The sequence below is a fragment of the Pseudomonas sp. L7 genome (assembly GCF_046605565.1).
Lineage (GTDB): Bacteria > Pseudomonadota > Gammaproteobacteria > Pseudomonadales > Pseudomonadaceae > Aquipseudomonas > Aquipseudomonas wayambapalatensis.
The window spans coordinates 4,397,312-4,453,050 of the sequence record NZ_CP176784.1 but is presented as its reverse complement, the minus strand read 5'-3'; the positions used below and the strand labels follow the sequence as shown (position 1 = coordinate 4,453,050).

General features: G+C 62.8%; 54 protein-coding genes and 1 other RNA gene (2 of these 55 running past the window's edge). 41 read left to right on the top strand and 14 right to left on the bottom strand.

The features are described 5' to 3' along the window. Window positions 1–916 carry the 3' portion of a tryptophan--tRNA ligase gene (locus ACK3BK_RS20580; RefSeq protein WP_186711351.1) on the top strand. Its footprint begins 434 nt before the window's first position, so 916 of the gene's 1,350 nt are visible here — the last part of the coding sequence; its start codon lies off the left edge, out of view; it ends in the stop codon at window positions 914–916. Between the two features lie 179 nt (window positions 917–1,095). Then, window positions 1,096–2,190, top strand: a complete 1,095-nt coding sequence (zapE, locus tag ACK3BK_RS20575; RefSeq protein ID WP_186668071.1) for a cell division protein ZapE — start codon at window positions 1,096–1,098, stop codon at window positions 2,188–2,190. A 63-nt stretch (window positions 2,191–2,253) separates the two neighbouring features. On the opposite strand, the gene ACK3BK_RS20570 is transcribed toward zapE, so the two are convergent. Together ACK3BK_RS20570 and ACK3BK_RS20565 are read right to left on the bottom strand one after the other, a co-directional pair. Further along, window positions 2,254–3,150: a GlxA family transcriptional regulator gene (locus ACK3BK_RS20570; RefSeq protein WP_172964850.1), complete on the bottom strand. Its 897-nt coding sequence runs from the start codon at window positions 3,148–3,150 to the stop codon at window positions 2,254–2,256. Window positions 3,151–3,432: 282 nt separating this feature from the next. Further along, window positions 3,433–4,473 carry an NADP(H)-dependent aldo-keto reductase gene (locus ACK3BK_RS20565; protein WP_411383190.1) on the bottom strand — a complete coding sequence of 347 codons (1,041 nt, stop codon included), beginning with the start codon at window positions 4,471–4,473 and terminating at the stop codon, window positions 3,433–3,435. A 257-nt stretch (window positions 4,474–4,730) separates the two neighbouring features. Between ACK3BK_RS20565 and rplM the strand changes: the two genes are divergently transcribed. From rplM to ACK3BK_RS20530, 7 genes are all read left to right on the top strand, one after another. Continuing rightward, complete coding sequence (gene rplM, locus ACK3BK_RS20560) at window positions 4,731–5,159, top strand: 50S ribosomal protein L13 (RefSeq protein ID WP_054893988.1); 429 nt, start codon at window positions 4,731–4,733, stop codon at window positions 5,157–5,159. A 14-nt stretch (window positions 5,160–5,173) separates the two neighbouring features. Then, window positions 5,174–5,566: a 30S ribosomal protein S9 gene (rpsI, locus tag ACK3BK_RS20555; RefSeq protein WP_054893989.1), complete on the top strand. Its 393-nt coding sequence runs from the start codon at window positions 5,174–5,176 to the stop codon at window positions 5,564–5,566. Between the two features lie 262 nt (window positions 5,567–5,828). Beyond that, entirely contained in the window at window positions 5,829–6,422 is a 594-nt protein-coding gene (gene petA / locus ACK3BK_RS20550; protein ID WP_054893990.1) for a ubiquinol-cytochrome c reductase iron-sulfur subunit, read from the top strand. Then, window positions 6,422–7,633 carry a cytochrome b gene (locus tag ACK3BK_RS20545; protein WP_054893991.1) on the top strand — a complete coding sequence of 404 codons (1,212 nt, stop codon included), beginning with the start codon at window positions 6,422–6,424 and terminating at the stop codon, window positions 7,631–7,633. Before petA ends, ACK3BK_RS20545 begins: the two co-directional genes overlap by 1 nt. Next, window positions 7,633–8,412: a cytochrome c1 gene (locus tag ACK3BK_RS20540; RefSeq protein WP_054893992.1), complete on the top strand. Its 780-nt coding sequence runs from the start codon at window positions 7,633–7,635 to the stop codon at window positions 8,410–8,412. The genes ACK3BK_RS20545 and ACK3BK_RS20540 overlap by 1 nt, the downstream gene beginning before the upstream one ends. Window positions 8,413–8,533: 121 nt before the next feature. Then, entirely contained in the window at window positions 8,534–9,157 is a 624-nt protein-coding gene (locus ACK3BK_RS20535; protein ID WP_063546019.1) for a glutathione S-transferase N-terminal domain-containing protein, read from the top strand. A gap of 10 nt (window positions 9,158–9,167) precedes the next feature. Next, on the top strand, window positions 9,168–9,602 hold the full coding sequence (locus ACK3BK_RS20530) for a ClpXP protease specificity-enhancing factor (protein WP_186668066.1): 435 nt from the start codon (window positions 9,168–9,170) through the stop codon (window positions 9,600–9,602). 44 nt (window positions 9,603–9,646) lie between these two features. Here the strand turns inward: ACK3BK_RS20530 and ACK3BK_RS20525 are convergent, their stop codons facing one another. The 5 genes from ACK3BK_RS20525 to ACK3BK_RS20505 form a co-directional block, all read right to left on the bottom strand. After that, window positions 9,647–9,865 carry a YgdI/YgdR family lipoprotein gene (locus ACK3BK_RS20525; protein ID WP_186668064.1) on the bottom strand — a complete coding sequence of 73 codons (219 nt, stop codon included), beginning with the start codon at window positions 9,863–9,865 and terminating at the stop codon, window positions 9,647–9,649. Between the two features lie 83 nt (window positions 9,866–9,948). Next, on the bottom strand, window positions 9,949–10,527 hold the full coding sequence (locus ACK3BK_RS20520; protein WP_063546017.1) for a BON domain-containing protein: 579 nt from the start codon (window positions 10,525–10,527) through the stop codon (window positions 9,949–9,951). Continuing rightward, window positions 10,524–11,117, bottom strand: a complete 594-nt coding sequence (locus ACK3BK_RS20515) for a phosphoheptose isomerase (RefSeq protein ID WP_054893997.1) — start codon at window positions 11,115–11,117, stop codon at window positions 10,524–10,526. The genes ACK3BK_RS20520 and ACK3BK_RS20515 overlap by 4 nt, the downstream gene beginning before the upstream one ends. A gap of 88 nt (window positions 11,118–11,205) precedes the next feature. Further along, the gene (locus ACK3BK_RS20510; protein ID WP_186668062.1) at window positions 11,206–11,577 is read right to left on the bottom strand and encodes a YraN family protein; all 372 of its coding nucleotides are present in this window, start codon (window positions 11,575–11,577) and stop codon (window positions 11,206–11,208) included. Then, entirely contained in the window at window positions 11,577–13,394 is a 1,818-nt protein-coding gene (locus tag ACK3BK_RS20505) for a penicillin-binding protein activator (RefSeq protein ID WP_411383189.1), read from the bottom strand. The genes ACK3BK_RS20510 and ACK3BK_RS20505 overlap by 1 nt, the downstream gene beginning before the upstream one ends. Window positions 13,395–13,662: 268 nt before the next feature. Between ACK3BK_RS20505 and rsmI the strand changes: the two genes are divergently transcribed. The 18 genes from rsmI to lpxC all read left to right on the top strand — a co-directional run bounded on the left by rsmI (window position 13,663) and on the right by lpxC (window position 32,997). Continuing rightward, window positions 13,663–14,457 carry a 16S rRNA (cytidine(1402)-2'-O)-methyltransferase gene (gene rsmI / locus ACK3BK_RS20500; protein ID WP_189662345.1) on the top strand — a complete coding sequence of 265 codons (795 nt, stop codon included), beginning with the start codon at window positions 13,663–13,665 and terminating at the stop codon, window positions 14,455–14,457. Window positions 14,458–14,524: 67 nt separating this feature from the next. Next, an RNA gene (gene rnpB / locus ACK3BK_RS20495) (RNase P RNA component class A) lies at window positions 14,525–14,883 on the top strand. Window positions 14,884–15,193: 310 nt separating this feature from the next. Further along, complete coding sequence (mraZ, locus tag ACK3BK_RS20490; protein ID WP_004575120.1) at window positions 15,194–15,649, top strand: division/cell wall cluster transcriptional repressor MraZ; 456 nt, start codon at window positions 15,194–15,196, stop codon at window positions 15,647–15,649. Then, on the top strand, window positions 15,646–16,593 hold the full coding sequence (gene rsmH, locus ACK3BK_RS20485) for a 16S rRNA (cytosine(1402)-N(4))-methyltransferase RsmH (protein WP_411383188.1): 948 nt from the start codon (window positions 15,646–15,648) through the stop codon (window positions 16,591–16,593). Before mraZ ends, rsmH begins: the two co-directional genes overlap by 4 nt. Next, window positions 16,590–16,883, top strand: coding sequence for a cell division protein FtsL (gene ftsL, locus ACK3BK_RS20480; protein ID WP_054894001.1), 294 nt, complete (start codon window positions 16,590–16,592; stop codon window positions 16,881–16,883). The genes rsmH and ftsL overlap by 4 nt, the downstream gene beginning before the upstream one ends. Next, window positions 16,883–18,613, top strand: a complete 1,731-nt coding sequence (locus tag ACK3BK_RS20475) for a peptidoglycan D,D-transpeptidase FtsI family protein (RefSeq protein WP_186719096.1) — start codon at window positions 16,883–16,885, stop codon at window positions 18,611–18,613. The genes ftsL and ACK3BK_RS20475 overlap by 1 nt, the downstream gene beginning before the upstream one ends. Beyond that, window positions 18,613–20,100, top strand: a complete 1,488-nt coding sequence (locus ACK3BK_RS20470) for a UDP-N-acetylmuramoyl-L-alanyl-D-glutamate--2,6-diaminopimelate ligase (RefSeq protein WP_411383187.1) — start codon at window positions 18,613–18,615, stop codon at window positions 20,098–20,100. The genes ACK3BK_RS20475 and ACK3BK_RS20470 overlap by 1 nt, the downstream gene beginning before the upstream one ends. Further along, a complete protein-coding gene (locus ACK3BK_RS20465) occupies window positions 20,093–21,460 on the top strand; it encodes a UDP-N-acetylmuramoyl-tripeptide--D-alanyl-D-alanine ligase (protein ID WP_411383186.1) in 1,368 nt (455 codons plus the stop codon). Before ACK3BK_RS20470 ends, ACK3BK_RS20465 begins: the two co-directional genes overlap by 8 nt. Further along, complete coding sequence (gene mraY, locus ACK3BK_RS20460; RefSeq protein ID WP_054894005.1) at window positions 21,460–22,542, top strand: phospho-N-acetylmuramoyl-pentapeptide-transferase; 1,083 nt, start codon at window positions 21,460–21,462, stop codon at window positions 22,540–22,542. Before ACK3BK_RS20465 ends, mraY begins: the two co-directional genes overlap by 1 nt. A 6-nt stretch (window positions 22,543–22,548) precedes the next feature. Then, window positions 22,549–23,895 carry a UDP-N-acetylmuramoyl-L-alanine--D-glutamate ligase gene (murD, locus tag ACK3BK_RS20455; protein ID WP_411383185.1) on the top strand — a complete coding sequence of 449 codons (1,347 nt, stop codon included), beginning with the start codon at window positions 22,549–22,551 and terminating at the stop codon, window positions 23,893–23,895. After that, window positions 23,892–25,106, top strand: coding sequence for a putative lipid II flippase FtsW (gene ftsW, locus ACK3BK_RS20450; protein ID WP_189657504.1), 1,215 nt, complete (start codon window positions 23,892–23,894; stop codon window positions 25,104–25,106). The genes murD and ftsW overlap by 4 nt, the downstream gene beginning before the upstream one ends. After that, window positions 25,096–26,175, top strand: a complete 1,080-nt coding sequence (murG, locus tag ACK3BK_RS20445; RefSeq protein ID WP_186718770.1) for an undecaprenyldiphospho-muramoylpentapeptide beta-N-acetylglucosaminyltransferase — start codon at window positions 25,096–25,098, stop codon at window positions 26,173–26,175. Before ftsW ends, murG begins: the two co-directional genes overlap by 11 nt. Then, window positions 26,168–27,622, top strand: a complete 1,455-nt coding sequence (gene murC / locus ACK3BK_RS20440) for a UDP-N-acetylmuramate--L-alanine ligase (protein ID WP_054894009.1) — start codon at window positions 26,168–26,170, stop codon at window positions 27,620–27,622. Before murG ends, murC begins: the two co-directional genes overlap by 8 nt. After that, complete coding sequence (locus tag ACK3BK_RS20435) at window positions 27,619–28,575, top strand: D-alanine--D-alanine ligase (RefSeq protein ID WP_186668037.1); 957 nt, start codon at window positions 27,619–27,621, stop codon at window positions 28,573–28,575. Before murC ends, ACK3BK_RS20435 begins: the two co-directional genes overlap by 4 nt. A 5-nt stretch (window positions 28,576–28,580) precedes the next feature. Then, complete coding sequence (locus tag ACK3BK_RS20430; protein ID WP_186668035.1) at window positions 28,581–29,450, top strand: cell division protein FtsQ/DivIB; 870 nt, start codon at window positions 28,581–28,583, stop codon at window positions 29,448–29,450. Between the two features lie 14 nt (window positions 29,451–29,464). Then, complete coding sequence (gene ftsA / locus ACK3BK_RS20425; protein WP_054894012.1) at window positions 29,465–30,721, top strand: cell division protein FtsA; 1,257 nt, start codon at window positions 29,465–29,467, stop codon at window positions 30,719–30,721. Between the two features lie 55 nt (window positions 30,722–30,776). Further along, window positions 30,777–31,973 (top strand): cell division protein FtsZ, encoded by a 1,197-nt coding sequence (gene ftsZ, locus ACK3BK_RS20420; protein ID WP_054894013.1) that lies wholly within the window; start codon window positions 30,777–30,779, stop codon window positions 31,971–31,973. Window positions 31,974–32,085: 112 nt separating this feature from the next. Continuing rightward, the gene (lpxC, locus tag ACK3BK_RS20415; RefSeq protein WP_054894014.1) at window positions 32,086–32,997 is read left to right on the top strand and encodes a UDP-3-O-acyl-N-acetylglucosamine deacetylase; all 912 of its coding nucleotides are present in this window, start codon (window positions 32,086–32,088) and stop codon (window positions 32,995–32,997) included. Between the two features lie 106 nt (window positions 32,998–33,103). Here lpxC and ACK3BK_RS20410 read toward each other — a convergent pair whose 3' ends face one another. Continuing rightward, a complete protein-coding gene (locus ACK3BK_RS20410; RefSeq protein ID WP_186668033.1) occupies window positions 33,104–33,559 on the bottom strand; it encodes a DUF721 domain-containing protein in 456 nt (151 codons plus the stop codon). A gap of 349 nt (window positions 33,560–33,908) precedes the next feature. On the opposite strand from ACK3BK_RS20410, the gene secA reads away from it, so the two are divergent. The 4 genes from secA to ACK3BK_RS20390 all read left to right on the top strand — a co-directional run bounded on the left by secA (window position 33,909) and on the right by ACK3BK_RS20390 (window position 39,704). Next, entirely contained in the window at window positions 33,909–36,644 is a 2,736-nt protein-coding gene (secA, locus tag ACK3BK_RS20405; protein ID WP_186710312.1) for a preprotein translocase subunit SecA, read from the top strand. Between the two features lie 163 nt (window positions 36,645–36,807). Continuing rightward, entirely contained in the window at window positions 36,808–38,025 is a 1,218-nt protein-coding gene (gene argJ, locus ACK3BK_RS20400; RefSeq protein ID WP_186668030.1) for a bifunctional glutamate N-acetyltransferase/amino-acid acetyltransferase ArgJ, read from the top strand. Window positions 38,026–38,130: 105 nt separating this feature from the next. Continuing rightward, entirely contained in the window at window positions 38,131–38,763 is a 633-nt protein-coding gene (locus ACK3BK_RS20395; protein WP_186668028.1) for a glutathione S-transferase family protein, read from the top strand. After that, on the top strand, window positions 38,760–39,704 hold the full coding sequence (locus ACK3BK_RS20390; protein WP_411383184.1) for a Nudix family hydrolase: 945 nt from the start codon (window positions 38,760–38,762) through the stop codon (window positions 39,702–39,704). Before ACK3BK_RS20395 ends, ACK3BK_RS20390 begins: the two co-directional genes overlap by 4 nt. A gap of 32 nt (window positions 39,705–39,736) precedes the next feature. On the opposite strand, the gene ACK3BK_RS20385 is transcribed toward ACK3BK_RS20390, so the two are convergent. Genes ACK3BK_RS20385 through ACK3BK_RS20375 form a run of 3 tightly spaced genes read right to left on the bottom strand, consistent with a single transcriptional unit; the run spans window position 39,737 to window position 43,289 of the window. Beyond that, entirely contained in the window at window positions 39,737–40,303 is a 567-nt protein-coding gene (locus ACK3BK_RS20385) for a cob(I)yrinic acid a,c-diamide adenosyltransferase (RefSeq protein WP_186668024.1), read from the bottom strand. Window position 40,304: 1 nt separating this feature from the next. Further along, a complete protein-coding gene (locus ACK3BK_RS20380) occupies window positions 40,305–42,335 on the bottom strand; it encodes an ATP-binding protein (protein ID WP_411383183.1) in 2,031 nt (676 codons plus the stop codon). Between the two features lie 36 nt (window positions 42,336–42,371). Beyond that, window positions 42,372–43,289, bottom strand: coding sequence for a putative 2-dehydropantoate 2-reductase (locus ACK3BK_RS20375; protein WP_411383182.1), 918 nt, complete (start codon window positions 43,287–43,289; stop codon window positions 42,372–42,374). Window positions 43,290–43,390: 101 nt separating this feature from the next. Here ACK3BK_RS20375 and ACK3BK_RS20370 point away from each other — a divergent pair, with 101 nt between their 5' ends. The 3 genes from ACK3BK_RS20370 to ACK3BK_RS20360 all read left to right on the top strand — a co-directional run bounded on the left by ACK3BK_RS20370 (window position 43,391) and on the right by ACK3BK_RS20360 (window position 46,202). After that, on the top strand, window positions 43,391–43,876 hold the full coding sequence (locus tag ACK3BK_RS20370) for a YajQ family cyclic di-GMP-binding protein (protein WP_054894023.1): 486 nt from the start codon (window positions 43,391–43,393) through the stop codon (window positions 43,874–43,876). 113 nt (window positions 43,877–43,989) lie between these two features. Further along, a complete protein-coding gene (locus ACK3BK_RS20365; protein ID WP_054894024.1) occupies window positions 43,990–44,832 on the top strand; it encodes a mechanosensitive ion channel family protein in 843 nt (280 codons plus the stop codon). A 125-nt stretch (window positions 44,833–44,957) separates the two neighbouring features. Continuing rightward, complete coding sequence (locus tag ACK3BK_RS20360) at window positions 44,958–46,202, top strand: MFS transporter (RefSeq protein ID WP_411383181.1); 1,245 nt, start codon at window positions 44,958–44,960, stop codon at window positions 46,200–46,202. A 150-nt stretch (window positions 46,203–46,352) separates the two neighbouring features. Here ACK3BK_RS20360 and ACK3BK_RS20355 read toward each other — a convergent pair whose 3' ends face one another. Next, a complete protein-coding gene (locus ACK3BK_RS20355; RefSeq protein WP_186667337.1) occupies window positions 46,353–47,900 on the bottom strand; it encodes an AmpG family muropeptide MFS transporter in 1,548 nt (515 codons plus the stop codon). Between the two features lie 43 nt (window positions 47,901–47,943). Beyond that, on the bottom strand, window positions 47,944–48,297 hold the full coding sequence (locus ACK3BK_RS20350; protein ID WP_411383180.1) for an MGMT family protein: 354 nt from the start codon (window positions 48,295–48,297) through the stop codon (window positions 47,944–47,946). A gap of 153 nt (window positions 48,298–48,450) precedes the next feature. Between ACK3BK_RS20350 and ACK3BK_RS20345 the strand changes: the two genes are divergently transcribed. The 5 genes from ACK3BK_RS20345 to groL all read left to right on the top strand — a co-directional run bounded on the left by ACK3BK_RS20345 (window position 48,451) and on the right by groL (window position 53,055). Then, the gene (locus tag ACK3BK_RS20345) at window positions 48,451–49,458 is read left to right on the top strand and encodes a DUF481 domain-containing protein (RefSeq protein ID WP_186667335.1); all 1,008 of its coding nucleotides are present in this window, start codon (window positions 48,451–48,453) and stop codon (window positions 49,456–49,458) included. Window positions 49,459–49,554: 96 nt separating this feature from the next. Beyond that, a complete protein-coding gene (locus ACK3BK_RS20340; RefSeq protein ID WP_411383179.1) occupies window positions 49,555–50,286 on the top strand; it encodes a HugZ family protein in 732 nt (243 codons plus the stop codon). Window positions 50,287–50,351: 65 nt separating this feature from the next. Continuing rightward, a complete protein-coding gene (locus tag ACK3BK_RS20335; RefSeq protein WP_411383178.1) occupies window positions 50,352–50,813 on the top strand; it encodes an FxsA family protein in 462 nt (153 codons plus the stop codon). A gap of 260 nt (window positions 50,814–51,073) precedes the next feature. Beyond that, window positions 51,074–51,367, top strand: coding sequence for a co-chaperone GroES (locus tag ACK3BK_RS20330; protein ID WP_029614823.1), 294 nt, complete (start codon window positions 51,074–51,076; stop codon window positions 51,365–51,367). A 44-nt stretch (window positions 51,368–51,411) separates the two neighbouring features. Further along, on the top strand, window positions 51,412–53,055 hold the full coding sequence (gene groL, locus ACK3BK_RS20325) for a chaperonin GroEL (protein WP_186667332.1): 1,644 nt from the start codon (window positions 51,412–51,414) through the stop codon (window positions 53,053–53,055). A gap of 82 nt (window positions 53,056–53,137) precedes the next feature. Here groL and ACK3BK_RS20320 read toward each other — a convergent pair whose 3' ends face one another. Then, on the bottom strand, window positions 53,138–53,863 hold the full coding sequence (locus tag ACK3BK_RS20320; protein ID WP_186710948.1) for a phosphatase PAP2 family protein: 726 nt from the start codon (window positions 53,861–53,863) through the stop codon (window positions 53,138–53,140). A gap of 188 nt (window positions 53,864–54,051) precedes the next feature. Here ACK3BK_RS20320 and colR point away from each other — a divergent pair, with 188 nt between their 5' ends. Together colR and ACK3BK_RS20310 are read left to right on the top strand one after the other, a co-directional pair. Then, a complete protein-coding gene (gene colR, locus ACK3BK_RS20315; RefSeq protein WP_054893830.1) occupies window positions 54,052–54,735 on the top strand; it encodes a two-component system response regulator ColR in 684 nt (227 codons plus the stop codon). Next, window positions 54,725–55,739, top strand: partial view of a sensor histidine kinase gene (locus tag ACK3BK_RS20310; protein WP_186710949.1) — the 5' portion only. 305 nt of this gene lie beyond the right edge of the window; 1,015 of the gene's 1,320 nt are visible here — the first part of the coding sequence; it begins with the start codon at window positions 54,725–54,727; the stop codon falls past the right edge of the window. The genes colR and ACK3BK_RS20310 overlap by 11 nt, the downstream gene beginning before the upstream one ends.

Sequence of the window (55,739 nt, the reverse complement as noted above, 5' to 3'; positions counted from 1 at the left end):
GATGTTCAACGCACACAAGGTTCCGGTCGGTCGTGACCAGATCCAGCACGTTGAAATGGCCCGTGACATCGGCCAGCGCTTCAACCACCTGTTCGGCCAGGGCAAGGAGTTCTTCGTTCTGCCCGAGGCGGTGATCGAGGAAAGCGTGGCCACGCTTCCAGGCCTGGACGGTCGCAAGATGTCCAAAAGCTACGACAACACCATCCCGCTGTTCACCAGCGCCAAGGACATGAAGGACGCCATCTCGCGCATCGTCACCGACTCGCGTGCGCCAGGCGAGGCGAAGGATCCGGACAACTCCCACCTGTTCACCCTGTACCAGGCCTTCGCCAGCGCCGCACAAGCCGGCGAGTTCCGCGAAGAGTTGCTGCAGGGCCTGGGCTGGGGCGAGGCGAAGAGCCGCCTGTTCCAGTTGCTCGACGGCCAGTTGGCCGAGAAGCGCGAGCACTACCATCAACTGATCTCGCGTCCGTCGGACCTGGAAGACATCCTCCTGGCCGGCGCAGCCAAGGCCCGCAAGATCGCCACGCCGTTCCTCGAGCAGTTGCGTGAGTCGGTGGGCCTGCGCTCCTTCCGCAGCAGCGTCCAGGTCAACGCCGAAGTGAAGAAGAAGGCTGCCAAGAGCGCGCGCTTCGTCAGCTTCCGCGATGAAGACGGCAGCTTCCGCTTCCGCCTCCTGGCCGCCGATGGCGAGCAATTGTTGCTGTCGCGCAGCTTCGCCGACGGCAAGAGTGCAGGCGCGGTGAGCAAGCAACTGCAGCAGGGTGGCGAGGCGGATGTGCGTGTAGATGGCCTGGGCTTCAGCCTGTGGCTCGATGGCGAGCAGGTGGCCGAAGGCCCGCAGTTCGCCGATGCAAGCGCCCGTGATGCGGCGGTGCTGAGCCTGCGTGAGGCGTTGGCGCCCCAGCAGGACTGAAACAGGGACCTGTAGGAGCGGCGGTTCGGCGCTCCGACTTGCCCGCGAAGCAGGCGCCGCGTTGCATGGCACCGGCCATGCCGGTGTTCGCGGGCAAGCCCGCTCCTACAGACTGATTGCCATTAAGCGGGCCGGTCGCTACAGTGACGGCCCGTTTTTTGTTGCCTCGCTAACGAATCATGACGCCCCTAGAACGATATCAAGCAGATCTGAAACGCCCCGATTTCTTCCATGACGCGGCGCAGGAAACGGCGGTGCGTCACTTGCAGCGCCTTTACGACGACCTGGTCGCCGCGCAGAGCAACAAGCCGGGCGTGTTCGGCAAGCTGTTCGGCAAGAAGGAGCAGACACCGGTCAAAGGCCTGTATTTCTGGGGCGGGGTAGGGCGTGGCAAGACCTACCTGGTCGACACCTTCTTCGAGGCGCTGCCGTTCAAGGAGAAGATGCGCACCCACTTCCACCGCTTCATGAAGCGTGTGCACGAGGAAATGAAAACCCTCAAGGGTGAGAAGAACCCGCTGACCATCATCGCCAAGCGCTTCTCCCAGGAAGCCAAGGTGATCTGCTTCGATGAGTTCTTCGTGTCCGACATCACCGACGCCATGATCCTCGGCACCTTGATGGAAGAGCTGTTCAAGAACGGCGTCTCTTTGGTGGCCACCTCCAACATCGTGCCGGACGGCCTGTACAAGGACGGCCTGCAGCGTGCGCGTTTCCTCCCGGCCATCGCCATGATCAAGCAGTACACCGATGTGGTGAACGTCGACAGTGGCGTTGACTATCGCTTGCGCCACCTGGAGCAGGCCGAGCTGTTCCACTTCCCGCTCAACGAAGCTGCCCACGAGAGTCTGCGCGCCAGTTTCAAGGCCCTGACCCCCGATTGCACCCAGGCGGTCGAGAACGACGTGCTGATGATCGAGAATCGCGAGATCCACGCGTTGCGCACCTGTGACGACGTCGCCTGGTTTGACTTCCGCGCCTTGTGCGATGGGCCACGCAGCCAGAACGACTACATCGAGTTGGGCAAGATCTTCCATGCCGTGCTGCTGAGCAACGTCGAGCAGATGGGCGTCACCACCGACGACATCGCCCGCCGCTTCATCAACATGGTCGACGAGTTCTATGATCGCAACGTCAAACTGATCATTTCGGCCGAAGTCGAGCTCAAGGACCTGTACACCGGCGGGCGCCTGAGCTTCGAGTTCCAGCGTACGCTCAGCCGACTGCTGGAAATGCAGTCCCACGAGTTCCTGGCTCGCGCGCACAAGCCCTGAAGCCGTACCTGTCCCCTGGCAGGCGCGGGCTTGCCGCGCACCTGCCAGGGGTGGTTGGTGTTCTCAGGCCTCCTGCATGAACTGCTGCCGATACTGGTTCGGCGACAGTTCGGTGTGCTGGCGGAACAGCCGGGCGAAGAAGCTCGCGTCGTCGTACCCCACCTCATAACTGATGGTCTTGATGCTCTTGCGGGTGCTCGAGAGCAGGCCCTTGGCGGTCTCGATACGCAGGCGCTGCAGGTAGTGCAGTGGCTTGTCCCCGGTCGCGCTCTGGAAGCGGCGCATGAAGTTGCGGATGCTCATGCCATGGTTGCGCGCCACGTCCTCGAAGCGGAACTTGTCGGCGAAGTGCTCCTCCAGCCAGTGCTGGATCTGCAGGATGATCAGGTCCTGGTGCAGCTTCTGCCCGCCGAAGCCCATGCGCCCTGGCGTGTAGTTGCGCTGCACTTCGTAGAGGATGTCGCGAGCAACCGCCCGCGCCACGTTGGCGCCGCAGAAGCGCTCGATCAGGTAGATGTACAGGTCGCAGGCCGAGGTGGTGCCGCCGGCGCAGTACAGGTTGTCGGCGTCGGTCAGGTGCTTGTCCTGATTCAGGCGGATAGTGGGGAAGCGTTCGGCGAAGCTGTTGAAGAAACGCCAGTAGGTGGTCGCCTCCTTGCCATCGAGCAGGCCTGACTCGGCGAGCCAGAACACGCCGCTGGCTTCGCCGCACAGCACGGCGCCACGGGCGTGCTGCTCACGCAGCCAGGGGAGCACTTGCGGGTAGCGGGCGAGCAGGTTGTCGAAGTCGTCCCAGAACGCCGGGAGGATGATCACATCGGCGTCACCCAGGCCACTGTCGACGGGGAGTTGTACGTCGCTGAAGCTGTCCACCGGCTGGCCGTCAGGGCTCACCAGGTGAATCTCGAACATCGATTGCAGCCCCAGGCCCAGTTGCTTGCTGTAACGCAGGCTGGCCAGGTGGAAGAAGTCCTTGGCCTGCATCAGTGTCGAAGCGAACACTTTATCAATGGCCAGGATGCTGACGCGCCGCAACGACGCGGAGGGTTGGGTAAACATCATTGTCATTGTTCTTATAGGGTAGAGTGGTCAATCACCGGCTGGATCGTCTTATTTTTTGGCGATTGTGTCTACCCCGAAGAAATGCGCTGCCCTCTTCGCGGGCAAGCCCGCTCCCACAAGGCCTGTGATGAACCTTGTGGGAGCGGGCTTGCTCGCGAAGAGGGCAGTACATGATCACGCTCAAGGCGCCGGGTTTGGCTGCTGCTGGTGCAGTGCCTCGATCGCCGCCAACAGTTCGTCACTCAGCACCAGGTTGGCGCTGTCCAGGTTGCTCTGCAATTGCTTGAGATCGGTCGCCCCGATGATGTTGCTGGTCACGAACGGCTGGCGGGTGACGAATGCCAGGGCCATCTGCGCCGGATCCAGGCCATGCTCGCGGGCCAACTGCACGTAGCGGCTGCAGGCGGCCACGGTCTGCGGGTTGGAGTAGCGGGCGAAGCGGCTGAACAAGGTCAGGCGTGCCTTTTCCGGGCGCGCGCCGTTCTCGTACTTGCCCGACAGCATGCCGAAGGCCAGTGGCGAATAAGCCAGCAGGCCGCACTGCTCGCGGATCGCCACTTCCGCCAGGCCCACCTCGAAGCTGCGATTGAGCAGGTTGTAAGGGTTCTGGATCGACACTGCCCGTGGCCAGCCGCGGCTTTCGGCCAGGTGCAGGAACTTCATGGTGCCCCATGGCGTTTCGTTGGACAGGCCGATGTGGCGGATCTTGCCGGCGCGCACTTGCTCGTCGAGCACCTCCAGCGTTTCCTCCAGCGGCGTGAACAGGTCGTTGGGCAGGTGCTGGTAGCCCAGCTTGCCGAAGAAGTTGGTCGAACGCTCCGGCCAGTGCAGCTGGTAGAGGTCGATGCGGTCGGTCTGCAGGCGCTTGAGGCTTTCGTCCAGCGCGGCGACGATGTGCTGGCGGTTGTGCTTGAGCTGGCCGTCGCGGATATGGCTGATGCCGTTGCCGGGGCCAGCGACCTTGCTGGCGAGAATCCAGTCGTCACGGTCGCCATTGGCAGCGAACCAGTTGCCGATGATGCGTTCGGTGGCCGCGTAGGTCTCCGGGCGCGGCGGCACCGGGTACATTTCGGCGGTGTCGATGAAGTTGATGCCGGCGGCCTTCGCCAGGGCGATCTGCTCGAAGGCCTCATCCTGAACGTTCTGCTCACCCCAGGTCATGGTGCCCAGGCACAGTGCGCTGACGTTGAGGTCGGTACGGCCGAGCTTGCGGTATTCCATCGGAAGGCTCTCTGCTGGACAAAGAAACCATCAAAGCAGGTTGAAAATCTTTGCGCAATCTGGATAATGCTGGGCCTCTCCGTGTGGCGGAAGTGATGCACCACCACGCAGGAAGAACCCCGTCGATCATGGGCGTGCCCGACCCGAGCCCCCAAAAGCGTCCGTGCTCGGCTGCGCGCTTGCCCTTGGCAAGTTGTGCACTATCCAGTAAGATTCGCCGTCTATTTTTCGCTGGGCGGCCTCTGAGGCTTTAGAGAATGAAAACTTTTACTGCTAAACCGGAAACAGTAAAGCGCGAGTGGTTCGTAATCGATGCCGCTGGTCAGACCCTGGGTCGTCTGGCTACCGAAATCGCTACCCGTCTGCGCGGCAAACACAAGCCTGAGTACACTCCTCACGTTGACACCGGCGACTACATCGTCGTCATCAACGCCGAGCAGGTTCGTGTAACTGGTGCCAAGTCTTCGGACAAGATGTACTACTCCCACTCCGGCTTCCCAGGTGGCATCAAGGAAATCAGCTTCGAGAAGCTGATCGACAAGGCCCCTGAGCGCGTCATCGAGACCGCGGTCAAAGGCATGCTGCCGAAGAACCCGCTGGGTCGCGACATGTACCGCAAGCTGAAAGTGTACGCGGGTGCTACCCACCCTCACACTGCTCAGCAGCCTCAAGAACTGAAGATCTAACGGGATAGTTCATTATGTCGGCGACTCAAAATTACGGCACTGGCCGTCGCAAGACCGCAACCGCTCGCGTTTTCCTGCGTCCGGGTACTGGTAACATTTCCATCAACAACCGTCCTCTGGACACTTTCTTCGGCCGCGAAACCGCTCGCATGGTTGTTCGCCAGCCGCTGGAACTGACCGAGACCGTTGAGAAGTTCGACATCTACGTCACCGTCGCCGGTGGTGGTGTCAGCGGTCAGGCCGGTGCTATCCGCCACGGTATCACCCGCGCTCTGATGGAATACGACGAAACCCTGCGTGGCGCTCTGCGTCGTGCTGGCTACGTCACCCGCGACGCTCGTGAAGTCGAGCGTAAGAAAGTGGGTCTGCGTAAAGCGCGTAAGCGTCCTCAGTACTCCAAGCGTTAATACCGCTTCGGCAGTCGAAAAAGCCCGGTTCCTTGGAACCGGGCTTTTTTTATGTCTTGAACTAACCTGTCAGCATGTCCGGGCCGAGTTGCCACATAGACGCAGATCAAGCAAAGCGAGGGTTGTAGCCCGAACCAGGGGTAATCACCTTGTCAGTGTGTGGATTTGTTTCTTACCATGGCGGCCAATTTTTAGCGCCACAGACATTACTAATAGACGCCTGATCCAGCGGGCGAGAAGAAAGCTGATGGGAGAGGACTGAATGAGCAATGACGGCGTCAACGCAGGCCGGCGCCGCTTCCTCGTAGCTGCCACATCCGTGGTGGGGGCTGCGGGGGCAGTGGGGGCTGCGGTACCGTTCGTGGGGTCATGGTTCCCCAGTGCCAAGGCGAAAGCCGCTGGGGCACCGGTGAAGGTCAACATCGCCAAGGTTGAGCCCGGGCAGCAGATGGTTGCCGAATGGCGCGGTCAGCCGGTGTTCATCGTGCGACGAACGCAAGAGATCCTCGGCAATCTGAAAAAGATCACTGCAGACCTGTCCGACCCCGAGTCCAAGGCTTCGGTGCAGCCGACCTACGTCGATCCCGAGGTCCGCTCGATCAAGCCGGAAATCCTCATTCTCGTTGGCTTGTGCACCCACCTGGGGTGCTCGCCGACTTTCCGTCCGGAAGTCGCCCCCGCCGATCTCGGTCCGAAGTGGGTCGGTGGCTATTTCTGCCCTTGCCATGGCTCGCACTATGATCTGGCGGGTCGCGTCTACAAGTCGCAGCCAGCCCCGCTCAATTTGCCAGTGCCGCCGCACTCGTACGAGTCGGACGACATCATCGTCATCGGCGTCGATCAGGAGAACGCATGATGAGCAAGTTCATGGACTGGATTGATGCTCGCTTCCCCGCCACGAAAATGTGGGAAGATCACCTGAGCAAGTATTACGCGCCCAAGAACTTCAACTTCCTGTACTTCTTTGGCTCCCTCGCGTTGCTGGTGCTGGTCAACCAGATCGTCACGGGGGTCTGGCTGACCATGAGCTTCACGCCCTCGGCAGAAGAGGCCTTCGCCTCGGTCGAGTACATCATGCGCGATGTCGAGTACGGCTGGATTCTGCGCTATCTGCATTCCACCGGCGCCTCGGCGTTCTTCATCGTGGTCTACCTGCACATGTTCCGCGGCTTGCTCTACGGCTCGTACCAGAAGCCGCGTGAGCTGGTATGGCTGTTCGGCATGCTGATCTACCTGGCGCTGATGGCCGAGGCCTTCATGGGTTACCTGCTGCCCTGGGGGCAGATGTCCTACTGGGGCGCCCAGGTGATCATCTCGCTGTTCGGTGCCATCCCGGTGATCGGCGATGATCTCACTCAATGGATCCGTGGTGACTACCTGATCTCCGGCATCACCCTGAACCGCTTCTTTGCCCTGCATGTGGTGGCGCTGCCGATCGTCATTCTCGGGCTTGTGGTGCTGCACATCCTGGCACTGCACGAGGTGGGCTCGAACAACCCGGACGGTGTCGACATCAAGAAGCACAAGGACGAGAACGGCGTACCGCTGGATGGCATTCCCTTCCACCCGTACTACACCGTCAAGGATATCGTCGGGGTCGTGGTATTCCTCTTCGTGTTCTGCGCCGTGGTGTTCTTCTTCCCGGAAATGGGTGGCTACTTCCTGGAAAAACCTAACTTCGAGCAGGCCAACGCCTTCAAGACCCCCGAGCACATTGCGCCGGTGTGGTACTTCACGCCCTTCTACGCGATCCTGCGGGCGGTGCCTGACAAGCTGTTCGGCGTCATCGCCATGGGCGCGGCGATCGCGGTGCTGTTCGTGTTGCCCTGGCTCGATCGCAGCCCGGTGCGCTCCATGCGCTACAAGGGTTGGTTGAGCAAGATCTTCCTGCTGGTGTTCTGCGTGGCCTTCATCATTCTCGGCGTGCTCGGTGTGCTGGCGCCTACGCCCGGACGGACCCTGCTGTCCCAGGTCTGCACCGTGCTGTATTTCGCCTACTTCCTGTTGATGCCGTTCTACACAAGGCTCGAGAAGACAAAACCGGTTCCGGAAAGGGTGACTGGCTGATGAAAAAGTTTATTGCGGTAATGTTCCTGGCATTGATGCCTGCCTTATCCTTTGCTGCCGAGCAGGGTGTGGAGCTGCAGAAGGTCGATATCGACCTGACCGACAAGGCCGCGTTGCAGGATGGCGCGCGCACCTTCGCCAACTATTGCATGGGTTGCCACAGCGCCAAGTTCCAGCGGTACGAGCGGGTTGCCGATGACCTGGGCATCCCCCACGAGCTGATGCTCGAAAAGCTGGTGTTCACGGGGGCCAAGATCGGCGATCACATGAAGATCGGCATGCAGCCCAGCGATGCCAAGACCTGGTTCGGTGCGGCGCCGCCTGATCTCACGTTGGTCGCCCGAGTGCGTGGCAACGATTGGCTGTACAGCTACCTGCACAGCTTCTACGAAGACAAGTCGCGCCCTTATGGGGTGAACAACAAGGTCTTCCCGAACGTGGGCATGCCCAACGTGCTGGTCGGGCTGCAGGGCAACCAGGTGATTGGCTGCAAGCAGATCCAGACAGTGGTCGACGGCAAGAAGCAATTCGACCCGCTGACTGGCAGTCCGTTGACCCATGAAGCCTGTGACCAGCTGACCATCGAGCCGAAATCCGGTACCCTGACGCCCGAGCAGTTCGACGAGAAGGTCAAGAACCTGGTGACCTTCCTGGCCTATTCGGCCAACCCGGTCAAACTGGAAAGTCAGCGCATCGGCACCTATGTCCTGCTGTACCTGGCTTTCTTCTTCGTGTTCGCCTACTTGCTCAAGCGCGAATACTGGAAGGACGTGCACTGATCACGCAGTAGTTTCTGGTAGTTGAACGCGCCCTGGGGTGCTCCTGCGCAATCGCGAGGAGCCTCCCAGGGCGCGTTTGCATTTGCAGTTTCACAAGCATCCCCATGCGAGGAGGAGCTACATGGGCGCGACCAACAGGTTAGCCTGCTATTCCGACCCCGCTGACCATTATTCTCATCGGGTACGCCTCGTTCTCGCCGAGAAGGGCGTCAGTGTGCAGATCATCGACGTCATCGCCGATCGTCTGCCGCCCAAACTGATCGAAGTGAATCCCTATGGCAGCGTTCCAACCCTGGTCGATCGCGACCTGGCGTTGTACGAATCGACCGTGGTGATGGAATACCTCGAGGAGCGTTATCCTCATCCGCCGCTGATGCCGGTATACCCGGTGGCGCGCGGCAACAGCCGTCTGCTGATGCACCGTATCCAGCGTGACTGGTGTGCACTGGCCGATGTCATTCTCGATCCACGCGCCGCCGAAGCAGCGCGTGGCGAGGCGCGCAAGTCGCTGCGCGAGAGCCTGACCGGTGTCTCGGCGCTGTTCGGCGAGTTTCCCTGCTTCATGAGCGAGGAGCAAAGCCTGGTCGATTGTTGTCTACTGCCCATACTCTGGCGATTGCCGGTACTGGGTATCGAGCTGCCGCGGCAAGCCAAGCCGCTGCTGGATTATATGGAGCGACAGTTCGCCCGCGAGCCTTTCCAGGCGAGCCTGTCTGCTGCTGAACGTGAAATGCGCAAGCTTTAAGGAGCCGTTGATGAACTCCAGTCGCCCCTATCTGGTTAGAGCACTGTACGAGTGGATCGTCGACAACGATTGCACCCCCCATATGCTGGTCAATGCCGAGTATCCGGCGGTCCAGGTGCCCCAGGGATTTGCCAGCGATGGCCAGATCGTCTTGAACATCTCGCCCAGTGCCGTGCGTAACCTGCACATGGACAACGAAGCGGTGAGCTTCGAGGGGCGGTTCAGTGGTGTAGCTCATTCGCTCTATGTGCCAGCTGGCGCAATTCTGGGTATCTATGCCCGTGAGAATGGCCAGGGCATGGTGTTCGAGCTGGAGCCGCCGTTGATGGGAGGCGAAGAGCTCGATGAGGAAGAAGGCGTCGAGCCTGATGATGATGGCCCGCCGGAAGGTGGTGGCCAGCCGCCGCGACCGACTGGACGACCGAGCTTGAAAGTGGTCAAGTAACAAAAAAGGCGATCCAGATGGATCGCCTTTTTTTCAAGTTCGGATTACAGGTCCTTGATGGAGCGGACCTGATCCTTGTTGATACGGGTCGGCTTGCCATCGAGCTGCTTGAATTCATAGAAGCCGGAGTCACGGTCGAACTTCGGCGTGTCGGTGGTCTGCAGCTCGCGGCCATCGTTGAGGGTGATCACGCTCGGGGTGGAGCAGCCGGCCAGGGTGGCGAAGGCAGTAATGGCCAGGAGGGACAGCAGGGACTTCTTCATGGGTACTTCCTGAGAGTGTGAGGGTAATGCATGCCGTTGTCTGCGGTGCCCCAGCGCCGAGGCTGGGGGGGCCGCTGGCAGTGTTAGTCGATGTACTCGAACAGCTTGACGATTTTCTGTACGCCAGACACACCCTGAACCACGTTGGTGGCAGCGTTGGCTTCCTGCTGGGTGACCAGGCCGAGCAGGTAGACGATTCCGTTCTCGGTGATCACCTTGATGCGTGAGCTGGGAACGTTGGCATCACCGATCATCTGGGTCTTGATCTTGGTGGTCAGCCAGGTGTCGTTGTTGCGTGCCAGGATCGACGAGGGCTGCATCACCTGCAGCTCGTTATGCACCTTCTTGACCCGTTGTACCTGGCCGGCGGTCTGCTCGGCGAGGCTCTTGAGGTCGGCGCGCGGCGTTTGACCGGCGAGCAGCACGATGCCGTTGTAGCTGCTGACGACGATGTGCGAGCCCTTGTCCAGGTCGGGGCTTGCCTTGGCGACGTTGACCGAAACCTTGGTTTCGATCAGCGAATCGTCGATCTTGCTACCGATGGTGCGGGTGCCGCGATCATCTTCGATCGGCGAGTTGCGGGTCGAGGTCAATACCGAGCTGCAACCGGAAATACCGAGGCACAGGGTCAGGGCCATGAGGCCGAGGCGCTTGGGGATCATTCTTCACTCCCGAACAGTTGGCTGTCGATCAGATCGCACAGGCAATGGATCGCCAGCAGGTGGACTTCCTGGATACGCGCAGTGACCGTGGAGGGGACGCGGATCTCCACATCCTCGGGCAGCAGCAGCGAAGCCATACCGCCGCCGTCACGTCCGGTCAATGCTACGACAATCATTTCACGATCATGTGCGGCCTGGATCGCCTGGATCACGTTGGCCGAGTTGCCGCTGGTGGAGATCGCCAGCAGTACGTCGCCGGGTTGGCCCAGGGCGCGGATCTGCTTGGAGAAGACTTCGTTGTAGCTGTAGTCGTTGGCGATCGAGGTGATGGTCGAGCTGTCGGTGGTCAGGGCGATGGCTGGCAGGCTCGGACGCTCGCGCTCGAAGCGGTTGAGCAGTTCCGAGGAGAAATGCTGGGCGTCGCCCGCCGAGCCACCGTTGCCGCAGGCGAGCATCTTGCCCTCGTTGAGCAGCGCGTTGACCATGACCAGGCTGGCCTGCTCGATGTGCGGTGCCAGGATGTCCATTGCCTGTTGCTTGGTATCGATGCTGGCCTGGAACAGCCGGCGAATTCGGGATTGCATGTCCATCTGGTGTGACCTTAAGTGCGGCGGAGGCCTGCGCGACGCGCGACAGGGGCCAGCCCGCGAAACATAGAGCAAAGAAATCGGAATGGGTTCAGCATTCGAAGGCGTTTTTCAGCCATTGAAGCGGCCGACCTGCATGGTGGCTGCCCTGCAGGGCGACTACGTCGAAGCGGCAGGGGTGATCGGCCCAGCGGGACTCCTTCAGCAGGAACAGGTTGGCGGCAAGCGCCAGGCGTTTCTGCTTGCGCGCGTCGATACTTTCGAGCGCTCCGCCGAAATCCGCGTGCAAGCGGTAGCGGACTTCGACGAATACTACTGTATCGGCGTCGAGCATGACCAGATCAAGCTCGCCTCCCTTGCATCGCCAGTTACGCGTCAGCAGTTGCAGGCCTTGCCCTCGAAGATACTCGAGGGCCTGGTTTTCTGCCGCGAGCCCGGCGCTTGTGGGGGAGGCGTCGGGCATCAGCGTGCAGTATCCGGCAGGCGCTTGACCTGACCGTCGGAGAATTCGGCCCATGGCAGTTGGCGTTCGATACGCTGGTTGGCGTTGATGCTCAGGCTGCCGGACAGGCCCTCGACGCGGTTGTCAGGCAGCGCCTTGAGCTGGCCCAGGCGTGGCGCCAGGCTGTAGGCATCGACACCCATGGCGTACAGGCGACCCAGGCTGCCGGCAGCTTGAGGCCACTGCTGCACGACTTGCTGACGCAGGCTGTTGGTGTTGTCCAGCAACCAGGGGGTTTCGCAGAAGCGGATGCCGTTCATGTCGTTGTACTGGTTCACGTCACCACTGGCGCTGTAGAGGTTGGAGGTGGCGTAGACCGGTACGTCACCCGCGTACTGGAAGTTGAGGGTCGGCTTGATCTGCTGGGCCTGCTGCGGGGTGGCGGCGAGGAAGATGAAATCGATGTCCTGGCGACGCGATGGTTGTGCGGCGACATTACCACCCACGGCGCTCTGCAGGCTCTTGGCACGACCTTCGCTCTGGCGCAGCTGGAACAGGTCGGCGATTTGTTGGGCCAGGGCCACCGGCTGGGCGATGCGCTCGGCAGCGAGCAGGGTGCCGCCGTTGCCTTCCCAGTCCTGGCGGAAAGCTGCGAGCACGCGGTCACCCCATTCGCCGCTCGGCACCAGGGCCACGGCGCGGACCAGGCCGTCTGCGCGGGCACGGCGAGAGACTTCGCGAGCTTCGTCCTCGGCGGCGAGGCCGAACTGGAACAGTTGTGGTGGCGATTTCTGCCCGGCCTCGGCGTAGTTCAGTGCCAGGGTGGTGATGGGCAGTTGCGGGTAGTCGGCGAGTTTCTTCACCAGTGGTTTTTCGAGCGGACCGATCACTAGCTGTACGCCGGCCGCCTGGGCCTGGCGATAGAAGTCGTCCAGCGAGGTGAGGCGCGAGCTGTCGAAAACCTGAACCGCCGGCGCTGGCTGGCCGGATTGCTGGGCCTGGAAATGGGCTGCCATGAAGCCGTCGCGCAGCGCGCGGGCTACACCGGCGAGCGGGCCTTCCTGTGGCAGCAGCAGGGCGATCTTGGTCAGCGGCTGGCTGGCCAGTTGCTTGAGCTTGACCAGTGCGTCAGGCAACTGCTTGGCGGCCGGATGATCGGCATGTTGCTGGCGCCAGCTGTCGATGGCGGCCTGTTGCTGCTCCAGGGTGCCGGCGCTCTTGACCGCCAGGGCCAGGCTGGTCCAGCCGGCGAGGGTCGGGTTGCTGGTTGGTTGCTGCAGCTGGTCGGCGGGCAGCGAGGCTACCAGCGACCAGATGGCATCGTTGTTCTTGGTTGCGTCCGGGCCGCTGAGCAGCGGAGCCAGCAAGATGCGCTGCTGGGCCGCAGGAAGGGCCTGGCCGTCGGCTTCGAGGGCTGCGGCATGCACGCTGTAGGTGCGTACCTGCTGCTCTTCGGGGAGCTCGCCGACGCGTCGCAGGCTCGGGTGCGACAGGGCGCCGAGGGCGGCCTTGGGCTGGTTGCGGCTCATCGCCAGCTCGGCAGCCAGGGTGCTGGCGAACACCTGTTGGGCGGGTTTGAGCGTGTCCAGTGGAGCCTGCTCGAGGATGCGTGCGGCGCGTGGGAAGTCCTTCTGCCGGTAGGCCATGTCGGCGGCGCTCAGGCGCAGCAGCGCGGCGTCTTCGGCGGACTTGCTGGAAGCCGCCTTCTCGAGCAGTTGCTCGATGCTGGCGTCCGGGGTGCGTGGCAGTTCGCCCAGGCTGGATGAGGGCGAGCTGGCGCAGGCTGCCAGCAGGGCAGCGAGACAGAGGGCTGTGAGCAGCCGCAGGCAAGCGATCATGTAAGGGTCCTGTTACTCGATCAAGTTGGCCGGCAATTGTACCCAAGCGCTGGCCGGGGCGCGATCTTGCTGACGCTGATCCTTCACTATAGGTCGCATGTCAGGGGATGGCGGCCAAGTTCTTTGCGCCTTGTTGCGGGCGCTCGGGCTACAATGGCGCCTTTGATCGGCAAGGCAGGTGTGTGCAGTGACTGATGTTGCAGGGGTTCCAAAATCCATAGCGGGTACGCTTTACGTCGTTGCGACGCCCATCGGCAACCTCGACGACATGAGCGCCCGAGCACTCAAGGTGCTGGCCGGCGTGGCGCTGATCGCCGCCGAGGATACCCGCCACTCGGTGCGTCTGCTGCAGCATTTCGGCATCGAGACGCCGCTGGCGGCCTGCCATGAGCACAACGAGCGCGACGAAGGCAGTCGCTTCATTACGCGCTTGCTGGCGGGTGACGATGTGGCGCTGGTGTCCGACGCCGGCACGCCGCTGATTTCCGATCCGGGCTATCACCTGGTGCGCCAGGCGCGGGCTGCCGGGGTGAAGGTGGTGCCAGTGCCAGGGGCGTGCGCGCTGATCGCTGCGCTGTCGGCGGCGGGGCTGCCCTCTGATCGCTTCATTTTCGAAGGCTTCCTGCCAGCGAAGGCTGTCGGGCGCCGTGCGCGTCTGGAGCAGGTCAAGGAAGAACCTCGGACCTTGATCTTCTATGAAGCGCCGCATCGTATCCTTGAGTGCCTGGAAGACATGGAGGCGGTATTCGGCGGTGAGCGCCCGGCTGTACTGGCGCGAGAGCTGACCAAGACGTTCGAGACGCTCAAGGGCTTGCCGCTGGCCGAGTTGCGCGCCTTTGTCGCAGCTGACGCCAATCAGCAGCGTGGTGAGTGCGTGGTGCTGGTGGCGGGCTGGAGTGCGCCGCAAGACGACCAGGCGATCAGTAGCGACGCCATGCGTGTATTGGATCTGTTGCTGGCAGAATTACCGCTCAAGCGGGCGGCAGCATTGGCGGCGGAAATTACCGGGGTGCGTAAGAATCTTCTTTATCAAGCAGCGCTGGATAAACAGAAAAGCCATTAATGGCGTAATGATATTATTTGCGGTATTGCTTGTTCTTGATCGCGCCTGCCGTTACCCTTGTCGGCGGAGAGTCGATCGGACAGTCGCTGCCTGTTTTTGTTCCGCAAATCAGGGGGAGGAAAGTCCGGGCTCCGCAGGGCAGAGTGCCAGGTAACGCCTGGGAGGCGCGAGCCTACGGAAAGTGCCACAGAAAACAACCGCCTAAGCACTTCGGTGCCGGTAAGGGTGAAAAGGTGCGGTAAGAGCGCACCGCACGGCTGGCAACAGTTCGTGGCTAGGTAAACCCCACTCGGAGCAAGACCAAATAGGGTTCCATACGGCGTGGCCCGCGTCGGAACCGGGTAGGTTGCTAGAGGCGTCCAGTGATGGCCGTCGTAGAGGAATGACTGTCCTCGACAAAACCCGGCTTACAGATCGACTCTCCACCCCCCTCTCTTCCTGCTTGAATCGATAGCAGATCCTTCCTGGTAATGCCGAAAAGTTCTTACTCTTGATAATTCACTTTAACTTCACACTCTATCCGTTTGAGTGCGCTTGATTTTTTCCGCCAATTTTTTCTTCCGGTAGTCCTTCCTCCTTCCTTTGTTGCGCTAAATCTCGGTCCTGTAAGGGTTTTCCCTATGAACGCGCCTTGACGGTGTGGCGGACGGATTCCTATAGTGTGCGCAAGTGGCAGAAAGTGGGATGAAGTGGGTTTTCTGGCACAAAAAAGTTACCATTGTGGGGAATCGCAGCCGTGTTCCGCGGAGCCAACGCCGTCAGCCTCGATGCAAAGGGCCGTCTCGCCATGCCGAGCAGGTACCGTGACGAGCTCGATTCGCGTTGCAATGGTCAACTTATCGTGACCATCGACGCTGTTGACCCCTGCTTGTGTGTTTATCCCCTCGATGAGTGGGAGCAGATAGAAGCCAAGTTGCGTGCCTTGCCGTCGCTGCGTGAGGAAAACCGCCGCCTGCAGCGTTTGCTGATCGGTAATGCGGTGGACCTGGAGCTCGATGGCAGTGGTCGTTTCCTGGTTCCGCCCCGTTTGCGTGAGTACGCCAAGCTCGACAAGAAGGCGATGCTGGTGGGGCAACTGAACAAATTCCAGCTGTGGGATGAGGATGCCTGGAACGCGGTTTCGGCAGCCGACCTCGCAGCTATTCAACAACCGGGCGCCATGCCCGATGAACTGCGTGACCTGATCCTGTGACGATAGATAGCGGCTTCAACCACATCACCGTATTGCTCGACGAAGCTGTCGAGGCATTGGCCCTGCGCGCCGACGGTTGCTATCTGGACGGGACCTTTGGTCGCGGTGGGCACAGTCGTCTCATTCTCAGCAAGCTCGGGCCGCAAGGGCGGCTGCTGGGCTTCGACAAAGATCCACAGGCGATTGCCACGGGGCAAGCGCTGGCGGCCGAAGACGGCCGCTTTGTCATTGTGCAGCGCAGCTTCGCCGAACTGGGTGATGAAGTGCGTGCGCGCGGGCTGGACGGCAAGGTCAGCGGTATCCTGCTCGACCTGGGTGTCTCCTCGCCGCAGCTGGACGATCCTGAGCGCGGCTTCAGTTTCCTCAACGATGGCCCGCTGGACATGCGCATGAATCCGGGCCAGGGCATCAGCGCCGCCGAGTTCATCGCCACCGCGCCCGTCGAAGAAATAGCCCGCGTGTTCAAGGAGTACGGCGAGGAGCGTTTTGCCGGTCGCATGGCGCGTGCGGTGGTCGAGCGTCGCGAGAAGCAGCCGTTCACCCGTACCGCCGACCTGGCCGAAGTGCTCAAGGTAGCCAACCCTGCTTGGGAGAAGGGCAAGAATCCGGCGACGCGCGCTTTCCAGGGGCTGCGCATTCACGTCAATAACGAACTGGGCGATCTGGAGGCCGGCCTGGACGCCGCGCTCGAGGCGCTGGAAGTCGGCGGCCGCCTGGCGGTGATCAGCTTCCACTCGCTGGAAGACCGCATCGTCAAACTGTTCATGCGCAAGCTGGTCAAGGGCGAAGCGGATAACCTGCCACGCAACCTGCCGGTGCAGCACAAGGCCTTCGAACCTCGTATCAAGCTGATCGGCAAGGCGCAGTTCGCCTCCGATGCAGAACTCAAGGCCAACCCGCGTGCGCGCAGCGCCGTCATGCGCGTGGCGGAGAAGCTGCGGTGAGTCGCCTGTTCGCCAAGCCATTGCCAGGCGGAAGCTTCCTGATGCTTCTGCTGTTCGTTGGCGTGCTGGTGTCGGCCATCGCTGTCTCCTACAGCGCTCACTGGAACCGCCAGTTGCTCAACACGCTCTACAACGAGCTGAGCGAGCGCGACAAGGCCCAGGCTGAGTGGGGGCGCCTGATTCTCGAGCAGAGCACCTGGACTGCCCACAGCCGTATCGAAAACCTGGCTGCCGGCCAGTTGAAGATGCGCGTACCCAACGCTGACGAAGTGCGGATGGTGACGCCATGATGAAGCTCGAGGGTGCACTCTACCCCTGGCGCTTCCGGGTCGTCGTAGGTCTGCTGGCGTTGATGGTCGGCGCTATCAGCTGGCGGATCATCGACCTGCAGGTGGTCGACCGAGACTTCCTCAAGGGGCAGGGCGATGCTCGCAGCCTGCGCCATATCCCGATTCCTGCACACCGTGGCCTGATTACCGACCGCAATGGCGAGCCTCTGGCCGTCAGTACGCCGGTCACCACGCTCTGGGCCAACCCCAAGGAGATGCAGGCGTCCAAGGACCGTTGGCCGCAACTGGCCGCTGTGCTGGGGCAGAACCCGCAGCAACTGATCGAGCGCCTCACCCAGCAGGCCAACAAGGAGTTCATCTACCTGGTTCGTGGCCTCACGCCCGAGCAGGGCCAGCAGGTACTCGACCTTAAAGTGCCCGGCGTCTATGGCCTCGAAGAATTCCGCCGCTTCTATCCGGCAGGCGATGTCACGGCGCACATGGTCGGCTTTACCGACCTGGACGACCACGGCCGTGAAGGTGTCGAGCTCGCCTATGACGAATGGCTGGCCGGGGTGCCCGGCAAGCGACAAGTGATCAAGGACCGGCGCGGTCGCCTGATCAAGGATATTCAAGTCACCAAGAACGCCAAGGCCGGTAAGACCTTGGCGTTGTCGATAGACCTGCGCCTGCAGTACCTGGCGACTCGCGAGCTGCGCAATGCCATCGCCGAGCAGGATGCCAAGGCCGGCAGCCTGGTGATCATGGACGTCAAGACCGGCGAGGTCCTGGCGATGGTCAACCAGCCAACGTACAACCCCAACAACCGCCGCAGCATGTTCCCGGCAGCCATGCGTAACCGGGCAATCATCGATGTGTTCGAGCCAGGTTCCACGGTCAAGCCGATTTCCATGAGTGCGGCCCTGCAGAGCGGGCGCTGGAAACCCACCGACAAGGTCGAGGTGTATCCGGGCAGCCTGCAGATTGGTCGCTACACGATCAAGGACGTGTCCAGGAGCGAGGGCCCGATCCTCGACCTGACCGGCATCCTGATCAACTCCAGTAACGTCGGCATGAGCAAGATCGCCTTCGATATCGGCGGCGAAGCCATCTATCGGGTGATGTCGCAGGTTGGCCTGGGGCAGTACACCGGCCTGGGATTCCCGGGTGAGCGCGTGGGCAACCTGCCCAACCATCGTGAGTGGCGCAAGGCCGAGACAGCCACGCTCTCCTATGGATACGGCGTATCGGTCACCGCCCTGCAGTTGGTTCACGCCTACGCCGCGCTGGCCAACGACGGCAAGATGGTGCCGCTGTCGATTCTCAAGGTCGACAAGGCGCCGGAAGCCGTGCAAGCCATTCCGAAGGAAACCGCCAAGACCATTCAGGGCATGTTGCAGCAGGTGATCGAGGCGCCGCGCGGTGTGTTCCGCGCCCAGGTGCCGTTCTACCACGTTGCCGGCAAGTCGGGCACCGCGCGCAAGGCCACGGTCGGCTCCAAGGGATACACCGAAAACGCCTACCGTTCGCTGTTTGCCGGTTTCGGCCCGATGAGCGACCCGCGCTACGCCATCGTCGTGGTCATCGATGAGCCGGGCAAAGGCGGTTACTTCGGTGGTCTGGTCTCGGCGCCGGTGTTCAGCAAGGTCATGTCCGGCACTCTGCGGCTGATGAACGTGCCGCCGGATAACCTGCCGCCCGCGAACGTGCAGCAGGCCAGTGCAGTACCCGCCAAGGGAGGGCGTGGTTGATGACAATGCCATTGAGCAAGCTTTTCGCCCATGCCAGCCGCGATCCGTTGATTCGCGAGCTGACACTCGACAGCCGCCAGGTGCGGCCGGGTGATCTGTTCCTGGCGGTGCCGGGTGCCAAGGTCGATGGCCGCGACCACATCGCCGACGCGCTTGCCCGCGGTGCTGCCGCCATTGCCTATGAAGAGCAGGGCGCCACGGTGCTGCCGCTCACCGACGTGCCGCTGATTCCGGTCAAGGGCCTGATCGCGCAACTGTCGGCCATCGCCGGCCGTTTCTATGGCGAGCCGAGCCGCCAGCTCAACCTGGTCGGCGTGACCGGCACCAACGGCAAGACCAGCGTGACGCAATTGCTCGCCCAGGCTCTCGACCAGTTGGGCCAGCGCTGCGGTCTGATCGGCACCTTGGGCACCGGTTTCTTCGGTGACTTGCAGAGCGGCCGCCTGACCACGCCGGACCCGATTGCCGTGCAAGCCACGCTCAACGACCTCAAGAAGGGCGGTGCCAAGGCCGTGGCGATGGAAGTGTCTTCCCACGCCCTGGAGCAGGGACGCGTGGCGGCGCTGGCCTTCGATATCGCGGTGATGACCAACCTGTCGCGCGATCACCTGGACTACCACGGCAGCATGGAGGCCTACGAGGCCGCCAAGGCCAAGCTGTTCGCATGGCCGAGCCTGCGCTGCCAGGTGGTCAACCTGGACGATGCCTTTGGTCGTCGTCTGGCCGAAGACTTTGCCCGCCGCCCGAGTGCCGATCATATCGAGACCCGGCTGCTCAGCTATAGCCTGGAAAACCCGGACGCCTCGCTGTTCTGCCGCGAAGCCCACTTCGACGATGATGGCGTGCGCGCCATCATCGTCACCGCTCAAGGCGAACGCACACTGCGCAGCCAACTGCTCGGGCGCTTCAACCTGAGCAACATGCTGGCCGCCGTAGCCACGTTGCTGGCGCTGGATTACTCGCTGGACGAAATACTGAAAGTCACCCCGCAACTGCAGGGGCCTGTCGGTCGCATGCAGCGCCTGGGTGGTGGTGCCAAGCCGCTGGTGGTGGTCGACTACGCCCACACCCCCGACGCACTGGAGAAGGTGCTCGAAGCCCTGCGCCCGCACGCCCACGGCAAGCTGCTGTGCCTGTTCGGCTGCGGCGGGGATCGCGATCGCGGCAAGCGTCCGCTGATGGCCGAGGTGGCCGAGCGTCTGGCCGACCGCGTACTGGTCACCGACGACAACCCACGTACCGAGGATCCGCTGCGGATCTTCGATGACATTCGCCCAGGTTTCGCCAAGGCTGCCGACGCCGAGTTCGTCGCCGGTCGCGGCCAGGCCATCGCACACCTGATCGCCACCGCTGCCGCCGACGATGTGATCGTGCTGGCCGGCAAGGGGCACGAGGATTACCAGGAGATCAATGGCGAGCGCCTTGATTTCTCCGATCTGGTCGAAGCCGAGAAGGCACTTTCAGCCTGGGGGGCTCCACATGATTAAGCCCATGACACTCAGCCAGCTGACTACAGCACTGAGTGCTCGTCTGGTCGGTGCCGACGCCACCTTCAACGGTGTCAGCATCGACAGCCGCAGCGTGGCTGCGGGGCAACTGTTCATTGCACTGACCGGCCCGCGTTTCGATGGTCACGACTACCTTGCCGATGTGAAGGCCAGGGGGGCCGTGGCCGCGTTGGTCGAGCGCGAAATCGCCGATGTCGACCTGCCGCAACTGTTGGTTGCCGATTGTCGTGTGGCGCTGGGCCAGTTGGGCGCGCTCAATCGCGCCGCCTTCGACAAGCCGGTGGTCGCCATCACAGGCTCCAGCGGCAAGACCACGGTCAAGGAGATGCTGGCTTCCATCCTGCGTACTCGCGGTCTTGTGCATGCCACCCGTGGCAACCTGAACAACGACCTCGGCGCGCCACTGACGTTGCTGGAGATCGCGCCCGAACACAGCGCTGCGGTGATCGAGCTGGGCGCTTCGCGCATCGGCGAGATTCGCTACACCGTTGGTCTCACCCAGCCGCAAGTCGTCATCCTCAACAACGCTGGCACCGCCCACGTGGGTGAGTTCGGCGGCCCGGAGAAGATCGTCGAGGCCAAGGGCGAGATTCTCGAGGGCTTGGGCGAGGGCGGTATCGCCGTGCTCAATCTCGACGACAAGGCCTTTGACATCTGGCGCAAGCGCGCCGGTGCGCACCAGGTGCTGAGCTTCGCCCTGACCAACGAGAAGGCCGACTTCCATGCCAGCGACATCGGTCGCGACGCGCGCGGCTGCCCTTCGTTCACCCTGCACGGTCCGAGCGGCAGTGCGCCGGTACAGTTGAACCTGCTCGGTACGCATAACGTCAGCAACGCCCTGGCCGCCGCTGCTGCCGCACATGCCGTGGGCGTGAGCCTGCCGGGTATCGTTGCCGGCCTGGCCGCAGTGCAGCCGGTCAAGGGCCGTTCCGTGGCGCAGATCGCGCCCAGCGGTGCGCGGGTGATCGACGACACCTACAACGCAAATCCCACCTCGATGTGTGCCGCCATTGATATACTCGCCGGCTTTTCCGGACGCACCGTCCTGGTGCTCGGGGATATCGGCGAACTGGGGCAATGGGCCGAGGAAGGCCACCGTCAGGTGGGCGACCATGCGCGCGGCAAGGTCGATGCCTTGTACGCGACGGGCACCAACATGGTTCATGCGGTCCAGGCGTTCGGCGCCAATGGCCGCCATTTCGCTACTCAAGCTGAGCTGATCGACGCCGTTCGTGCCGAGAGCGTCAGCGATACCACTATCTTGATCAAGGGCTCGCGCAGCGCTGCGATGGAAAACGTCGTGGCTGCTCTGTGTGGTGCCAGCGGGGAGAAACATTAATGCTGCTGCTGTTGGCTGAGTATCTGCAACAGTTCTACAAGGGCTTCGCGGTCTTCCAGTACCTGTCCCTGCGCGGGATCCTGGGTGTGTTGACGGCGTTGTCCCTGGCACTGTGGCTGGGGCCCTGGATGATTCGTACCCTGCAGATTCGCCAGATCGGTCAGGCCGTGCGTAACGACGGCCCGCAATCGCACCTGTCCAAGTCCGGCACCCCGACCATGGGCGGTGCGCTGATCCTGTCCGCTATCGCCATCAGCACCTTGCTGTGGGCCGACCTGACCAATCGCTATGTCTGGGTGGTGCTGATCGTCACCCTGCTATTCGGCGCCATCGGCTGGGTCGACGACTACCGCAAGGTGATCGAGAAGAACTCCCGCGGCCTGCCGAGCCGCTGGAAGTATTTCTGGCAGTCGGTATTTGGCCTCGGGGCTGCGGTCTTCCTCTACATGACTGCACCGACCAGCGTCGAAACCACGCTGATCGTGCCGTTCCTCAAGGACTTCACCATCCCACTGGGCGTCGGCTTCGTCGTGCTGACCTACTTCGTCATCGTCGGCTCGAGCAACGCGGTCAACCTGACCGACGGCCTCGACGGCCTGGCGATCATGCCGACGGTGATGGTGGGCGGTGCGCTCGGTATTTTCTGCTATCTGTCGGGCAACGTGAAGTTCGCCGAATACCTGCTGATCCCTTATGTACCGGGCTCGGGCGAGCTGATCGTGTTCTGCGGTGCGCTGATCGGCGCAGGCCTGGGCTTCCTCTGGTTCAACACCTACCCGGCGCAAGTCTTCATGGGTGACGTCGGTGCCCTGGCACTGGGCGCCGCGCTGGGCACCATCGCCGTGATCGTCCGCCAGGAAATCGTGCTGTTCATCATGGGCGGCATCTTCGTGGTGGAAACCCTTTCGGTGGTGATCCAGGTGGCCTCGTTCAAGTTGACCGGCAAGCGCGTGTTTCGCATGGCGCCGATTCACCACCATTTCGAACTCAAGGGTTGGCCCGAGCCGCGGGTGATCGTCCGATTCTGGATCATCACCGTGATTCTGGTGCTGATCGGCCTTGCCACCCTGAAACTGAGGTAAACGAGCGTGTCACTGATCGCTTCCGACCAATTCCGCATCGTTGTCGGCCTCGGCAAGAGCGGCATGTCCCTGGTTCGCTTCCTGGCGAACCGGGGCATCGCCTTTGCGGTCGCCGATACCCGCGAGCAACCGCCGGAACTGGACACCCTGCGCCGTGAATACCCGCAGGTGGAAGTGCGCTGTGGTGAACTGGATGTGGACTTCCTGTGCCGCGCCAACGAGCTCTACGTCAGCCCCGGCCTGGCACTGGCTACCCCGGCGTTGCAGCAGGCCGCCGCACGAGGCGTCAAGCTCTCCGGTGATATCGAACTGTTCGCCCGCCATGCCAAGGCGCCGATCATCGCGATCAGCGGCTCCAACGCCAAGAGCACCGTGACCACCCTGGTCGGCGAGATGGCTGCCAAGGCCGGCAAGCGCGTCGCTGTCGGTGGCAACCTCGGTACGCCGGCGCTGGACCTGCTCGACGATGCAGTCGAGTTGTATGTGATGGAGCTGTCGAGCTTCCAGCTGGAGACCACCGACCAGCTCAACGCCGAAGTGGCGACCGTACTGAATATCAGCGAAGACCACATGGATCGCTACAGTGGCCTGCCGGCCTATCACCTGGCCAAGCACCGCATCTTCCGGGGTGCGCGCCAAGTGGTGGTGAACCGTCAGGATGCCCTGAGCCGGCCGCTGCCGGTCGAGGGCATTCCATGCTGGACCTTCGGCCTCAACACCCCCGACTTCAAGGCCTTCGGCCTGCGTGATGTTGCGGGCGAGAAACACCTGGCATTCGAGTTCCAGACCCTGATGCCCGTGCGCGATCTGAAGATCCGCGGTGCGCACAACCAGAGCAATGCCCTGGCCGCCCTGGCCCTGGGCCATGCCGCCGGTCTGCCGTTCGAGCCGATGCTCGAAGCCCTGCGCGAGTTCAAGGGCCTTGTCCATCGCTGCCAGTGGATCCGCGAGCGTAATGGCGTGAACTGGTACGACGATTCCAAGGCCACCAACGTCGGTGCGGCACTGGCCGCCATCGAGGGCCTGGGCGCCGATATCGATGGCAAGCTGGTCCTGATCGCTGGCGGTGACGGCAAGGGGGCGGACTTCTCTGCTCTGCGCGAGCCGGTGGGCAAGCATTGCCGCGCCGTGGTGTTGCTGGGGCGTGACGCCGAGCGCCTGGCCGAGACCTTCGGCGACAGCGTGCCGCTGGTGCGGGTCAAGACCCTGGACGAAGCCGTGCAGCGCTGCGCCGAACTCGCCCAGCCAGGCGACGCGGTGTTGCTGTCGCCGGCCTGCGCCAGCCTCGACATGTTCAAGAATTTTGAAGAGCGCGGGCGGCTGTTCGCCCAGGCGGCGGAGGGGCTGGCATGATCTTCGGTATCCTCAAGCCCTATCCCTCGCCGCTGATCAGCGGTCGTGGCATCGACCTGGACTTCCCGTTGCTGGCGGGCTGCCTGGCCCTGCTTGGCCTGGGCCTGGTGATGATCACCTCGGCCTCCTCGGAAGTCGCCGCGGTGCAGTCGGGCAACCCGCTTTACCACATGATCCGCCACCTGGTGTACGTCGCCCTGGGGCTGGGTGCCTGCGGCCTGACCATGATGGTGCCGATCGCCACCTGGCAGCGCATGGGCTTCCTCATGCTGATCGGCGCCTTCGGCCTGCTGGTGCTGGTGCTGGTACCAGGCATCGGCCGGGAGGTGAACGGTTCGATGCGCTGGATTGGTTTCAGCTTCTTCAACGTCCAGCCGTCGGAAATCGCCAAGGTCTTCGTGGTCATCTACCTCGCAGGTTACCTGGTGCGTCGTCAGACCGAGGTGCGCGAGAGCTGGATGGGCTTCTTCAAGCCGTTCATCGTTTTGCTGCCCATGGCCGGCCTGCTGCTGATGGAGCCTGACTTCGGCGCCACCGTGGTGATGATGGGCGCTGCGGCGGCCATGCTGTTCCTCGGTGGGGTGGGGCTGTTCCGCTTCTCGCTGATGGTGGTGCTGGCGGTGGTCGCGGTGTTCATTCTGGTTCAGGCGCAACCCTACCGGATGGCGCGCTTGATCACCTTCACCGACCCCTGGTCCGACCAGTTCGGTTCGGGCTACCAGCTGACTCAGGCACTGATTGCCTTCGGTCGTGGCGAGTGGTTGGGCGTCGGCCTGGGCAACAGCGTACAGAAACAGTTCTATCTGCCCGAGGCGCACACCGACTTCGTGTTCTCGGTGCTGGCCGAAGAGCTTGGCGTGGTTGGCTCGCTGTGCACCGTGGCGCTGTTCGTGTTCGTCACCATCCGTGCCTTGTACATCGGCCTGTGGGCCGAGAAGGCCAAGCAGTTCTTCGCCGCCTACATGGCCTTCGGCCTGGCCTTCCTGTGGATCGGCCAGTTCCTGATCAACATTGGTGTGAACGTGGGCCTGCTGCCGACCAAGGGGCTGACGCTGCCATTCCTCAGCTACGGGGGCAGCTCGCTGGTGATCTGCTGCGCCTGTGTGGGGCTGTTGCTGCGTATCGAGTGGGAGAGTCGAACGCACCTGGGCAGCGAGGAACACGAGTTCAAAGAGAGCGATTTTGCCGAGGAGACCAGTCATGGCCGCTGATGGCAAGAACGTACTGATCATGGCCGGTGGCACCGGGGGGCATGTGTTCCCGGCCCTGGCCTGCGCCCGCGAATTCCAGGCGCGCGGCTACAGCGTGCATTGGCTGGGTACGCCACGGGGTATCGAGAACGAACTGGTGCCCCAGGCCGGCTTGCCGCTGCACCTGATCCAGGTCAGCGGGCTGCGTGGCAAGGGCAAGCTGTCGCTGCTCAAGGCGCCGTTCACCCTGGTCAAGGCCGTGCTGCAGGCGCGGCGCATCATTCGTGAGCTCAAGCCGGTGTGCGTGCTGGGCTTTGGCGGCTATGTCACAGGCCCTGGCGGTGTTGCCGCGCGGCTGTGCGGTGTGCCGCTGGTGATTCACGAACAGAATGCCCGCGCGGGTACCGCCAATCGGCTGCTGGTGCCACTGGCCGCACGAGTCTGCGAAGCTTTCCCCGACACCTTCGCTGCCAGCGAAAAACGTCGGACTACCGGTAACCCGGTGCGCCCGGAACTGTTCCTGGAAGCGCCCCGTGCGGCACTTGCCGAGCGTCGTGCGCGCCTTCTGGTGCTCGGCGGCAGCCTCGGTGCGGAACCATTGAACAAATTGCTGCCTAAGGCCCTGTCCGAAGTGACTGCAGACCTGCGTCCAGAGGTGTTCCACCAGGCTGGCAAGCAACATGCGTCGATCACCGCCGAGCGTTATCGCGAGGCCGGGATCGAGGCTCAGGTAGAGCCTTTCATCAAAGACATGGCCCACGCTTATGGCTGGGCCGACATGGTGGTGTGCCGGGCCGGCGCCCTGACCGTCAGCGAACTCGCGGCGGCGGGCCTGCCCTCGATGCTGGTGCCCTTGCCCCACGCGATCGACGATCACCAGACCCACAACGCCCAATATCTGGCTCGCGAAGGTGCTGCCTTCCTGATGCCACAAGCGACAACTGGCGCAGCGCAGCTCGCTGAACGCCTGAACGAGGTGCTGATGCAACCCGAGAAACTCAACACCATGGCCGGCACTGCACGTCGCCTGGCCAAGCCTGCTGCAACCAGCACCGTGGTCGATATCTGCCTGGAGGTGGCCCATGGTTGAAAGCCAGAAAGCCATGCCGCAGCCCAAGATGGGCCGCATTCGTCGCATTCACTTCGTCGGTATCGGCGGCGTGGGCATGTGCGGTATCGCCGAAGTGCTGCTGAACCTGGGCTACGAAGTGTCCGGTTCCGACCTCAAGGCCTCGCCGGTCACCCAGCGCCTGGAGTCGTTCGGCGCCGAAATTTTCGTGGGTCACCGTGCCGAGAACGCTGCCACCGCCGATGTACTGGTGGTTTCCAGCGCAATCAATCCGGCCAACCCTGAAGTTGCCACCGCGCTCGAGCGCCGTATCCCGGTGGTGCCGCGTGCCGAAATGCTGGCCGAGCTGATGCGCTACCGCCACGGCATCGCCGTCGCCGGTACCCACGGCAAGACCACCACCACCAGCCTGCTGGCCTCGGTGTTCGCTGCCGGCGGCCTGGATCCGACCTTCGTCATCGGTGGCCGTCTGACCGCTGCTGGCACCAACGCCCAGCTCGGTACCAGCCGCTACCTGATCGCCGAAGCCGATGAAAGCGATGCCAGCTTCCTGCACCTGCAGCCGATGGTCGCTGTCGTCACCAATATCGACGCCGACCACATGGCAACCTACGAAGGTGACTTCAACAAGCTGAAGAAGACCTTCGTCGAGTTCCTGCACAACCTGCCGTTCTACGGTCTGGCCGTGATGTGCCTGGACGATCCGGTCGTGCGCGAGATCCTGCCTCAGGTCAAGCGCCCCACCGTCACCTACGGCTTCAGCGAAGAGGCCGACATCCGCGCCATCAATGTGCGCCAGCAGGGCATGCAGACGCATTTCACCGTGCTGCGTCGCGACTGCGAGCCGCTGGAAGTGTCGGTGAACATGCCGGGCAACCACAACGTGCTCAACGCCCTGGCCACCATCGCCATCGCCACCGACGAGGGCATCAGTGACGATGCCATCATCCAGGGGCTGTCGGGCTTCCAGGGTGTGGGGCGACGCTTCCAGGTGTATGGCGAGCTGCCAGTCGAAGGCGGCAGCGTGATGCTGGTCGACGACTATGGCCATCACCCCACCGAAGTGGCGGCGGTGATCAAGGCCGTGCGCGGTGGTTGGCCGAGCCGGCGCCTGGTCATCGTCTACCAGCCGCACCGCTACAGCCGCACCCGCGATCTTTACGACGACTTCGTGCAGGTGCTGGGTGATGCCAACGTGCTGCTGCTGATGGAAGTCTATCCGGCCGGCGAGGAGCCGATCCCCGGCGCCGACAGCCGCCAGCTGTGCCACAGCATCCGCCAGCGCGGCAAGCTGGACCCGATCTACATCGAACGTGGCGCTGAGCTTGCGCCACTGGTCAAGCCGCTGCTGCGCGCCGGTGACATCCTGATCTGCCAGGGTGCCGGCGATGTGGGTGGCCTGGCTCCGCAACTGATGAAAAGCCCGCTGTTCGCTGGCGCTGTCGCCAAGCAGGAGAAACCGCTGTGAGTACCGCCTACGACAAACTGCACTCCACGCTCGACGTCAAGGCCTTCGGCCGCGTCGCCGTGCTCTATGGCGGCAAGAGCGCCGAGCGCGAGGTTTCGCTCAAGTCGGGTGCGGCGGTGATCGAGGCGCTGACCTCGGCCGGTGTGGATGTGGTTGCCATCGATGTGGGCGACGATCTGCTCGCGCGCCTGCAAAGCGAGAAGATCGACCGTGCCTTCATCATTCTTCACGGCCGCGGTGGTGAAGACGGCAGCATGCAAGGCTTGCTCGAGTGCCTGGGCATTCCCTACACCGGCAGCGGCATCCTTGCCTCAGCACTGGCCATGGACAAGCTGCGCACCAAGCAGGTGTGGCAGAGCCTGGGTATCCCGACCCCGCGTCACGCCGTGCTGGCCAGCGAAAGCGACTGTGTCGAGGCTGGCAAGGAACTGGGCTTCCCGCTGATCGTCAAACCGGCCCATGAAGGTTCCAGCATCGGCATGGCCAAGGTGAACAGTGTCGAAGAGCTTGTTGCCGCCTGGCAGGACGCCGCCCGCTACGACTCGCAGGTGCTGGTCGAGCAGTGGATCCATGGCCCGGAGTTCACCATTGCGGTGCTGCGCGGGCAGGTGCTGCCACCGATCGCACTGGGTACGCCGCACGTGTTCTACGACTACGACGCCAAGTACATCGCCAACGACACCCAGTACCGCATTCCCTGCGGCCTGGACGCCGGCAAGGAACAGGAACTGATGGACCTGACTGCACGCGCCTGCGATGCCATCGGCATCGAGGGCTGGGGCCGTCTGGATGTAATGCAGGACGAGCAGGGCCGGTTCTGGCTGCTCGAAGTCAACACCGCACCTGGCATGACTGATCATAGCCTGGTGCCCATGGCGGCCCGCGCGGCCGGTCTGGACTTCCAGCAACTGGTGCTGGCGATCCTGGCCGAAAGCGTAGCGACGCGAGGTTAAGAGCCATGCAAGGCGCGATGATACGTCAGCAGCAACCCGTTACCGGCCGTAGCAAGCCGGTGCCACGTGGTGCCAGCCGACTGGTGGCCGACGAGCCCGTATCGGCGCGCCTGCCACGACCCAGTTTCGGTGGGTTGAAACGCCTGCTGTGGCCGGTGCTGCTGGTCGCTGCCGGCTTCGGTGCCTATGAAGGCGCGATCCGCTTGATGCCTTACGCCGACCGGCCGATCACCAAGATCGCCGTGCAGGGTGATCTGAGCTACATCAGCCAGCAGGCGGTGCAGCAGCGTATCGCGCCTTATGTCGCCGCGAGCTTCTTCAGTGTCGACCTGCCGGCGATGCGTGCGGAGCTCGAGCAGATGCCATGGATCGCCCATGCCGAAGTGCGTCGGGTATGGCCGGACGAGGTGGTGATCCGCCTCGAGGAACAACTGCCGGTCGCGCGCTGGGGCGATGAGGCCTTGCTCAACAACCAGGGCCAGGCGTTCACCCCGCGCGAGCTGGCCAACTATGAGCATTTGCCGCAGCTGTTCGGGCCGCAGCGCGCTCAGCAACAAGTCATGCAGCAGTATCAGGTATTGAGCCAGATGCTGCGCCCCATGGGCTTCTCCATCGCTCGCCTGGAGCTGCGCGAGCGAGGCAGCTGGTTCCTGACCACTGGCGCGGGTAGCGCCGGTCCTGGCGTCGAGCTGCTGTTGGGGCGCGATCATCTGGTGGAGAAGATGCGCCGGTTCATTGCCATTTACGACAAGACACTCAAAGAGCAGATCACCAACATCGCCCGCATCGATCTGCGATACGCCAACGGATTAGCGGTTGGCTGGCGGGAACCGAATGCACCGACGACGGCCCAACCCGCCGTTGCGAAGAATTAGAGAGAGGCAGGACCATGGCAAACGCGCATAGCGGCAAAATGATCGTCGGGCTGGACATTGGCACCTCCAAGGTGGTGGCGCTGGTGGGCGAAGTGGCGGCGGACGGCACCCTGGAGATCGTCGGGATCGGGACGCATCCTTCCCGCGGCCTGAAGAAAGGCGTGGTGGTGAATATCGAGTCGACCGTGCAGTCGATCCAGCGCGCGGTGGAAGAAGCGCAGCTGATGGCCGGCTGCCGTATCCACTCGGCGTTCGTCGGTGTTGCCGGCAACCATATTCGCAGCCTGAACTCCCATGGCATCGTCGCCATCCGCGACCGTGAGGTCAGCGTCGCCGACCTCGAGCGCGTGCTCGACGCCGCCCAGGCCGTGGCCATCCCGGCCGACCAGCGCGTGCTGCACACCCTGCCGCAGGACTACGTGATCGACAACCAGGAAGGTGTGCGTGAGCCACTGGGCATGTCTGGCGTGCGTCTGGAGGCGAAAGTCCATGTGGTCACCTGCGCGGTCAACGCCGCCCAGAACATCGAGAAGTGCGTGCGCCGCTGCGGCCTCGAGATTGACGACATCATTCTCGAACAACTGGCCTCGGCTTACTCGGTGTTGACCGATGACGAGAAAGAACTGGGCGTGTGCCTGGTGGATATCGGCGGCGGCACCACCGACATCGCCATCTTCACCGAAGGCGCGATCCGCCACACCGCGGTGATCCCGATTGCTGGCGACCAGGTCACCAACGACATCGCCATGGCCCTGCGCACGCCCACGCAGTACGCCGAGGAAATCAAGATCCGCTACGCCTGCGCCCTGGCCAAGCTGGCCGGTGCCGGCGAGACCATCAAGGTGCCGAGTGTCGGCGACCGTCCGCCGCGCGAACTGTCGCGCCAGGCTCTGGCAGAAGTGGTCGAGCCGCGTTACGACGAACTCTTCACCCTGATCCAGGCCGAGTTGCGTCGCAGCGGCTACGAGGATCTGGTGCCGGCGGGCATCGTCCTTACCGGCGGTACTTCGAAGATGGAAGGCGCCGTGGAACTGGCCGAGGAAATCTTCCACATGCCGGTACGCCTCGGCGTGCCGCACAGCGTTCGGGGGCTGAGCGACGTGGTGCGCAACCCGATCTATTCAACCGGCGTGGGACTGCTCACCTACGGCCTGCAAAAGCAGACCGAGGACCTGCCCCTGACCGGCAACAGCAGCAGCAACAGCTATGGCGATGAACCTAAGGCCCCGGTGCTTGAGCGCTTCAAGCGCTGGGTCCAAGGCAACTTCTAAGTTTCAAAGCAGTAGTGGTAGGCGCAAAAACTAGAGAACTGTAAGGAGAGGGAAAATGTTCGAGCTCGTAGACAACGTCCCGCAAAGCCCGGTCATCAAAGTGATCGGTGTCGGTGGTGGTGGTGGCAACGCCGTCAACCACATGGTCAAAAGCAGCATCGAAGGTGTGGAATTCATCTGCGCCAACACCGATGCCCAGGCGCTGAAGAACATTGGCGCACGCACCATCCTGCAACTGGGGACCGGTGTGACCAAGGGCCTGGGTGCCGGTGCCAATCCGGAAGTCGGTCGTCAGGCCGCGCTGGAAGACCGTGAGCGCATCGCCGAAGTGCTGCAAGGCACCAACATGGTGTTCATCACCACCGGCATGGGCGGCGGTACCGGTACCGGTGCTGCGCCGATCATCGCCGAAGTGGCCAAGGAAATGGGCATCCTCACCGTTGCGGTGGTGACCCGTCCGTTCCCGTTCGAGGGTCGCAAGCGCATGCAGATCGCCGACGAAGGCATCCGCATGCTGGCTGAAAGCGTCGACTCGCTGATCACCATCCCCAACGAGAAGCTGCTGACCATCCTGGGCAAGGATGCAAGCCTGCTGTCTGCCTTCGCCAAGGCCGACGACGTGCTGGCTGGCGCCGTGCGCGGTATCTCCGACATCATCAAGCGTCCGGGCATGATCAACGTCGACTTCGCCGACGTACGCACCGTGATGGGCGAGATGGGCATGGCGATGATGGGCACTGGCTGCGCCAGCGGTCCGAACCGCGCTCGTGAAGCCACCGAGGCGGCGATTCGCAACCCGCTGCTCGAAGACGTCAACCTGCAGGGTGCCCGCGGTATTCTGGTAAACATCACCGCAGGTCCTGACCTGTCGCTGGGTGAGTACTCCGATGTGGGTAGCATCATCGAGGCCTTCGCCTCCGACCACGCAATGGTCAAGGTCGGCACCGTGATCGATCCTGACATGCGCGACGAGCTGCACGTCACCGTGGTTGCCACTGGCCTGGGTGCGCGCATCGAGAAGCCGGTCAAGGTCGTCGACAATACCCTGCAGACCGCACAGCAGGTGTACGAGTCCTCCAATCCGGCCCCGGTTCGCCAGGAGCAGTCGGCGGTGAACTACCGTGACCTGGAGCGTCCGACCGTGATGCGCAACCAGGCGCATGCCGGCGCTGCGGCCGCGGCTAAACTCAACCCACAGGACGATCTGGACTACCTTGACATCCCGGCCTTCCTGCGTCGCCAGGCCGATTGATGGAATTTATCAGGGGTATAAGGGTGATTGGTGTTCAGCAAAGGCCGGGTCTGCTATCATTCTCAGCCTTTGTTGATACCAATTCGCAATTAGCGCTAAAGCGGCCAATGCCATGATTAGACAACGCACCCTGAAGAATACCATTCGTGCCACAGGTGTCGGCCTGCATTCCGGAGAGAAGGTCTACCTGACTCTCAAGCCAGCACCCGTGGATACCGGCATCGTTTTCCGCCGCGCCGACCTCGACCCTGTGGTCGAAATCCCGGCGCGTGCGGCCAACGTCGGCGAGACAACCATGTCGACGACGCTGGTCAACGGTGACGTCAAGGTCGATACGGTAGAGCACCTGCTCTCCGCCATGGCGGGCCTGGGCATCGATAACGCCTACGTCGAGCTCTCCGCCTCGGAAGTGCCGATCATGGATGGCAGCGCCGGACCCTTTGTATTCCTGATTCAGTCCGCCGGCCTGGAAGAACAGGACGCCGCGAAAAAGTTCATCCGCATCCTGCGCGAAGTGAGCGTGGAGGAGGGCGACAAGCGCGCCACCTTCCTGCCTTTCGACGGGTTCAAGGTGAGCTTCGAGATCGACTTCGATCATCCGGTCCTCAAGGGCCAGACCCAGAGTGCAGTGGTTGATTTCTCCAGCACGTCGTTCGTGAAGGAAGTCAGCCGAGCACGCACCTTCGGTTTCATGCGTGACATCGAGTACCTGCGCAAGCACAACCTTGCGTTGGGCGGCAGTGTCGAGAACGCCATCGTGGTCGACGAGACCGGTGTGCTCAACGAAGACGGACTTCGCTCCGATGACGAATTCGTCAAGCACAAGATCCTCGACGCCATCGGCGACCTCTATCTGCTGGGCAACAGCCTGATCGGCGAGTTCAAGGGCTACAAGTCCGGACACGCGCTGAACAACCAGTTGCTGCGCAAGCTGATCGCGGAAACGGACGCCTGGGAAGTGGTCACTTTCGAAGATGCCAGTACGGCACCGATCTCCTACATGCGCCCTGTTGCGGCCGTGTAAGTTCGAACACTCTCTAGTTCATTGAGGCCACCTTCGGGTGGCCTTTTTTATTGGCGCGCCCATGGCAGAGCAGTGTTTGGCACTTTCGGAAATAGCGCCGGGAACTTCAGGTCTTGTCGTGGGCGTGTGCAGCAAGCCGCTCCAGCGCGGCCCGCAGTTTTTCGTCACCAATGCCTTGCGCTGTCTCGCGCAGGCTTTGTGCCGCCTGTTGCGACAACTCGGTGGTCTGTGTAGGGCGGGCGGGGGCGCCGACGGGTGGTTGCACCTGGAATCTGATGCGCTGCAGGTTGGCGAAGGCGTCCATGGCGCGCAGCGTGGTCAGCAGGCGCTTCTGCTGGTAGCGCAGACGGGTGGCCCAATGGCCGTCGGTCACCACCAGGAGCAAACAGCCATCGCGCCAGGAGGCCACATGACAGTGTGCCCGGGCAGCGGGCTGCAACTGGCTTTCCAGCAAACGCTGCAGATGCTCGAGGCGCTCGGCCTGGTTGAGCAGCAGGCGCAGCGGCCTGGCCTGGCGCAGCAAGGCGGCGGGTGGCTGGGCGGAAGGGGGTTTGTAGGCCATCTGAGTACGCATGAGGTTACAAGATTGGCAGTCTAACAGATGCCACCAGGGCCGTTGCCTGTGCCGGACGCTTTGCCGGCAGCCCGCTGCTGAGGACGGTGCAGCGCGTGTGCGCGCAGGCCTGCGCGCGAGGCGGCCCAACACGTTTCATGTCTGGATGCCTTGAACTTGGTGAAAATGTCCCTATGTTAGAGACGCCCCGTTTAAAGCGCTGTGCCAGCATCGTGGAAATCCACCACTTTCCTCACCAACGTTTCCGGGTAGAATGCTCGTTCGCATGCGGCCCAAGGGCTGCACGGGCGACTCACGGGGCCGCCCTCCATCCCTAAGTGTGGAAGATCCTGCCGATATGTTTGCGCCTTTGTTAAAAAAACTTTTTGGAAGCAAGAACGAGCGTGAAATCAAGCGCATGCTCAAGACGGTCAGCACCGTCAATGCCTTCGAAGAGAAGATGGTGGCCCTCTCCGACGAGCAACTGCGTGGCAAGACCGCAGAGTTCAAAGAGCGCCTGGCCAAAGGCGAAACCCTCGACCAGCTGTTGCCCGAAGCCTTCGCCGTGGCCCGTGAGGCCGGCAAGCGTGTCATGGGCATGCGCCACTTCGATGTCCAGCTCATCGGCGGCATGACCCTGCACGAGGGCATGATCGCAGAAATGCGTACCGGTGAAGGCAAGACCTTGGTCGGTACTCTGGCGGTATACCTGAACGCGCTGTCCGGCAAGGGCGTGCACGTGGTCACGGTCAACGACTACCTGGCTCGCCGTGACGCCAACTGGATGCGTCCGCTTTACGAATTCCTCGGCCTCAAGGTGGGCATCGTCTCGGCCTTCCAGCCGCCGGAGGAAAAGCGCGCCGCCTATGCTGCCGACATCACCTACGGCACCAACAACGAATTCGGTTTCGACTACCTGCGCGACAACATGGCGTTCAGCCAGGACGAGAAGTTCCAGCGTGAGCTGAACTTCGCCGTGATCGACGAAGTCGACTCCATCCTCATCGACGAAGCGCGTACCCCGCTGATCATCTCGGGCCAGGCCGAAGACAGCTCCAAGCTGTACATCGAGATCAATCGCCTGATCCCGCGCCTGAAGCAGCACATCGAAGAAGTCGAAGGCCAGGTGACTCAAGAGGGTCACTTCACCATCGATGAGAAGAGCCGCCAGGTCGAGCTCAACGAGGCAGGTCACCAGTTCATCGAAGAGATGCTCACCCAGTCCGGCCTGCTGGCCGAAGGCGAGAGCCTCTACTCGGCCCACAACCTGGGCCTGCTCACCCATGTCTACGCGGGCCTGCGTGCGCACAAGCTGTTCCACCGCAACGTCGAGTACATCGTCCAGGACGGTCAGATCCTGCTGATCGACGAGCATACCGGCCGCACCATGCCAGGCCGTCGCCTGTCCGAGGGCCTGCACCAGGCCATCGAGGCTAAGGAAAACCTGAACATCCAGGCCGAAAGCCAGACCCTGGCCTCGACCACCTTCCAGAACTACTTCCGTCTCTACACCAAGCTGTCCGGCATGACCGGTACCGCCGACACCGAAGCGTTCGAGTTCGCCCAGATCTACAGCCTCAACGTGATGGTCATTCCGCCGAACAAGCCGCTGGCTCGGAAAGACTTCAACGACCTGGTCTACCTCACCGCCGACGAGAAGTACGCAGCGATCATCGCCGACATCAAGGAAAGCATGGCCCAGGGCCGTCCTGTCCTGGTGGGTACCGCGACCATCGAGACCTCCGAGCACATGTCCAACCTTCTGCAGAAGGAAGGCATCGACCACAAGGTCCTGAACGCCAAGTATCACGAAAAGGAAGCCGAGATCATCGCCCAGGCCGGTGCGCCGGGCGCCCTGACCATCGCCACCAACATGGCCGGTCGTGGTACCGACATCCTGCTGGGCGGTAACTGGGAAGCCGAAGTCGCCGCACTGGAGAACCCGACCAGCGAGCAGATCGCGCAGATCAAGGCCGACTGGCAGAAGCGCCACCAGCAGGTTCTGGAAGCCGGTGGCCTGCACGTGATCGCCTCCGAGCGTCACGAGTCGCGTCGTATCGACAACCAGTTGCGCGGTCGTGCCGGCCGTCAGGGCGATGCCGGTTCGAGCCGTTTCTACCTGTCGCTGGAAGACAGCCTGATGCGTATCTTCGCCTCCGACCGGGTGAAGAACTTCATGAAGGCGCTGGGCATGCAATCCGGCGAGGCCATCGAGCACCGCATGGTCACCAACGCCATCGAAAAGGCGCAGCGCAAGGTCGAAGGTCGCAACTTCGACATCCGCAAGCAGCTGCTCGAATACGACGACGTGGCCAACGAGCAGCGCAAGGTGATCTACCACATGCGCAACAGCCTGCTGGCTGCCGAGAACATCGGCGACACCATCGCCGAGTTCCGCAAGGAAGTGCTCGACGCCACCATCAGCCAGCACATTCCGCCGCAGTCGCTGCCCGAGCAGTGGGACGTGGCCGGTCTTGAGGCTTCGCTGTCCAGCGACTTTGCCATGAAGCTGCCGATCCAGCAGTGGCTCGACGAGGACGATCACCTCTACGAGGAAACCCTGCGCGAGAAGCTGCTGAACGAGATCACCACCGCCTACACCGAGAAGGAAGACCAGGCCGGCATCGACGCCCTGCGCACCTTCGAGAAGCAGATTCTGCTGCGCGTGGTGGACGACCTGTGGAAAGACCACCTGTCGACCATGGACCACCTGCGTCACGGTATCCACCTGCGCGGCTACGCCCAGAAGAACCCGAAGCAGGAGTACAAGCGCGAGTCGTTCACCCTGTTCCAGGAGCTGCTGGAGTCGATCAAGCGCGACACCATCCGTGTGCTGTCGCACGTCCAGGTCCGCCGCGAAGACCCTGCCGAAGAAGAAGCCCGCCTGCGCCGCGAGGCCGAGGCGCTGGCCAGCCGCATGCAGTTCCAGCACGCCGCTGCCCCAGGTCTGGAAGGCGAGCAACTGAGCGAGGAGGGCGCCGATGTGGCAGTTGCCTCTGCGCCGGTTCGCAACGAACAGAAGCTGGGCCGCAACGAGCCGTGCTGGTGTGGTTCGGGCAAGAAATTCAAGCATTGCCATGGTCAGATCGAGTGATTCGATCCGTCACCTGACATCTACAGGGCCGCTTGACGGTCCATCGCGGCACAAGGCCGCTCCTGCAGGCATCGCACAGAACCTGTAGGAGCGGCCTTGTGCCGCGATGGGGCGCAAAGCGGCCCCGCTTTTCGCAAACCATTCATTTTCTAGGAGCGCTTCAATGGCTGTCGGTCTCGGTCCCCTGCCTACCCTGCACCCGGTTCCCGGTTTCGAACTCGGCATCGCTTCGGCGGGCATCAAGCGCCCTGGGCGCAAGGACGTGGTGGTGATGCGCTGCGCCGAAGGCTCCAGCGTTGCTGGCGTGTTCACCCTCAACGCCTTCTGCGCCGCTCCCGTGATCCTCTCCAAGCAGCGCGTGCAGGGGACCGTGCGCTACCTGCTGACCAACACCGGTAATGCCAACGCTGGTACCGGTGCGCCGGGCCTGGCCGCCGCCGAGCGCACCTGCGCCAAGCTGGCCGAGCTGACGGGCGTGCCTGCCGAGTCCGTGCTGCCATTCTCCACCGGCGTGATCGGCGAGCCGCTGCCGGTCGAGAAGATCGAAGGTGCGCTGCAGGCTGCGTTGGACAACCTTTCGGAAAACCACTGGGCCGAAGCCGCTACTGGCATCATGACCACCGACACCCTGCCCAAGGGTGCCAGCCGCCAGTTCCAGCACGACGGCGTCACCGTCACCGTCACCGGTATCAGCAAGGGTGCGGGCATGATCCGTCCGAACATGGCCACCATGCTCGGTTACATCGCCACCGACGCCAAGGTCGCCCCGGCTGTGCTCAAGGACCTGATGCTCGACGGCGCCAACAAGTCGTTCAACCGCATCACCATCGACGGCGACACTTCGACCAACGACTGCTGCATGCTGATCGCCACCGGCAAGGCCAACCTGCCGGAGGTGACCGAAGCGAGCGGCGCGCTGTTCGAGGCGCTGAAGAAGGCCGTGTTCGAGGTGTGCATGGAAGTGGCCCAGGCTATCGTCCGTGACGGCGAAGGCGCGACCAAGTTCGTCACCGTGCAGGTCAACGGTGGTGGTAATCACCAGGAATGCTTGGACGTCGGCTATGCCGTCGCTCATTCGCCGCTGATCAAGACTGCGCTGTTCGCCTCCGATCCCAACTGGGGCCGCATCCTGGCCGCTGTCGGCCGTGCAGGCGTGCCGGAGCTGGACGTCAGCCTGATCGATGTGTACCTGGACAGCGTGTGCATCGCCAGCAAGGGCGGTCGCAGCCCGAGCTACACCGAAGAGCAAGGCTCGGCGGTGATGGCCCAGGAAGAGATCACCATCCGTATCGAGCTGGGTCGCGGCCAGTGCAGCGAAACCATCTGGACCACCGACCTGTCCCACGAGTACGTAAAGATCAACGCTGAGTACCGTACCTGATCCACCCAAGGCCGCTCCCACACGCTCGCAGGCCTGTGGGAGCGGCCTTGTGCCGCGATGGGCTGCGCAGCAGCCCCGAATCCCAAGATTTAACGGAGCCGAACCATGAGCTATCACCTGATCATCGGCGACAAGCTGTATTCCTCCTGGTCGCTGCGCGGTGCCCTGGCCCTGGAGCTGGCAGGCGTCGGTTATGACGAGACACTGATCAAGCTCAACCAGCCCGATACTCGCAAGCGCCTCCTCGAATTCTCGGCCACCGGCAAGGTGCCGCTGCTCAAGACCGAGCACGGTGTGATCGCCGACTCCCTGGCCATCGCCGAATACCTCAACGAACAGCATCCCGAGGCGCAGCTGTGGCCGGCGGATGTCGCTGCGCGTGCCCAGGCGCGATCGGCTTGTGCGCAGATGCACAGCGGTTTCTTCGCCTTGCGTGGTGCGATGCCGTTCGATCTGTCGCGCGACCAGGCCCTGGACAGCGTGCCGCTCGAAGTGCAGGTCGATATCGATCGCATCGTCGCCTTGTGGGCGGAGTGCCGTCTGATGGCCAAGGACGGCGGCCCGTTCCTGTTCGGACGGCCTACACTGGCCGATGCCTTCTTCGCCCCGGTGGCAGTGCGTTTGCGTACCTATCGTGTGCAAGTGCCTGCGGATGCCGCGGCCTACATCGAAACGATCTACAACTGGCAAGCCTTCCAGGCTTGGCAGAAGGCGGGCCTGCTGGAGCGTAAAGGGTGAAGCGGATTCATGTAGTTGCAGCGGTCATTCGCGGCGCCGACGGGCGCATCCTGATCGCACGTCGCGCCGACACCCAGCACCAGGGAGGCCTGTGGGAGTTCCCCGGCGGCAAGGTGGAGGAGGGGGAGGGCGTCGAGGCCGCGCTGGCCCGTGAGCTGCTCGAGGAGTTGGGTATCGCCGTCAGCGCCTCTCGGCCGCTGATCAAGGTCAGCCATGACTACCCGGACAAGCAGGTGCTGCTGGACGTGCGTGAGGTGTCGGCCTTCAGCGGCGAGCCCCACGGCGCCGAGGGCCAGCCATTGGCGTGGGTTGCGCCGCGAGATCTGGAGCAGTATGCGTTTCCCGAGGCCAACAAACCGATCGTGGCGGCTACGCGCCTGCCGGACCAGTACCTGATCACCCCGGATGGGCTCGATACCCCCGTGTTGCTGCGGGGCATCCAGCAGGCAGTGGCCTCGGGGATCAGGCTGATCCAGTTGCGTGCGCCAGACATATACGACCCCAAGTACCGCGATGTGGCGGTGGATGCGGTCGGCCTCTGTGCGGGCAAGGCCCTGCTGATGCTCAAGGGGCCACTGGAGTGGCTGGGTGACTTCCCGTCCGCGGGTTGGCACCTGACGGCGGCGCAATTGCGCAAGTACGCTGCCAAGGGGCGACCGTTTCCGCAGAATCGCTGGCTGGCGGCGTCCTGCCATGGCGCCGAGGAACTGGAGCTGGCACGGCAGATGGGCGTGGATTTTGTCACCCTGTCGCCAGTGCAGCCGACCCAGACCCACCCCGAGGCCACGCCGATGGGCTGGGAGGAGGCGCAGCGGTTGATCGCAGGCTTCAACCAGCCGGTGTTCCTGCTGGGCGGGGTCGGGCCGGGTGAGCGTGAGCGTGCCTGGGAGGCTGGCGCGCAAGGTGTTGCAGGGATTCGGGCGTTCTGGCCCGAAGTCTGAATATCTGGGGCCGCTTTGCGGCCCCGATAATTTCAGCCCTGCGGTTTCTCGGCAGGCTGCCACAGCACCTCGGCTATCCCCTGGCGTCGCCCGATGATCCGCGATGCGACAAACAGCAGGTCCGACAGCCGGTTGATGTAGGCCAACCCCACCCCTTCAAGCGGTTCGATGGCATTCAACTGCTGGCAGCGCCGCTCCGCCCCCCGCGCCTGGGCGCGGCACACATGGGCCTGGGCCACCAGTGCCGAGCCGCTGGGCAGAATGAAATTCTTCAGCGGCCCTAGCTCCTCGTTCCACCTATCGATGGCCGCTTCCAGGCGTTGTACTTCCGCCTGGTCCAGCGCCTGGTAGCTGGGCATCGCCAGCTCGCCGCCGAGGTCGAACAGACGATGCTGACAAGGCGCCAGCACCTCGCTCAGTTCATCCAGGCCGTGCTCGGCCAGCCCGGCGAGCAGCACGCCCAACTGGCTGTTGAGCATGTCCACCTCGCCGATGGCTTCGATGCGCGGATGATCCTTGGGGACGCGGCGACCGTCGCCAAGGCCGGTCTCGCCCTTGTCGCCGGTGCGGGTATAGATCTTCGACAGGCGATAGCCCATGTCATGCCTCCGTCTTGGCCGAGGGCATGGCCCCCAGCGGGCTCAAGGGCAGGCGCAGGGTGAAGCAGGTGCCCTGGCCTGGGGTGGAATGCACCTCCATCTGCCCTTTATGGTTGTTGGTGATGATGAAGTACGAGACCGAAAGGCCCAGGCCGGTGCCCTGGCCAATCTCCTTGGTGGTGAAGAACGGCTCGAAGGTGCGCTTGCGCACCGATTCGGGCATGCCGATGCCGTTGTCTTCCACCTGGATTTCGGCCCACGGCGGATTGAGGCGAGTGCGCAGGGTGATGCGACCGGGTTCGCTGGGTGCCGGGCGCTGATGGATGGCCTGGGCCGCGTTCTTCAGCAGGTTGAGCAGCACTTGTTCCAGCTCGTTGGCGGTGCAGGGCACGGGGCCGAGTTCGGGGTCGAACTGGCGGACGATGGCCTGGCCCTTGAAGTCGAAGCCCTCCGTCAGGTCGAAGTCGTTGCCGGCGATTTCCACCGCCTGGTCGATCAAGGCGGGCAGGTTGCAAGGCGCCAGTTGGCGGTTGCTGCGGCGGCTGAAACTGAGCATGTGGGTGACGATCTTCGCGGCCCGCGCGCCGGCTTGCTGGATGCCGTCGAGCAGTTGCGGCACTTCGCGGCTGTCCAGGTAGCGGTTGATGCTGGCCAGGTCGATGCCCAGTTCCTCGGCCTGTTCCTGATTGCGCGGTAGTTCCGGCGACAGGCGTCGACGAATGTTCTGCACGTTGTGCAGGATCGCGCCCAGCGGGTTGTTGATCTCGTGGGCCATGCCTGCCGCCAGCCCGCCGACCGAAAGCATCTTTTCCGACTGCACCATCATTTCTTCCAGCGACAGGCGCTGGGTGATGTCGTCGATGCGGATCACCACCCCGCGCCCGCCGCCTCCGGTCAGCGGGTAGAACGTGAGCGCGTAGTGGCGTGGCTCGTCGTCCTTGGGCCAAGTGACCCGCTCGACCTTCGCTACCCGGTGTTTTTCCACCGTCTCCTTGAGCTGTGGCAGGAATGGCTTGAGTGGCTCGAAAGCGATGAAGATGGGTTGGTTCAGCGCCTCGTCCAGCGGCGTTCCGGAAAGTACGGTGGCTTCCTGGTTCCATTGCGTGACGTAGAGCTGCTCGTCGAGGGCGATGAGTGCCGAAGGCATGGAGTCGATGATGCTGTTCAGGTAATTCTGGAAGCCTGTCAGCTTTTTCTCGATCTTGCTGCGTACCTGGACTTCCAGCTCCAGCTTGCGGTTGGTGTGGCGGGTCTCCTCGGCCAGGCCCTGGGCCTGGTCGAAGGCCGACTGGAACTCGTCGCGGGCACGCTTGAGCTGGTCTTCGCGCGCTTCGATACGCGACAGCATGGTGTTGAACGCCTCGGCAAGGCTGCCGATTTCGTCGTCGTTGCCACGTTGCGCACGCAGGGCGTAGCTCTCCTCGCGGGTCACCTGGCGCGAGAGCTCCTCGAGGCGGTTGATCGGCTGGGTGATCAGGCGCTTGATCTGGCGGGCGATGATCAGCCACAGCAGAATGCTGAACACCAGGATCGCCAGGCTGGCAGACAGGGTGCCGGTATAGAACGCAACCGGCAATTCGCTGCTGGCCACCAGCAGCAGGTGCGCGGGCGTGCTGCCTGGACGGGGCAAGGCGATCAGCTGGGTGCTGCGAAACTCGGTGAGGCGCCAGCCGTCGATGTTGCGGAAGCGCTTGGGCATGCTCAGTGGCTGGCCATGTTGTAGTTGGGCCAGCAGGCGCCCGTCGCTGGCATACACGGCGGCGGCGCGCAGCGGTGAATAGCTGTCGAGCTCCTTGAGCAAGGCACTGGCGGTTTCCGGGGTGTCGCTGGCGCGCGCGGAAAGCTGCGGGTTGGCGACCAATCGGCCGATGGTCTGCAGCGCCTGGGGAGCCATGCTTTCCTGGGTGATCCAGTAGGCGGCGCTGATGAAGGCCAGGTTGGCCACCAGCAGGATGGTGACCAGCAGCACCAGCAGGGCGGCCAGCAGTTTTTGCCCGACCGGGAGGTTTTCCAGGCGTTGGCGCAGGGTCATGGGCGAGGTGATGTCCGTGTCGGTGGGTGGGCAGCGTCAGTCGCTGGGCAGGTTGCGTGCCTGCAGGTTATCGACCAGGCGTTGGCGCAGGTGTTCCAGGCCAAGTGTCGCCAGGCCATGCCGGGCGGCAACGTCGCAGGCATGGCCAAGCAGGTAGTGCAGCTCGGTACGTCGGCCTGCGCGCACGTCCTGGTACATCGAAGAGTAGTTGGCCGCGGTCGCCACGATCACCCGTTGGACGTCATCGGCCAGGTTTTCGGCCGCTTGCGCTTGCCCGGCACTGCGCAGCAGGGTGCTCAGTTCCAGGCACAGTTCGTCGACTTCAAGCAGGTGACCAAGCAGCCCGCCATTCTTGCAGTCGTAAAGCACCGTCAGCGGGTTGATCGCGCAATTGAGTGCAAGCTTGCGCCACAGGCGGGTGAGTATGTCCAACGACCACTCGGCCGGGATGCCGGCCTCGCTCAGATCGCCGAACCATTCGGGGACGCCAGGATTGCCCGGATCGCCCAGCCAGTTGAAGCCCTGGCCGGCGAACCGCACCTGCCAGTCGCGCTCGCGAAACGCACCTTCGGTGCTGGAGGCGAAGATACAGCGGGCGTGGGGAGCCTGCTCGGCCACTTCATCCTGGCTGCCGAGGCCGTTCTGCAGCAGGACCAGCTCCGCACCTTCGGCCAGCCGTGGTGCGAGGCGCGCAACGGCTGGCGCGGCGTCGTAGGCCTTGCACGCCACCAGCAGGCGGTGGATGGGGCCTGCGCCCTCGCAGGTCTGCGCCGGGATGGCGAACTGTGTTGCCTGGTGCTGCTCGATCAGGGTCAGGCCGCCTTCGGCCTCATACGCTGCACGGCGCTGTTCGTCGCGCAGCACCAGGCGCACGGCCTTGCCCGCCCGTGCCAGGCGACAGGCCCAGAGGCTGCCGAGGCTGCCGGCGCCGAGAATATGCCAGGTGCTGCTCATCTGCGTTTCGCAACCCGTTATAATGAGCCCGCATTTTAACCATCAAACCCGACGCGCTCCATCTTCAAGCCGAGCGCGCTTTTATTTTATGGAGAACAACCATGCCTTCGTTCGACGTGGTATCGGAACTGGACAAGCACGAAGTGCAGAACGCGGTCGAAAACGCCATCAAGGAGCTCGATCGCCGCTACGACCTCAAGGGCAAGGGCAGCTTCGAGTTCAAGGACAAGGAGCAGACCGTGATGCTCACTGCCGAAGCCGAATTCCAGCTCGAGGCGATGATCGAAATCCTGCGCCTGGCGCTGGTCAAGCGCAAGATCGACGTCAAGTGCCTGGAAACCAAGGATCCCTATGCTTCCGGCAAGGAAATGAAACAGGAAGCCAAGTTCCGCGAGGGCATCGACAAGGAGCTGGCGAAGAAGATCGTCGCCCACATCAAGGATGCCAAGCTCAAGGTCCAGGCCGCCATTCAGGGCGAACAGGTGCGGGTCACCGGCAAGAAGCGCGATGACCTGCAGGAAGCCATCGCGGCCCTGCGCGCCAAGGAATTTGACATGCCGCTGCAGTTCAACAACTTCCGCGACTGATTCTGCGGGGCAGGAACCTTGATGGCACACCAATGTCCATCGCTTCCTGCGACCGCTGAATGTCCGGCGGTCTGCTTTACTGTGCACGTGTCGTTCGACATCAGGAGATGAACATGGATTTGAACGCTGAAGTCGATCAACTGGTACGCCAGTCCGAGACTTGGATTCCCTTGATCATGGCGTACGGCAGTCGTTTGTTGCTGGCGCTGCTGACCCTGGCGATCGGCTGGTGGATCACCAACAAGATCAGTGATCGATTGGCCAGGCTCGTCGGCTTGCGGGTAGCTGACCCGGCGTTGCAGGGTTTCATCCGCACGCTATCCAACATCGTGCTCAAGGTGATGCTGGCGATCAGCGTGGCGTCGATGATCGGCATCGAAACCACCTCGTTCGTCGCGGCCATGGGTGGTGCCGTGCTGGCCATCGGCCTGGCCTTGCAGGGCAGCCTGGCAAACTTTGCCGGTGGCGTGCTGATCCTGCTGTTCCGCCCGTTCCGCATCGGCGACTGGATCGAGGCCCAGGGTGTGAGCGGCACCGTCGACAGCATCCAGATCTTCCACACCGTGCTGCGTAGCGGTGATAACAAGACGGTCATTCTGCCTAACGGCACCTTGTCCAACGGCATCATCGTCAACACCAACCGCCAGCCGACGCGCAAGGTCGTGTTCGACGTGGGCGTGGACTACGAGGCCGACCTGCAGAAGGCGCGCAACGTGCTGCTGGAGCTGGCGCAGGATCCTCGGGTGCTGCCCGACCCAGCGCCTCAGGCGGTGGTTGCAACGCTTGGTGACAGTTCGATCACCGTGTCGCTGCGCCTGTGGACCAAGACTGCCGACTACTGGGACGTGATGTTCATGCTCAATGAGCAGGCGCGGGATCGCCTGAAGGCCGAGGGGATCGACATTCCCTTCCCGCAGCGGGTGATTCGCGTGGTGCAGGAGACTGCCGCGCAGTAACCTGCACTGCAAAACAGGGCCCCTACAGGGGCCCTTGTTTTTTACGCCTTACACTTGTTCACAGCCAAAGCCGACGATTTCTGGCATATAGCCTGACCCCTCCTGTCTGCACCCGAAACGCCATCATGAAACCATTGTTGTATATCACCCCTCTGCGGGCCCTGTTGTTTGGTCTGACCCTCGCCCTGTTCGAACTGCTGACCTACCTGGCCAGCGATGCCGTCATGCCTGCCATGCCGGTGGTGGTCGACGATCTCAAGGCCAGCCCTGAATTCATTCCCCATGCCCTGAACCTCTACCTGCTCGGTGGCGTAGTGCTGCAGTGGCTGATCGGCCCGCTGGCCGACCGCTATGGCCGCCGTCCACTGCTGCTGACCGGCTGCGCCTTCTTTGGTGTGGCATGCCTTGCGACCTTCTGGGTGCATGACATCGGCCTGTTCAATCTGCTGCGCCTGCTGCAGGGCATTGGCCTGGGCTTCGTGGTGACGGTGAGCTATCCGGCGCTCAACGAGGCGTTCAGCGAGGCCGACGCGGTGCGCATGATGGCGCTGCTGGCCAACATTGCGTTGCTTTCGCCGTTGCTCGGGCCGCTGGTGGGGACGTTGATGCTGCAGTGGCTCGACTGGCGCTGGCTGTTCGTCGCCTTCGCAGTGGGCGCGGTGCTGTGCTGGGGGCTGCTGTATCGCCTGATGCCTGAAACCCTCGGGGTCGAGCGCCGTGATGGCTCGCGCCTGGCCTTCACGCCCATTCACCTGTTGCCCTTGCTGGCCGGTTACGCGCAGTTGCTGGGCAACCGTCGTTTTGTGGCTGGCAGCGCGGCGTTGGGTTTGGTGGGCTTGCCGCTGATCGGCTGGATCGGCCTGTCGCCGGTCCTGCTGATCCATGACGAGGGGCTGAGCACCCTGGAATACGCGCTGTGGCAGCTGCCGGTGTTCGGCGGGCTGATCCTCGGCAACCTGATCATCAACCGCATTGCGGATCGTTATCCGCTGCCCGCGCTGGTGCGCGGTGCCCTGTGGCCGTATCTGGCCGGGTTGTGCCTGATGGTGCTGGTGACCTGGCTGTATCCGACCGTGACCAGCGTGGTTGCCGGGATGTCGCTCTATGCACTGGGCCTGGGTGTGGCCAACGCGGTGCTGTACCGCATGACGCTGTTCTCCAGTGAGCAGAGCAAGGGGTTGGTGTCGGCGATGCTGGGAATGATCACCATCGCCCTGCTGGGGCTGGGTGGCGCGGTGTTGGCGATGTTGGGCGCAGGGGCGAGCCTGTTGCATTTTGCCTTGGGCGCAGGGATTGCCGGGGCGCTGGCGCTATGGCCGTTGTGGTTAGTGGTGGGCGGTCGGCCTGGGGAAGGGGCTGTCGTTCAGTAGGTTTGAAAACGGCGTCGTCCTTTTCGCGGGCAAGTCGGGGCGCCGAACCGCCGCTCCCACAGGTACACCACTGCTCTTGAAACCCGTGGTGTACCTGTGGGAGCGGCGGTTCGGCGCCCCGACTTGCCCGCGAAAAGGACGACTCGATTGTCAGGGCTGCTCGGTCACCGAGCTTTCCGCCTGCGCCTGCTTGCCCCGTCCCACTTCCTGGCGCCAGTGCAGGGCGATCAGGATCAGCGTGGGGACACCTAGCAGGGCGGTGATCATGAAGAAGTTGTGATAGCCGAATTTCTCCACCATCACCCCCGAATAGCCGCCGATCAGCCGCGGCAGCAACAGCATGATCGAGCTGAGCAGCGCGTACTGGGTCGCCGAGAACTTCAGGTTGGTCAGACTCGACAGGTAGGCGACGAACGCTGAGGTCGCCATGCCCGAGCTGAAGTTGTCCAGCGAGATGGTCACCACCAGCATTTCCAGGTTCGGCCCCATGTCGGCCAGCATCACGAACAGGATGTTGGTGGCCGCAGAGGCCACGCCGCCGATGAACAGGATCGGCAATATACCGAAGCGTACGATCAGCAGACCGCCAACACCGGCGCCGACCAGGGTCATGATCAGGCCGAAGATCTTGCTGACGCTGGCGATCTGGTCCTTGGTGAAGCCCATGTCGATATAGAACACGTTGGCCATCACGCCCATCACGGTGTCCGACATCCGGTAGGTGGCAATCAGCCCCAGCAGCAGCAAGGCCTGCCAGCGGTAGCGGACGATGAAGTCGTTGACCGGCGTGAGCACCGGCGCCAGGCCGCGACGGCCCATGGAAGACAGGCAGGCCCAGGTCAGCAGTGCATAGAGGATCAGGCGCAGGAAGGCGCGGTCCTCGAGCAGCAGGTCGAGCATGGTCGAGTCGCCGAACACCACGCTGGCCCAGTCGGTGTTGAACATCTGGGTGAAGCTGGCAGGCACTGAGACCAGCAGGACGATCAGCACGAACACTGACACCAGTTGGTGCATCAGCCCGTAGCGTGCCGCTGACAGTTGGGTGCGCAGCGGCACCGCGGGCTCGCGCATCACCAGCGTGGTGAACAATGCCGGCAACATGAGGATGCCGAACAGCACGTAGGTACCGGTCCAAGCCTTGTGCAGGTAGCTGAAACCGGTGGAACCGAACCATTCGGCGAAGAACAGTGCACCTGCAGTAGCGAGCAGCGCGGCAACCCGGTAGCCAGCCATGTAGCTGGCGGCCAGGGCGGCCTGGCGCTGGTCGTCGGCGATTTCCAGGCGATAGGCGTCGACGGCGATGTCCTGGGTGGCCGAGGCGAAGGCTACCAGCACCGCGAGGGCGATCAGCCACGACAGGTGTTTCTGTGGGTCGCACAGCCCCATGCCGATCAGCCCGATGACGACCAGGACCTGCGACAGCAGCAGCCACGAGCGACGCCGTCCCATGCCGCCGAGCAGTGGCAGGCGCCATTGGTCGAGCAGGGGCGACCAGACCCATTTGAACGCGTAGGCCAGACCGATCAGGCTGGCGTAGCCGATGGTCTCACGGGCTACACCCGCCTCGCGCAACCAGACCGAGAGCGTGGAGAACACCAGCATGTAGGGCATGCCGGCGGCGAAGCCGAGCAACAAAAGCACCAGGGTAGACGGGCTGGCATAGGCAGCGAGCGCAGCGCGCCAGGTTTTACGGGGCATGGGCCAACATCTGCCTCAAGTTTGCGAAAACAAAGCGCGCACTCTAACCGCTGTGCTCCATTGCGCGCCAGCCATGGCGCGACATATCCACTCGATTATTGGCCACATTCACGCCCTCCGCGCGCAGCCTGGCGCGTTGTTCGTCGCCCGACGGCGTACCCAGTGGCAGGCTCAGGCGGCCACCGGCCCCGAGCACCCGATGCCACGGCAGGCGCGTGTTGGCCGGCAATTGCCCCAGGGTGCGGCCGACCCAGCGTGCGGCGCGGCCAAGACCCGCCAGTTCGGCGAGCTGGCCATAGCTGACGACCTTGCCTTCCGGAATCTGGCCCAGGACCGAATAAAGCGCCATTCGTCGGGCTTCGGGATCGTCAGGGTGCGGAATCGATTGATCAGACATCAGGCAATTCCTGATCTGAAGGTGGAAATAGACAAGTTGTTGTACGAAATGAGAATTGAACTCGTAGGCATAGGCCCGGTCTGTCCTTGCTCTGGTCGTGGGTATCCGGATAATGCCCGACTTTTTTTGTCCAACCGAACGCAAATTCTGCCTATGTATTCTAGAGCCTTGCTGTGCCTGTTCGCTGCTTCCCTCTCTGCGCCCGCGCTGGCTGATACCGTCTGGATGAAGAACGGTGATCGTCTGAGTGGCAAGATCAAGGTCTTCGACGGCGGCAAGCTGCTGCTGGAAACTCCCTATGGCGGCAGTATCGCGCTGGACTGGAAACAGGTTCAGACACTCGAGAGCGATCAGGAACTGCTGGTCAAACAGGATGCCTACTCGGGCGAGAAGGCCAAGTCGCTCAAGGCCGCCGAGCCTGGCAAGGTGACCCTGGCCAACGGTGAGGCGCCCAAGACCGTGGAGCTTGCCAGCATCGAGCAGATCATGAAGCCGCGCCCGCTGGTCGAGGACTTCCTGTGGAAAGGTAATGTCGACCTGGCGCTGGACTACAAGCGTGCCGAAAACGACACCGATGACTACGATGTCAGCTTCAAGACCACCGCACGTCACGGTCGCTGGCGGCACAACGCCGAAGGCGAGTACAACCGCGAAACCAAGGACGACGTCACCACCACCAACAACTGGAGCGCCGAGTACGCGCTGGACCGTTTCCTCACCGAAAAATGGTTCTGGCAGGGACGTCTGGAATACAAGCGTGACCAGATCGAGAATCTGGCGCGCCAGCGTACCGTCGGTACTGGCCCGGGCTATCAGTTCTGGGACGACGAGCTGGGCGCGTTCTCGCTCGGTTCGCTGATCAACCGCACCGACTACGAATACCGCGACGGCGGCAAGGATAACTTCTATTCGGCAGCGGTGAAGTGGGACTACAACCGCTACCTGATCGGCAAGAAGGTCGAGTTCTTCACCACCGGGGAGCTGGGCAAGCCCTTCGGTTCGGTCGCCGATTACTCGCTGGATGCCGAGATGGGCCTGCGCTACAAGGTGACCGAGTGGGCCTCGCTCAACCTCAAGGCCGAGAAGGACCTGATCAAGGGCACCAGCGACAGCGACCTGGACAAGACCCGCTACACCGCAGGTTTCGGTGTGGCCTGGTAAGACCGCTCGCGTGGGGCTGTACAGCGCTCCTGTGGCAGGCGGCGGTGATAATGATTATCTTGTCACCCATCCAGTCCGCTGCCCCAGGAGTTTCCCGTGAGTACCAACGCCATCCGCCCCGCCCGGGAACTGCTGCTCGAAGAATACCGCGGCGTGCTCTCGACCCTGTCCAAGTCCATGCCCGGCTTCCCCTTCGGTTCGGTGGTGCCTTATTGCCTGGACGCCCAAGGGCACCCGCTGATCCTCATCAGCCGTATCGCCCAGCACACCCATAACCTGCAGAAAGACCCCAAGTGCTCGCTGCTGGTGGGCGAGCGTGACGCCGAAGACGTGCAGGCGGTGGGCCGCCTGACAGTGATGGCCGAGGCGCGCAAGCTGACCGACCAAGCCGCCATCGAAGCGGCTGCTGCGCGCTATTACCGATACTTCCCGGATGCCAGCAACTACCACAAGGCCCACGATTTCGATTTCTGGGTGCTGGAACCTGTGCGCCATCGCTACATCGGTGGTTTCGGCGCAATCCACTGGCTCGACGAGGTCACCTTGGCCAACCCATTCGCCGGAGGCGCAGAAGCCAGCATGATCGAGCACATGAACAGCGATCATGCCAACGCCATCGCCCATTACGTCGAGCTCACCGGTCTGCCGCGCAGTGCACCGGCCGAGATGGTCGGCATCGACAGCGAGGGCATGCACCTGCGCATCGGCCAGGCAATTCACTGGCTGGCCTTCCCGAATACTTGCAATACGCCGACACAAGTGCGCGAGGCCTTGGTATTGCTGGCGCGCGCCGACCAGTGGCCGGCTGCGGCGAAAGTCGAGGGTTGAAATCGCGAGCAGTTGCATCCATCTGAGGTCCTATTGGAAGGTTCTCTTCCGTCGAGGAATCCTTGATGCGTGCTTTTCTACTGCTGTTCCTGATTTTTCCGGTGCTGGAGTTGTTCGTCTTCGTCAAAGTCAGCGCCGCCATCGGTTTCTTCCCGGCGCTGCTGCTGATCATCGCCGGTTCCGCCCTCGGCCTGCTGGTCATGCGCCTGGCAGGTCTTGCAACGGCGCTGCGCGCCCGTGAAAGCCTGCAGCGCGGCGAACTGCCCGCCGAGGACATGTTCCAGGGCCTGATGCTGGCTGTGGGTGGTGGCCTGCTGCTGCTGCCGGGTTTCATCAGCGACGTGCTGGGCCTGCTGTGCCTGTTGCCATTCACCCGTTATCTGGTGGCGCGCAAGTTGCGCCAACGGGCCGAGGCCCAGGCCACGCGCCAACGGGCGTTCCAGGATGATCCGTTCAACGGGCAGCCGCGCGATGGCGGCCATCGTCCGAACGTGATCGAGGGCGAGTACGAGCGCCGCGATAAATGATCGATAAATGACCCAGGGGGGCCGCTATGCGGCCCCTGCTTTTTTTCGGCCTGTGTACACAGATTAAAAAAATTCCATGGCAAGCCTTGTAATCGAATCGGGCGGCCTCATGTATGTGTCACCGCAAGGTTTCTGGTGGCGACACCAGACATGACACGCGGGGTTCGCAGGCCGCGAGCCCCCACCGGCAACGCCGGATAGCCTCAACCCGCCGGTGTCGACACCGGCCGATGAAAACCACAATTTGGGAGAGATCGACAATGAAGCTTCGTCCTCTGCATGACCGCGTCGTCATCCGTCGCAGCGAAGAAGAATCGAAAACCGCTGGCGGTATCGTCCTGCCGGGTTCGGCCGCTGAAAAACCAAACCGCGGCGAAGTCGTCGCCGTTGGCACCGGTCGCGTCCTGGACAACGGCGAAGTGCGCGCGCTGGCCGTGAAAGTGGGTGACAAAGTGGTTTTCGGCCCTTACTCGGGCAGCAACACCGTGAAAGTCGATGGCGAAGACCTGCTGGTGATGGCCGAGAACGAAATCCTCGCCGTCATCGAAGGCTGATTTCCCCGATTTCCCTGCTAAAGAATTCCAAGGATTAAACGATCATGGCTGCTAAAGACGTAAAATTCGGCGATTCCGCCCGCAAGAAAATGCTCGTTGGTGTCAACGTTCTGGCTGACGCTGTCAAGGCTACCCTCGGCCCGAAAGGCCGTAACGTTGTCCTGGCCAAGAGCTTCGGCGCTCCAACCATCACCAAAGACGGTGTTTCGGTTGCCAAGGAAATCGAACTGAAGGACGCCTTCGAGAACATGGGCGCCCAGCTGGTCAAGGAAGTTGCTTCCAAGGCCAACGATGCTGCCGGCGACGGCACCACCACCGCTACCGTTCTGGCTCAGGCCATCGTCAACGAAGGCCTGAAGGCCGTCGCTGCCGGCATGAACCCGATGGACCTCAAGCGCGGTATCGACAAGGCCACCGCTGCCGTCGTCGCCGAGCTGAAGAACCTGTCCAAGCCATGCGCCGACTCCAAGGCCATCGCTCAGGTCGGCACCATCTCTGCCAACTCCGACAGCTCCATCGGTGAAATCATCGCCGAAGCCATGGAAAAAGTCGGTAAAGAAGGCGTGATCACCGTTGAAGAAGGCTCGGGCCTGGAAAACGAACTGTCCGTCGTAGAAGGCATGCAGTTCGACCGTGGCTACCTGTCGCCGTACTTCATCAACAAGCCTGACACCATGGTTGCCGAGCTCGAAAGCCCGCTGCTGCTGCTGGTCGACAAGAAGATCTCGAACATCCGCGAACTGCTGCCGGTTCTGGAAGCTGTCGCCAAGTCGGGCCGTCCGCTGCTGATCGTCGCCGAAGACGTCGAAGGCGAAGCCCTGGCTACTCTGGTGGTCAACAACATGCGCGGCATCGTCAAGGTTGCTGCGGTCAAGGCCCCAGGCTTTGGCGACCGCCGCAAGGCCATGCTGCAGGACATCGCCGTCCTGACCGGCGGCCAGGTCATCTCCGAGGAAATCGGCCTGACCCTGGAAACCACCACCCTGGAGCACCTGGGCAACGCCAAGCGCGTCATCCTGTCCAAGGAAAACACCACCATCATCGACGGTGCTGGCGTTGACGCCGACATCGAAGCACGCGTCAAGCAGATCCGTGCCCAGATCGAAGAGACTTCCTCGGACTACGACCGTGAGAAGCTGCAAGAGCGTCTGGCCAAGCTGGCTGGCGGTGTTGCCGTGATCAAGGTCGGTGCTGGCACCGAAGTCGAGATGAAAGAGAAGAAAGCCCGCGTTGAAGACGCCCTGCACGCTACCCGTGCAGCCGTTGAAGAAGGCGTGGTGCCTGGCGGTGGTGTTGCCCTGGTTCGCGCCCTGGCAGCCATTGCCGAGCTCAAAGGCGACAACGAAGACCAGAACGTCGGTATCTCCCTGCTGCGTCGCGCTGTCGAAGCGCCGCTGCGTCAGATCACTGCCAACGCCGGCGACGAGCCAAGCGTTGTGGCCGACAAGGTCAAGCAGGGTTCGGGCAACTACGGCTACAACGCCGCGACCGGCGAGTACGGCGACATGATCGAGATGGGCATCCTGGACCCAGCCAAGGTCACCCGTTCGGCGCTGCAAGCCGCTGCTTCGATCGGTGGTCTGATGATCACCACCGAGGCCATGGTTGCTGACCTGCCGGAAGACAAGCCAGCTGCTGGCGGCATGCCAGACATGGGCGGCATGGGTGGCATGGGCGGCATGATGTAAGCCAGCCCTGGCCCCTAGCTGCATGAAAAAGCCCCGCCTTGTGCGGGGCTTTTTCATGGGCGCTTGTCAGACCTGCGTCGACTCAGGCAATGCCGCGCTCAGCCACGGTCACCCGCGCCATTCCCCTGCGATAGAGCACCAGGTAATAGCAGCCCAATCCGATCAACCAGCAGAACACTGCGGTCCAGACGTTGTGCGAGAGAAAGTGCGCGCCCTGCATCATCCGGCCTATCGACAGCACCACCCCGACACCCGCCGCGAGGGCAAACGCACCTCGCGCCAGGCGAGGCTTGCGGTCGCGCAGCACGAAGAACAATGCGAACAGGCTGAAACCGGTCGCCGCATGGCCGCCGGGCCAGCAGAGCCCTGGTTTGTCGGTCGCTGGTCGTGCTTCGAGCAGTTTGCTGTAGGTTTCCTTGCCGCCAAACTGGGTCAGGCTCCAAGGGCACTGTACTGCAGTCAGTTGCTTTAGCGGCGTGACAAAGCCCGTGGACAGGCCCAGGGCCAGCACCAGGCAACCCAGTTCGCGACGCCAGTTACCCAGCCGTGACCAGAAGAAACTGGCGATGAACGCCACCACCGCCAGCAGCCCGACACCGATCACCGCCTGCTTGACGCGGTCATGCAGGATGGTCTCGAGGAAGTAGCTATGGCGCCCGATGAACTGACCCACCGACGGATCGAACATCAGGTTGGCCACGTCCATGTCCAGCGATGTGGCCTCGAGCAGCAGCAGAACCAGCGCGGTAGCCAGGGGGATGCCAAGGTACAGCCAGGGGTTGATCGGGCGGGGGCGGGCGGTGTGCATGAAGGCTCCACAGGCAAGGGGAAGGCATGAAAGATCGGGCATTTTCGGTCCGTTGCTATGCTGTGTGCGTGAAGGATCAGTGAAAAAAGCGTCAGTTGCGCTGTTTTTCCACCAAGGCTGGCGATGCCTGGCCAATGGCCGTAAGCTGCGCCTGCCGCGCACACCGAAGCGCCGCACAGGAGACCTTGATGCGCATTCTACTGGTTGAAGACAACCGCGATATCCTCGCCAACCTGGCTGATTACCTGGGCATGAAAGGCTATACCGTCGACTGTGCCCAGGACGGCCTGTCGGGTCTGCACCTGGCCGCGACCGAACACTATGACCTGATCGTCCTCGATATCATGCTGCCCGGTATCGATGGCTACACCCTGTGCAAGCGCCTGCGCGAAGACGCCCGCCGCGACACCCCGGTGATCATGCTGACCGCCCGCGACCAGCTTGACGATCGCCTGCAGGGCTTCCGCTCGGGGGCCGACGATTACCTGCTCAAGCCTTTCGCCCTGTCCGAGTTGGCCGCGCGCATCGAGGCGGTACTGCGTCGCGCCCAGGGCGGTGGTCGGCGTACGCTGCAGGTGGCAGACCTGAGCTACGACCTCGACACGCTGGAAGTCACCCGTCAGGGCAAACTGCTCAAACTCAACCCGGTCGGCCTGAAGTTGCTGGCGGTGCTGATGCAGAAGAGCCCGCACGTGCTGCGCCGCGAAGTCCTCGAGGAAGCCCTGTGGGGCGACGACTGCCCCGACAGCGACAGCTTGCGCAGCCATGTCCATCAACTGCGCCAGGTGATCGACAAACCGTTCGAAAAGCCCCTGCTGCATACCGTCCATGGCGTCGGCTATCGCCTCGCCGAGGGTCGCGATGGAGTTTAAGCAGAGCCTTGCCCAACGCATCATCATTGCCTTTGCACTGATGAGCGCACTGGTTGCCGGTGCGTTTGCCTTCGGTATCGTCGCCACTGTTCACCTGGTCGAAGAGCGTCTGATTTCCTCGGTGCTGGGGGGCGATCTGCAGCGCCTGCTGCGCATGGACAGCGTCAGTGACTGGAGCCATCGCCCGCGCCCTGACCAGTTGTTCTACTTCAGCGGTGGTCGCGATGATTTTGAGTTGCCCAAGGACCTGCGGCATCTCGATGCCGGGTTCCACGAAGTGTTCCGTGACCAGCTCTCCTACCACGCCATGGTCGAGGTCGTGGACGGTCGTCACTATGTACTGTTGCAGGACCAGAGCGATTTCGAGGAGCGCGAGCGGGTGCTGTTCGCCGTGGTGGTCGTGGGCTTCCTGCTCAGCCTGGTGCTGGCGGCCTTCCTTGGCTGGTTGCTGGCGCGACGGGTCATGGCGCCAGTGATTCGCCTGGCGCGGCAAGTCCGCCATCGTGACCAGTTGCTCGGGTTGGCGCCGCCGCTGGCGCCGGACTATGCCGCCGACGAAGTGGGGCAGTTGGCGGTGGCTTTCGACGACACCCTGGGCCGCTTGCGCGATGCGCTGACCCGCGAGCGACTGTTCACCAGCGATGTCAGCCATGAACTGCGCACCCCACTGATGGTGCTGGCAACCTCCTGCGAACTGCTGATGGAGAACACCGGCCTGGACAGCCGGTCACGTGCCCAGGTGGAACGGATCGCCCGCGCCACCGAGGAGATGCGCGAGCTGGTCAAGACCTTCCTCATGCTGGCCCGGGCCCAGCGTGACGAAGGCGCGGTGGCCTCGAGGGCCAGCCTGCGCGAGGTGGCTGATGACCTGATCGGCGTCTGGCGCGATACCATCGAGCAGAAGGGCCTGACGCTTTACTACGATGGCCGTGTCAGTGCCAGCCCGACCTTGTACAACGCCACCTTCCTGCAATCGGTGATGGGCAACCTGCTGCGCAACGCAG

Coding starts and splice junctions, on each gene's coding strand:
- ACK3BK_RS20505 (WP_411383189.1), bottom strand. CDS start 13,394: ATGATCGCTTGCCTGCGGCTGCTCACAGCCCTCTGTCTCGCTGCCCTG.
- ACK3BK_RS20535 (WP_063546019.1), top strand. CDS start 8,534: ATGGGCGCGACCAACAGGTTAGCCTGCTATTCCGACCCCGCTGACCAT.
- ACK3BK_RS20360 (WP_411383181.1), top strand. CDS start 44,958: ATGAAACCATTGTTGTATATCACCCCTCTGCGGGCCCTGTTGTTTGGT.
- ftsW (WP_189657504.1), top strand. CDS start 23,892: ATGATCTTCGGTATCCTCAAGCCCTATCCCTCGCCGCTGATCAGCGGT.
- ACK3BK_RS20525 (WP_186668064.1), bottom strand. CDS start 9,865: ATGAAGAAGTCCCTGCTGTCCCTCCTGGCCATTACTGCCTTCGCCACC.
- ACK3BK_RS20475 (WP_186719096.1), top strand. CDS start 16,883: ATGAAGCTCGAGGGTGCACTCTACCCCTGGCGCTTCCGGGTCGTCGTA.
- lpxC (WP_054894014.1), top strand. CDS start 32,086: ATGATTAGACAACGCACCCTGAAGAATACCATTCGTGCCACAGGTGTC.
- ftsZ (WP_054894013.1), top strand. CDS start 30,777: ATGTTCGAGCTCGTAGACAACGTCCCGCAAAGCCCGGTCATCAAAGTG.
- groL (WP_186667332.1), top strand. CDS start 51,412: ATGGCTGCTAAAGACGTAAAATTCGGCGATTCCGCCCGCAAGAAAATG.
- rsmI (WP_189662345.1), top strand. CDS start 13,663: ATGAGCGCCCGAGCACTCAAGGTGCTGGCCGGCGTGGCGCTGATCGCC.
- ACK3BK_RS20355 (WP_186667337.1), bottom strand. CDS start 47,900: ATGCCCCGTAAAACCTGGCGCGCTGCGCTCGCTGCCTATGCCAGCCCG.
- ACK3BK_RS20345 (WP_186667335.1), top strand. CDS start 48,451: ATGTATTCTAGAGCCTTGCTGTGCCTGTTCGCTGCTTCCCTCTCTGCG.
- ACK3BK_RS20515 (WP_054893997.1), bottom strand. CDS start 11,117: ATGGACATGCAATCCCGAATTCGCCGGCTGTTCCAGGCCAGCATCGAT.
- rplM (WP_054893988.1), top strand. CDS start 4,731: ATGAAAACTTTTACTGCTAAACCGGAAACAGTAAAGCGCGAGTGGTTC.
- ACK3BK_RS20565 (WP_411383190.1), bottom strand. CDS start 4,473: ATGGAATACCGCAAGCTCGGCCGTACCGACCTCAACGTCAGCGCACTG.
- ACK3BK_RS20470 (WP_411383187.1), top strand. CDS start 18,613: ATGACAATGCCATTGAGCAAGCTTTTCGCCCATGCCAGCCGCGATCCG.
- rpsI (WP_054893989.1), top strand. CDS start 5,174: ATGTCGGCGACTCAAAATTACGGCACTGGCCGTCGCAAGACCGCAACC.
- ACK3BK_RS20520 (WP_063546017.1), bottom strand. CDS start 10,527: ATGATCCCCAAGCGCCTCGGCCTCATGGCCCTGACCCTGTGCCTCGGT.
- zapE (WP_186668071.1), top strand. CDS start 1,096: ATGACGCCCCTAGAACGATATCAAGCAGATCTGAAACGCCCCGATTTC.
- ACK3BK_RS20410 (WP_186668033.1), bottom strand. CDS start 33,559: ATGGCCTACAAACCCCCTTCCGCCCAGCCACCCGCCGCCTTGCTGCGC.
- ACK3BK_RS20510 (WP_186668062.1), bottom strand. CDS start 11,577: ATGCCCGACGCCTCCCCCACAAGCGCCGGGCTCGCGGCAGAAAACCAG.
- ACK3BK_RS20375 (WP_411383182.1), bottom strand. CDS start 43,289: ATGAGCAGCACCTGGCATATTCTCGGCGCCGGCAGCCTCGGCAGCCTC.
- ACK3BK_RS20540 (WP_054893992.1), top strand. CDS start 7,633: ATGAAAAAGTTTATTGCGGTAATGTTCCTGGCATTGATGCCTGCCTTA.
- colR (WP_054893830.1), top strand. CDS start 54,052: ATGCGCATTCTACTGGTTGAAGACAACCGCGATATCCTCGCCAACCTG.
- ACK3BK_RS20330 (WP_029614823.1), top strand. CDS start 51,074: ATGAAGCTTCGTCCTCTGCATGACCGCGTCGTCATCCGTCGCAGCGAA.
- murG (WP_186718770.1), top strand. CDS start 25,096: ATGGCCGCTGATGGCAAGAACGTACTGATCATGGCCGGTGGCACCGGG.
- ACK3BK_RS20530 (WP_186668066.1), top strand. CDS start 9,168: ATGAACTCCAGTCGCCCCTATCTGGTTAGAGCACTGTACGAGTGGATC.
- petA (WP_054893990.1), top strand. CDS start 5,829: ATGAGCAATGACGGCGTCAACGCAGGCCGGCGCCGCTTCCTCGTAGCT.
- ACK3BK_RS20385 (WP_186668024.1), bottom strand. CDS start 40,303: ATGGGCTATCGCCTGTCGAAGATCTATACCCGCACCGGCGACAAGGGC.
- ACK3BK_RS20465 (WP_411383186.1), top strand. CDS start 20,093: ATGATTAAGCCCATGACACTCAGCCAGCTGACTACAGCACTGAGTGCT.
- ACK3BK_RS20370 (WP_054894023.1), top strand. CDS start 43,391: ATGCCTTCGTTCGACGTGGTATCGGAACTGGACAAGCACGAAGTGCAG.
- ACK3BK_RS20395 (WP_186668028.1), top strand. CDS start 38,131: ATGAGCTATCACCTGATCATCGGCGACAAGCTGTATTCCTCCTGGTCG.
- ACK3BK_RS20335 (WP_411383178.1), top strand. CDS start 50,352: ATGCGTGCTTTTCTACTGCTGTTCCTGATTTTTCCGGTGCTGGAGTTG.
- ftsA (WP_054894012.1), top strand. CDS start 29,465: ATGGCAAACGCGCATAGCGGCAAAATGATCGTCGGGCTGGACATTGGC.
- mraY (WP_054894005.1), top strand. CDS start 21,460: ATGCTGCTGCTGTTGGCTGAGTATCTGCAACAGTTCTACAAGGGCTTC.
- ACK3BK_RS20350 (WP_411383180.1), bottom strand. CDS start 48,297: ATGTCTGATCAATCGATTCCGCACCCTGACGATCCCGAAGCCCGACGA.
- secA (WP_186710312.1), top strand. CDS start 33,909: ATGTTTGCGCCTTTGTTAAAAAAACTTTTTGGAAGCAAGAACGAGCGT.
- ACK3BK_RS20545 (WP_054893991.1), top strand. CDS start 6,422: ATGAGCAAGTTCATGGACTGGATTGATGCTCGCTTCCCCGCCACGAAA.
- ACK3BK_RS20430 (WP_186668035.1), top strand. CDS start 28,581: ATGCAAGGCGCGATGATACGTCAGCAGCAACCCGTTACCGGCCGTAGC.
- murC (WP_054894009.1), top strand. CDS start 26,168: ATGGTTGAAAGCCAGAAAGCCATGCCGCAGCCCAAGATGGGCCGCATT.
- ACK3BK_RS20380 (WP_411383183.1), bottom strand. CDS start 42,335: ATGACCCTGCGCCAACGCCTGGAAAACCTCCCGGTCGGGCAAAAACTG.
- argJ (WP_186668030.1), top strand. CDS start 36,808: ATGGCTGTCGGTCTCGGTCCCCTGCCTACCCTGCACCCGGTTCCCGGT.
- ACK3BK_RS20365 (WP_054894024.1), top strand. CDS start 43,990: ATGGATTTGAACGCTGAAGTCGATCAACTGGTACGCCAGTCCGAGACT.
- ACK3BK_RS20320 (WP_186710948.1), bottom strand. CDS start 53,863: ATGCACACCGCCCGCCCCCGCCCGATCAACCCCTGGCTGTACCTTGGC.